47 protein-coding genes and 6 pseudogenes (2 of these 53 running past the window's edge) are annotated in these 57,302 nt (G+C 74.2%); 28 read left to right on the top strand and 25 right to left on the bottom strand.

The annotated features are described in order from the left end of the window. On the top strand, window positions 1–1,844 hold the 3' portion of the coding sequence (locus tag AF335_RS36535; RefSeq protein ID WP_425329105.1) for a hypothetical protein. 73 nt of this gene lie to the left of the window's left edge; 1,844 of the gene's 1,917 nt are visible here — the last part of the coding sequence; its start codon lies beyond the left edge, outside the window; the stop codon is at window positions 1,842–1,844. 158 nt (window positions 1,845–2,002) lie between these two features. After that, entirely contained in the window at window positions 2,003–2,167 is a 165-nt protein-coding gene (locus tag AF335_RS34330) for a hypothetical protein (RefSeq protein WP_170127556.1), read from the top strand. Between the two features lie 342 nt (window positions 2,168–2,509). Here the strand turns inward: AF335_RS34330 and AF335_RS01725 are convergent, their stop codons facing one another. From AF335_RS01725 to AF335_RS01735, 3 genes are all read right to left on the bottom strand, one after another. Continuing rightward, entirely contained in the window at window positions 2,510–3,505 is a 996-nt protein-coding gene (locus AF335_RS01725; protein WP_102916458.1) for a 3-oxoacyl-ACP reductase, read from the bottom strand. A 53-nt stretch (window positions 3,506–3,558) separates the two neighbouring features. Next, window positions 3,559–4,635, bottom strand: a complete 1,077-nt coding sequence (locus AF335_RS01730; RefSeq protein ID WP_102916459.1) for a Zn-dependent alcohol dehydrogenase — start codon at window positions 4,633–4,635, stop codon at window positions 3,559–3,561. An 80-nt stretch (window positions 4,636–4,715) separates the two neighbouring features. Beyond that, on the bottom strand, window positions 4,716–5,579 hold the full coding sequence (locus AF335_RS01735; RefSeq protein ID WP_102916460.1) for a MaoC/PaaZ C-terminal domain-containing protein: 864 nt from the start codon (window positions 5,577–5,579) through the stop codon (window positions 4,716–4,718). A gap of 281 nt (window positions 5,580–5,860) precedes the next feature. Here AF335_RS01735 and AF335_RS01740 point away from each other — a divergent pair, with 281 nt between their 5' ends. From AF335_RS01740 to AF335_RS01765, 6 genes are all read left to right on the top strand, one after another. Next, a complete protein-coding gene (locus tag AF335_RS01740) occupies window positions 5,861–7,012 on the top strand; it encodes a sensor histidine kinase (protein ID WP_102916461.1) in 1,152 nt (383 codons plus the stop codon). Then, the gene (locus tag AF335_RS01745) at window positions 7,009–7,614 is read left to right on the top strand and encodes a response regulator transcription factor (protein ID WP_102916462.1); all 606 of its coding nucleotides are present in this window, start codon (window positions 7,009–7,011) and stop codon (window positions 7,612–7,614) included. Before AF335_RS01740 ends, AF335_RS01745 begins: the two co-directional genes overlap by 4 nt. Before the next feature lie 533 nt (window positions 7,615–8,147). Then, on the top strand, window positions 8,148–8,786 hold the full coding sequence (locus tag AF335_RS01750) for a class I SAM-dependent methyltransferase (RefSeq protein ID WP_102916987.1): 639 nt from the start codon (window positions 8,148–8,150) through the stop codon (window positions 8,784–8,786). Window positions 8,787–8,808: 22 nt separating this feature from the next. After that, a complete protein-coding gene (locus tag AF335_RS01755; protein ID WP_376697844.1) occupies window positions 8,809–9,840 on the top strand; it encodes an N-acetylmuramoyl-L-alanine amidase in 1,032 nt (343 codons plus the stop codon). Window positions 9,841–10,070: 230 nt separating this feature from the next. Beyond that, window positions 10,071–10,937, top strand: a complete 867-nt coding sequence (locus tag AF335_RS01760; protein WP_102916463.1) for a hypothetical protein — start codon at window positions 10,071–10,073, stop codon at window positions 10,935–10,937. Between the two features lie 159 nt (window positions 10,938–11,096). Then, window positions 11,097–12,107 carry an LLM class F420-dependent oxidoreductase gene (locus AF335_RS01765; protein WP_102916464.1) on the top strand — a complete coding sequence of 337 codons (1,011 nt, stop codon included), beginning with the start codon at window positions 11,097–11,099 and terminating at the stop codon, window positions 12,105–12,107. A 47-nt stretch (window positions 12,108–12,154) separates the two neighbouring features. Here AF335_RS01765 and AF335_RS01770 read toward each other — a convergent pair whose 3' ends face one another. The 5 genes from AF335_RS01770 to AF335_RS01790 form a co-directional block, all read right to left on the bottom strand. Continuing rightward, window positions 12,155–13,630 (bottom strand): M1 family metallopeptidase, encoded by a 1,476-nt coding sequence (locus AF335_RS01770; RefSeq protein ID WP_102916465.1) that lies wholly within the window; start codon window positions 13,628–13,630, stop codon window positions 12,155–12,157. A gap of 34 nt (window positions 13,631–13,664) precedes the next feature. Further along, on the bottom strand, window positions 13,665–14,471 hold the full coding sequence (locus AF335_RS01775) for a maleylpyruvate isomerase family mycothiol-dependent enzyme (protein ID WP_102916466.1): 807 nt from the start codon (window positions 14,469–14,471) through the stop codon (window positions 13,665–13,667). A gap of 235 nt (window positions 14,472–14,706) precedes the next feature. Next, on the bottom strand, window positions 14,707–15,795 hold the full coding sequence (locus tag AF335_RS01780; protein WP_102916467.1) for a prenyltransferase/squalene oxidase repeat-containing protein: 1,089 nt from the start codon (window positions 15,793–15,795) through the stop codon (window positions 14,707–14,709). Next, a complete protein-coding gene (locus tag AF335_RS01785) occupies window positions 15,792–16,526 on the bottom strand; it encodes a class I SAM-dependent methyltransferase (RefSeq protein WP_087928324.1) in 735 nt (244 codons plus the stop codon). The genes AF335_RS01780 and AF335_RS01785 overlap by 4 nt, the downstream gene beginning before the upstream one ends. A 98-nt stretch (window positions 16,527–16,624) precedes the next feature. Beyond that, entirely contained in the window at window positions 16,625–17,983 is a 1,359-nt protein-coding gene (locus AF335_RS01790; protein ID WP_102916468.1) for a glycosyltransferase family 4 protein, read from the bottom strand. Between the two features lie 218 nt (window positions 17,984–18,201). Between AF335_RS01790 and AF335_RS01795 the strand changes: the two genes are divergently transcribed. Further along, on the top strand, window positions 18,202–18,861 hold the full coding sequence (locus AF335_RS01795) for a TetR family transcriptional regulator (RefSeq protein ID WP_102916469.1): 660 nt from the start codon (window positions 18,202–18,204) through the stop codon (window positions 18,859–18,861). A gap of 163 nt (window positions 18,862–19,024) precedes the next feature. Continuing rightward, complete coding sequence (locus AF335_RS35320; RefSeq protein ID WP_102916470.1) at window positions 19,025–19,636, top strand: response regulator transcription factor; 612 nt, start codon at window positions 19,025–19,027, stop codon at window positions 19,634–19,636. Window positions 19,637–19,882: 246 nt separating this feature from the next. Here the strand turns inward: AF335_RS35320 and AF335_RS01805 are convergent. The 7 genes and pseudogenes from AF335_RS01805 to AF335_RS01835 all read right to left on the bottom strand — a co-directional run. Beyond that, window positions 19,883–21,658 (bottom strand): annotated as a pseudogene (locus tag AF335_RS01805) (ATP-binding cassette domain-containing protein); the annotation flags it as partial. A gap of 195 nt (window positions 21,659–21,853) precedes the next feature. After that, the gene (locus AF335_RS01810; protein ID WP_102916471.1) at window positions 21,854–23,593 is read right to left on the bottom strand and encodes an ABC transporter ATP-binding protein; all 1,740 of its coding nucleotides are present in this window, start codon (window positions 23,591–23,593) and stop codon (window positions 21,854–21,856) included. A gap of 88 nt (window positions 23,594–23,681) precedes the next feature. Next, the gene (locus tag AF335_RS01815) at window positions 23,682–23,804 is read right to left on the bottom strand and encodes a SapB/AmfS family lanthipeptide (protein ID WP_102916472.1); all 123 of its coding nucleotides are present in this window, start codon (window positions 23,802–23,804) and stop codon (window positions 23,682–23,684) included. Window positions 23,805–23,836: 32 nt separating this feature from the next. Continuing rightward, a complete protein-coding gene (locus tag AF335_RS35325; RefSeq protein ID WP_244926878.1) occupies window positions 23,837–24,538 on the bottom strand; it encodes a lanthionine synthetase C family protein in 702 nt (233 codons plus the stop codon). Then, a complete protein-coding gene (lanKC, locus tag AF335_RS35330) occupies window positions 24,457–26,898 on the bottom strand; it encodes a class III lanthionine synthetase LanKC (RefSeq protein WP_244926879.1) in 2,442 nt (813 codons plus the stop codon). Before lanKC ends, AF335_RS35325 begins: the two co-directional genes overlap by 82 nt. A gap of 416 nt (window positions 26,899–27,314) precedes the next feature. Further along, on the bottom strand, window positions 27,315–27,548 hold the full coding sequence (locus tag AF335_RS01830; protein WP_102916473.1) for a ferredoxin: 234 nt from the start codon (window positions 27,546–27,548) through the stop codon (window positions 27,315–27,317). Further along, window positions 27,545–29,008, bottom strand: a complete 1,464-nt coding sequence (locus AF335_RS01835) for an aldehyde dehydrogenase (protein WP_102916474.1) — start codon at window positions 29,006–29,008, stop codon at window positions 27,545–27,547. Before AF335_RS01835 ends, AF335_RS01830 begins: the two co-directional genes overlap by 4 nt. A gap of 404 nt (window positions 29,009–29,412) precedes the next feature. Here AF335_RS01835 and AF335_RS01840 point away from each other — a divergent pair. The 6 genes and pseudogenes from AF335_RS01840 to AF335_RS01865 form a co-directional block, all read left to right on the top strand. After that, window positions 29,413–30,444, top strand: a pseudogene (locus tag AF335_RS01840) (Strvi_7410 family MBL fold metallo-hydrolase); the annotation flags it as partial. 345 nt (window positions 30,445–30,789) lie between these two features. Continuing rightward, window positions 30,790–32,058 (top strand): SCO2321 family membrane protein, encoded by a 1,269-nt coding sequence (locus tag AF335_RS01845; RefSeq protein ID WP_102916476.1) that lies wholly within the window; start codon window positions 30,790–30,792, stop codon window positions 32,056–32,058. Continuing rightward, window positions 32,055–32,750, top strand: a complete 696-nt coding sequence (locus tag AF335_RS01850) for an SCO2322 family protein (RefSeq protein WP_102916477.1) — start codon at window positions 32,055–32,057, stop codon at window positions 32,748–32,750. The genes AF335_RS01845 and AF335_RS01850 overlap by 4 nt, the downstream gene beginning before the upstream one ends. Continuing rightward, a pseudogene (locus AF335_RS01855) lies at window positions 32,747–33,877 on the top strand (energy-coupling factor transporter transmembrane component T); the annotation flags it as partial. The gene AF335_RS01850 and the pseudogene AF335_RS01855, both read left to right, overlap by 4 nt. 416 nt (window positions 33,878–34,293) lie before the next feature. Further along, window positions 34,294–35,978, top strand: a pseudogene (locus AF335_RS01860) (ABC transporter ATP-binding protein). Next, on the top strand, window positions 35,975–36,979 hold the full coding sequence (locus tag AF335_RS01865) for an ECF transporter S component (RefSeq protein ID WP_228773324.1): 1,005 nt from the start codon (window positions 35,975–35,977) through the stop codon (window positions 36,977–36,979). Before AF335_RS01860 ends, AF335_RS01865 begins: the two are co-directional and overlap by 4 nt. Here AF335_RS01865 and AF335_RS01870 read toward each other — a convergent pair. After that, window positions 36,966–37,445 carry a GNAT family N-acetyltransferase gene (locus AF335_RS01870; protein ID WP_102916990.1) on the bottom strand — a complete coding sequence of 160 codons (480 nt, stop codon included), beginning with the start codon at window positions 37,443–37,445 and terminating at the stop codon, window positions 36,966–36,968. The genes AF335_RS01865 and AF335_RS01870 overlap by 14 nt on opposite strands. A 152-nt stretch (window positions 37,446–37,597) precedes the next feature. Beyond that, complete coding sequence (locus AF335_RS01875; RefSeq protein WP_102916478.1) at window positions 37,598–38,767, bottom strand: steroid 3-ketoacyl-CoA thiolase; 1,170 nt, start codon at window positions 38,765–38,767, stop codon at window positions 37,598–37,600. 291 nt (window positions 38,768–39,058) lie between these two features. On the opposite strand from AF335_RS01875, the gene AF335_RS01880 reads away from it, so the two are divergent. From AF335_RS01880 to AF335_RS35335, 3 genes are all read left to right on the top strand, one after another. Continuing rightward, on the top strand, window positions 39,059–40,291 hold the full coding sequence (locus AF335_RS01880; RefSeq protein ID WP_102916479.1) for a cytochrome P450: 1,233 nt from the start codon (window positions 39,059–39,061) through the stop codon (window positions 40,289–40,291). 151 nt (window positions 40,292–40,442) lie between these two features. Continuing rightward, a complete protein-coding gene (locus AF335_RS01885) occupies window positions 40,443–41,060 on the top strand; it encodes a DUF6230 family protein (protein ID WP_102916480.1) in 618 nt (205 codons plus the stop codon). A 1-nt stretch (window position 41,061) separates the two neighbouring features. Next, window positions 41,062–41,664 carry a DUF6114 domain-containing protein gene (locus AF335_RS35335; RefSeq protein WP_244926881.1) on the top strand — a complete coding sequence of 201 codons (603 nt, stop codon included), beginning with the start codon at window positions 41,062–41,064 and terminating at the stop codon, window positions 41,662–41,664. A 977-nt stretch (window positions 41,665–42,641) separates the two neighbouring features. Here the strand turns inward: AF335_RS35335 and AF335_RS01900 are convergent. Next, window positions 42,642–44,759, bottom strand: a pseudogene (locus AF335_RS01900) (bifunctional glycosyltransferase 87/phosphatase PAP2 family protein); the annotation flags it as partial. 447 nt (window positions 44,760–45,206) lie between these two features. Between AF335_RS01900 and AF335_RS01905 the strand changes: the two are divergent. After that, window positions 45,207–45,764 (top strand): GNAT family N-acetyltransferase, encoded by a 558-nt coding sequence (locus AF335_RS01905; protein ID WP_102916991.1) that lies wholly within the window; start codon window positions 45,207–45,209, stop codon window positions 45,762–45,764. Between the two features lie 14 nt (window positions 45,765–45,778). On the opposite strand, the gene AF335_RS01910 is transcribed toward AF335_RS01905, so the two are convergent. Next, complete coding sequence (locus AF335_RS01910) at window positions 45,779–47,866, bottom strand: MDR family MFS transporter (protein ID WP_102916482.1); 2,088 nt, start codon at window positions 47,864–47,866, stop codon at window positions 45,779–45,781. 528 nt (window positions 47,867–48,394) lie between these two features. Further along, window positions 48,395–48,727, bottom strand: a complete 333-nt coding sequence (locus AF335_RS01915; RefSeq protein WP_102916483.1) for a hypothetical protein — start codon at window positions 48,725–48,727, stop codon at window positions 48,395–48,397. On the opposite strand from AF335_RS01915, the pseudogene AF335_RS01920 reads away from it, so the two are divergent. From AF335_RS01920 to AF335_RS01930, 3 genes and pseudogenes are all read left to right on the top strand, one after another. Further along, a pseudogene (locus AF335_RS01920) lies at window positions 48,727–49,398 on the top strand (peptidoglycan-binding protein); the annotation flags it as partial. The gene AF335_RS01915 and the pseudogene AF335_RS01920 sit on opposite strands and share 1 nt — an antisense overlap. 26 nt (window positions 49,399–49,424) lie before the next feature. Next, window positions 49,425–49,688, top strand: coding sequence for a hypothetical protein (locus AF335_RS01925; protein ID WP_102916485.1), 264 nt, complete (start codon window positions 49,425–49,427; stop codon window positions 49,686–49,688). Further along, window positions 49,685–49,951, top strand: a complete 267-nt coding sequence (locus AF335_RS01930; protein WP_102916486.1) for a hypothetical protein — start codon at window positions 49,685–49,687, stop codon at window positions 49,949–49,951. The genes AF335_RS01925 and AF335_RS01930 overlap by 4 nt, the downstream gene beginning before the upstream one ends. Window positions 49,952–50,014: 63 nt before the next feature. Here AF335_RS01930 and AF335_RS01935 read toward each other — a convergent pair whose 3' ends face one another. Together AF335_RS01935 and AF335_RS01940 are read right to left on the bottom strand one after the other, a co-directional pair. Further along, window positions 50,015–50,491 carry a hypothetical protein gene (locus AF335_RS01935; protein ID WP_102916992.1) on the bottom strand — a complete coding sequence of 159 codons (477 nt, stop codon included), beginning with the start codon at window positions 50,489–50,491 and terminating at the stop codon, window positions 50,015–50,017. Between the two features lie 30 nt (window positions 50,492–50,521). Further along, window positions 50,522–51,772 (bottom strand): helix-turn-helix domain-containing protein, encoded by a 1,251-nt coding sequence (locus AF335_RS01940; protein ID WP_228773325.1) that lies wholly within the window; start codon window positions 51,770–51,772, stop codon window positions 50,522–50,524. A gap of 612 nt (window positions 51,773–52,384) precedes the next feature. Between AF335_RS01940 and AF335_RS34335 the strand changes: the two genes are divergently transcribed. The 5 genes from AF335_RS34335 (at window position 52,385) to AF335_RS01960 (ending at window position 56,012) form a co-directional block, all read left to right on the top strand. Continuing rightward, window positions 52,385–52,558: a hypothetical protein gene (locus AF335_RS34335; protein WP_170127557.1), complete on the top strand. Its 174-nt coding sequence runs from the start codon at window positions 52,385–52,387 to the stop codon at window positions 52,556–52,558. A gap of 214 nt (window positions 52,559–52,772) precedes the next feature. After that, window positions 52,773–53,057 carry a hypothetical protein gene (locus tag AF335_RS01945; RefSeq protein WP_146045401.1) on the top strand — a complete coding sequence of 95 codons (285 nt, stop codon included), beginning with the start codon at window positions 52,773–52,775 and terminating at the stop codon, window positions 53,055–53,057. 6 nt (window positions 53,058–53,063) lie between these two features. Beyond that, window positions 53,064–54,065, top strand: coding sequence for an MvdC/MvdD family ATP grasp protein (locus AF335_RS01950; RefSeq protein ID WP_102916488.1), 1,002 nt, complete (start codon window positions 53,064–53,066; stop codon window positions 54,063–54,065). Further along, on the top strand, window positions 54,062–55,171 hold the full coding sequence (locus AF335_RS01955; protein ID WP_102916489.1) for a methyltransferase domain-containing protein: 1,110 nt from the start codon (window positions 54,062–54,064) through the stop codon (window positions 55,169–55,171). The genes AF335_RS01950 and AF335_RS01955 overlap by 4 nt, the downstream gene beginning before the upstream one ends. Window positions 55,172–55,352: 181 nt before the next feature. Further along, on the top strand, window positions 55,353–56,012 hold the full coding sequence (locus tag AF335_RS01960) for an HAD-IA family hydrolase (RefSeq protein ID WP_102916490.1): 660 nt from the start codon (window positions 55,353–55,355) through the stop codon (window positions 56,010–56,012). Window positions 56,013–56,132: 120 nt separating this feature from the next. Here the strand turns inward: AF335_RS01960 and AF335_RS01965 are convergent, their stop codons facing one another. From AF335_RS01965 to AF335_RS01975, 3 genes are all read right to left on the bottom strand, one after another. Next, the gene (locus tag AF335_RS01965; RefSeq protein ID WP_102916491.1) at window positions 56,133–56,480 is read right to left on the bottom strand and encodes a VOC family protein; all 348 of its coding nucleotides are present in this window, start codon (window positions 56,478–56,480) and stop codon (window positions 56,133–56,135) included. Between the two features lie 296 nt (window positions 56,481–56,776). Continuing rightward, entirely contained in the window at window positions 56,777–56,998 is a 222-nt protein-coding gene (locus AF335_RS01970) for a hypothetical protein (protein WP_102916492.1), read from the bottom strand. 4 nt (window positions 56,999–57,002) lie between these two features. Further along, on the bottom strand, window positions 57,003–57,302 hold the 3' portion of the coding sequence (locus AF335_RS01975) for a carboxymuconolactone decarboxylase family protein (protein WP_102916493.1). It continues 111 nt past the right edge of the window; 300 of the gene's 411 nt are visible here — the last part of the coding sequence; its start codon lies beyond the right edge, outside the window; the stop codon is at window positions 57,003–57,005.

Here is a 57,302-nt window from a genome sequence, read left to right on the forward strand (position 1 = left end):
GGACGGGTGGCTGGTTCCCGGAGCGCTGGACGCTCGACGGCCCCGAGCCCTACGCCGTCCCGCTGCCCGGCGGCCAGCCCGAGGAGCCCGACAGCGAGGTCCTGCCGCTCACCGACGGCCGGGTCCTGATCCGGCGCCGGGTGGCCGAGCGGCACACGCTCGCCCTGCTCTACCCCACCGGCCCCGGCACCGGCGAGCTGCCGCTCGGCTCCGTCGAGTGCCCCCGGCTGTCCCTGCTGCCGCCCGCCCCGGGCGGCGGGTCGGCCTACGGCCTGGTGCACGGCGAGCGGTCCACGGAGCTGTGGCTGCTGTACGGCGGCCGCTTCGGCCCGCAGCGGGTCGCGGACGTGCCGGGGCAGTGCTCGGGCGGCGCCTGGCTGGACCGCACGGGCCGGCTGCTGGCCCTCGACCGCGAGCTGGCGGGCCGGACCAAGACCGTCGTGGCCGACCTGGAGCGCGGCGGCGAGATCAGCCCGCTGCTCCAGATCACGGAGGAGAGCAACGACCGGCTGCTGCTGGCCGACCCCTACAGCGGCCTCCTGCTCGTACGGTCCGACGCCCCCGGCGGCGACCGGCTCGGCTGGGGGGTGCTCGGCTCCACGCGCCCGGTGCGCTTCCCCGAGTGCCTGCACCTGCCCCAGGTCGTCCTGACGCCCTTCGCCGCGCAGCCGGGCCAGGAGCTGGCCCCGGAGGGGTGCGCGGTGGCCTTCCGGATCGAGGGGCCTTCGGGCAGCTGGGTGGGGGTGTGGCGGGCCTCCGCCCGGCAGCTCCAGCAGTTCCCCGGCCCGGCCGGCTGGCTGGTGGGTACGGGCCTGTGGACCCCGGCCGGCGAGCTGCGGCTGCCTTATGTGACGCCCTATGTGCGCTGCGGGCTGGCGCGGCTGCGACTGCCGGTCGCGGGGGCGGAGGACGGGGCCCGCGAGGGCGCGGGGAGCGACGGCGGGTCCCGGCGGACGGCGCGGGCCGGACAGACCGAACAGACCGGACAGGCCACCGGGAGCGGGCAGGCCGGGCGGGACGGTCGGACCGGGCAGGACGGCCGGGGCGGACCGGGCGGCGGGAGCGGGGAAGGCGGCGGGGGGCAGGGCGTCCACCTGGCCGGTGTCCGCGAGGCCGGTGTCCGCGAGGCCGCCGCGCCGGACGCCGGGCCGGGCCGGCGCGCCACCGGCCCCGCGGGCGACCCGGTGCGGAGCGGCCCGCCCCGGGTCCCCGCAGGGGCCGGTGGCGGGCCCGCCGCCCCCACGGCACCCGGAATCCGGCACGGCGGGCACGCCCGCGGCCGGCCCGCCCATGGCCGCGCCGGTGACCTCCACGGGCGCGACGGCCCCCGCGCCCGTCACACCTGTGACGCCCGCGACGCCCGTGCTTCCCCTGGCGACACCGCCCCTGGCGGACCGGCCGGCGGCTCCGTCGGTTCCGACCCCGGCCGCCGCGCCCTCCGGGCCCCTCACCCCCGCCACTCCCCTCGCTCCCCTCTCTTCTGTCACATCCGCGCCGGTCGCACCGTCCGTCGAGTCCTTGGAGCCCCCGGTCACGGCCGGGGTGTGGACGGCGGTGCCGCCCACCGCGTTCCCCGGGGGCCCGGCGCCGATGCCGGGAGCGTGGTCCGTGGCCGCCCGGAGCGCCCAGGGCCCGCCGCGCGAGCCGTTCCTGACGCACGGTCCGGACAGTTCGCAGCCGCACCGCCCCGTCCCACTCCAGCAGGCGCCGCTCCAGCAGGGCCCGCTCGGGCAGGGGCTCCTCCGGCAAGGCCCGCCGGGCCGCCGGACGCACCCGTGACGGGGCGGCGAAGGGGCGGCGACGCGCCGGTGGACCGGGTGGCTAGGCGATCAAGGTCCCGTTAGAATTCGGGCGGGGGTTGCGCAGCTGTACCGCACGGCGCCGGTGGTGGGCCGAACGGTCGTGCGCGAGAAGCGAGTTGACGTCCGTCGACGCCGTGCGCCACTGCCGCGGCCCCCGACGCGCCCAGCACGCAAGCCCATCCGACGGAGTGACTTACCCCATGCCCGACGCCCGAACCGACACGACCGAGGCGCGCCCCTTCGAGGCGTCCGCCCAGGCCGCAGCCGCCGGCTCCGGCAGGCACCGCGGTCCGGCTTCCCCGGACGACGACAGCGCCGCCGCGAACGCCCACGGCAAGCACCGCCGCACGGCGGACGGCCGCTGAGCCGAGCCACGACGGCACGCGACCTGGCCCCCCGGTACTGCCGGGGGGCCAGGTGCGTTCCGGCCCACACGCTCCAGGCCCGTACCCACTCGGGCTCACCCGGACCCACGCTTCCGCCGGGCCCGTACCCCGCCCAGGTCCACCTGAGCCCGCGCTTCCGCCGGGCTCGACCCCACTCAGGTCCGCCCGAGCCCGCGCTTCCGCCGGGCCCGGACCCACTCAGGTCCGCCCGAGCCCCCTCCTCCCCAGGCCCGGACCCCGCCCGGCCCGCCCGAGCCCCCGCCCCCACCAGCCCCGTACCCCCTCTGCGGGCCCGCGCCCGGCCCCCGTTCAGCCGGGCCCCTACCCCGCCTCGGGCCCGCCCGAGCCCCGCTTCAGCCCCAGTACCTCCACCGCCGCGAAGCCCTCCCCCGGCGGCCGTTCCGCGTAGTACGGGGTCAGCAGCCCGTCCAGCTCGGCCACGCTGAAGACGTCCCCGGCCGTGTCGAACCTCGCGGCGACCCTGGGGCGCTCCACGACGGCGACCATGCCGCCGTGCACGACGAACACCTGCCCGCTCACCCCTGCGGCGGCCGGTGAGGCCAGATAGCCGACCAGCGGCGAGACATGAGCCGGAGCGAGTACGTCCGTACCGGCGGCGCCGTCCCCCGGCCCGCCGCCCTCGCCGATGTCCGCGAAGACGTCCTCGGTCATCCGCGTCCTGGCGCGGGGGCAGATCGCGTTGGCCGTCACCCCGTACTTGCGCAGGGCCGCGGCCGTCGAGGTGGTGAGGCCGACGATGCCGCCCTTGGCGGCGGCGTAGTTGGGCTGACCGGCCGAACCGGCGAGGAACGCCTCGGAGGAGGTGTTGACGACCCGTCCGTACACCGGCCGGCCGGTGGCCTTCGCGCGCTCCCGCCAGTGCGCGGCGGCGAAACGCAGCATGGCGAAGTGGCCCTTGAGGTGCACGCGGACGACCGAGTCCCACTCGTCCTCGGTCATGGAGAAGACCATGCGGTCGCGCAGGATGCCCGCGTTGTTGACGAGGATGTCGAGCCCGCCCCCGGCCTCGGCCCCGAGTCCGGCCGCGAGGCGTACGAGCTCACGGGCTCCGTCGAAGTCGGCGACGTCCCCGGCGTGCGCCGTGGCCAGGCCGCCGGCCGCGCGGATCTCCGCGACGACCTCCTCGGCGGGCCCGGCGGACGCCTCCCCGGAGCCGTCGCGGCCCGGTTTCCCGTGGTCGTTGACGACCACATGGGCGCCGAGCGCGGCCAGTTGCAGGGCCTCCGCCCGGCCCAGGCCCCGGCCGGCGCCGGTGACGATCGCGGTCCGGCCGACGAGCGGCCGCTCCGTCGTCATTCCCGGTCCCCTCCTCCCTCTCCCCTATCTCTTCCTGCTCTTTCCTGGTCCGCTCAGATCTCCACGCAGGTGCGCAGCGCTTCTCCCGAGCGCATCTGGTCGACGGCGTCGTTGACCCCGGCGAGCGGCACTCTGTGGGTGATGAGGCCCGCGAGGTCGACACGGCCCGCCCGCCAGAGGGTGATGGCCCGCGCGTACGCGCGCAGGACGTCGCCGCCGCCGAAGAGCGAGGGCAGGATCCGCTTCTCGTCGAGGAACAGCTCGAACATGCTGATCTTGAGGAAGTCGTCCGCCGCGCCCGCCCCGACGACGCAGAGGGTGCCGCCGCGCCGGGTCGCCTCGTAGGCGGTACGGGCGGTGGCGGAGGTGCCGACGACCTCGAAGACGTAGTCGAAGCCCTCGCCCCCGGTGATCCGGGAGCGGGCGTCGCCGAGGCCCTCGGGCGGTACGGCCTCCGTGGCGCCGAACCGCAGCGCGGCCTCGCGCCGTGCGGGGGTCGGGTCGACGGCGACGATCCGCGCCGCGCCCGAGACCCGGGCGCCCTGGACGACGCTGATGCCGACGCCGCCGCAGCCGATGACCGCGACCGAGGAGCCGGCCGCCACGCGCGCGGTGTCGAGTGCCGCGCCCAGGCCGGTGGTGACGCCGCAGCCGATCAGGGCGGCGATGTCGTAGGGCACGTCGTCGGGGATGGGCACGGCGCAGGCGGCGTGCACGACGAGTTCCTCGGCGAAGGTGCCGGTGCCGGCGAACCCGAAGAGGTCGGCGCCGGCCCGCCGGAAGGACGGGGTCCCGGCGTGTCCGAACCCGGACGGGCACAGATGGGTCTGGCCGCGCCGGCAGGCGGGGCAGTCGCCGCAGGCGGGCAGCCAGCAGAGGAGGACCCGGTCGCCGGGGGACAGCCCGGTGACGCCGTCGCCGACCTCGACGACCTCGCCGGCCCCCTCGTGGCCGGGGACGAGGGGCGCGGGCTGCGGCAGCACCCCGGACATCGCGGAGAGGTCGGAGTGGCAGAGCCCGGCGGCCCTCATGCGCAGCCGGACCTTGCCGGGTCCGAAGCCCACGGCCTCGACGTCGTCGTGGATCTCCAGCTTGTCCTGGCCTGTCTCGTGCAGTACGGCTGCGCGCATGGTGCGACTCCCTTCGCGTACGGACGGTCCGTTCAGGGTGCGGCGGGTACGGCGGGCACGGCCCGGGTGCTGCCGGGGGCTCAGGTGTGGGTGACGACCGTGTCGGCGAGTACGGGGGCGTCGTCGCGCTCCACGGCGGTGACGGTCACCTGGACGCGGCCGGGCGCGGGGGTGTCGCGCCACATCCGCACGCGCAGGGTCTCGCCGGGGAAGGCGACACCGGCGAAGCGTGTGGTGTACGCGCGGACGCGGGCGACGTCACCGCCGAGCGCGGTGTCCACGACGGCCTTGAGGGTGATGCCGTACGAGCAGAGGCCGTGCAGGATCGGCCGGTCGAAGCCGGCCCGCTTGGCGAACTCGGGGTCGGCGTGCAGGGGGTTCCAGTCGCCCGACAGTCGGTAGAGGAGGGCCTGGTCCTCGCGGATCGGGCGGTCCACGGTCCAGGTGGGTGCGGCCTCGGGGGCGTCGAGGCGGGTGGCGGAGCCGCGTTCGCCGCCGAAGCCGCCCTCGCCCCGGACGAAGATCTCGCTCTGGCTCGTCCACAGCGGCCCCTCCGCGTCCTCGACGTCGGAGCGGTGGACGATGACGGCCGCCTTCCCCTTGTCGTGGACGGCGGCGACACGGGAGGTCTGGGTGGCGGTGCCGCGCGCCGGGAGCGGCCGGTGGAGCTCGACGGTCTGCCCGCCGTGCAGGACGGCGGCGAGGTCGACGTCGATTCCCGGGGTGGCGAGGCCGCCGGACACGGCGCGGCCGCCGCCCGCGACGGTCGCGAAGGAGGGCAGCACGTGCAGCCGGGTCTCCAGGGTGTAGCGGAGCTCGTCGGGCCCGGTCGCCGGGGTGCCCGCGCCGATGCCCAGGTGGTAGAGGATGACGTCCTTGTGATCCCAGGTCAGTTCGCTGCGGCGGGGCTCGGCGGCGACCGCCTGCGCTGCGTCGATGGGCATCGGGCACGGCTCCTTCACGCGTGGTGGGGATCCCGGCCGGGGTGTCCGCACCGTCGGCCGTACCGGGGTCGCTGCCGGCCCGGCCCGTACGCGCTGTCCCTAGAACGCGTTCTAGCCGATCCGGTGGCACCCATGTATAGCCGATCGTCCCAAGGGTGGGAAGGCCACCGGCGCCGCCCCGCCGGGTGTTCCGGCCCCGGCCGCGGGCGGGACAAATGTCATGGCAGGCCGCTCACACTTGGCACTGCCGCGGCTCGCGAGGCGTACATAGGCTCGTCACCATGAACGACGGAACGATCGAGGCCGCCCGGCACAAGCCACCGGGCAAGCCGGCCTTCCTGCCCTGGCTCTTCATGCTCACCGGGGACGTGCAGAGCCTCTTCCGGGGCGAGCTGCCGCACCCCTGGCTGGGCGGCGCGGGTGTGGTCGCCTTCGTCGTCCTCTACGTCCTCACGGTCTTCGGCGGCCTCGACGACAAGCGCCGCCGGGAGCCCGTCGTCCTGGGCCGCCTCTGCGCGCTGGCCGTGGTGACCTACGCCCTGTCCATCGGCTACGGCGGCAACTGGCTGCTCTGCTTCCCGCTGTTGTCGCTGGCGGCGGGCATAGTACTGCGCGGCCGGGGCCGGATCCTGGGCGCCGTGGTGATCGCGCTCTCCGGCTCCGCGGGGGTCATCGCGGGGTTCCGCGGCGGCGCGGAGGACTCCCTGATCGTCGGTTACGGCACGGTGCTCTCCGGACTGGTCACGGCCGCGGTCCTGACGCTCTTCGAGACCGTCGCCCAGCTCCGCGAGACCCGCGAGGAGCTGGCGCGCGGCGCGGTCGAGCGGGAGCGGCTGCGCTTCTCCCGCGATCTGCACGACCTGCTGGGCCACACCATGTCCGTGATCGTGGTCAAGGCCGAGGCCGTGCGCCGGCTCGCCCCGCGCGACCTGGAGGCGGCGCTCGGCCAGGCCGCCGACATCGAGGCCGTCGGCCGCCAGGCGCTCGTCGAGATCCGCGAGGCCGTCACCGGCTATCGCGAGGGCAGCCTCACCACCGAGCTCGACCGGGCCCGCTCCCTCCTGGAGGCGTCCGGCATCGACGTGGACGTCCGGCAGTCGGGGCCGCCGCTGCCGCCGCAGACCGCGGCACTGCTGGGCTGGGTCGTCCGCGAAGGCGTCACCAACGTCGTGCGGCACAGCGGCGCGAGCCGTTGTGTGGTGGAGGTGCGCGGCGAGACCGACCAGATACGTCTGGAGATCACCGACGACGGGCGCGGCGTAGGCTCGGAACCGGCGGCCACGGGGGTGGGCGGCTCGGGTCTCAAGGGGCTGGCCGAGCGGCTGGCCGCCGCCGGCGGGGCGCTCACCAGCGGCCCCGACGGGCGCCGGGGCTTCCGCCTCGTGGCCGAACTGCCCGTCGACGCGGAGTCCGAGGAGGACCACGGCAAATGATCAGACTGCTCCTCGCCGAGGACCAGGGCATGATGCGGGGCGCGCTCGCGCTGCTGCTCGGGCTGGAGGAGGACTTCGAGGTCGTCGCCCAGGTCGGCGACGGCGAGGAGATCCTCCCCAAGGCCCTGGAGACGGAGCCCGATGTCGCGCTCCTCGACATCGAACTCCCGGGCCGCAGCGGCCTGGACGCGGCGGCGGACCTCCGCGTCCGGCTGCCCGGCTGCCGGGTGCTGATACTCACCACGTTCGGCCGCCCCGGGTATCTGCGGCGCGCGATGGAGGCGGGCGCCTCCGGGTTCCTGGTCAAGGACGGCCCGGTGGAGGACCTCGCGGCGGCGATCCGGCGGGTGCTCGCGGGCGAGCGCGTCATCGACCCGGCCCTGGCCGCGGCCGCCCTGAGCGCGGGCCCGAACCCACTGACGCAGCGTGAGCGCGACGTCCTGGCGGCGGCGGTGGACGGGGCGACGGTGGCGGACATCGCGGCACGGGTGCACCTGTCCCCGGCGACGGTCCGGAACTACCTGTCGGCGGCGATCGGGAAGACGCAGACGCGGAACAGGATGGAGGCGGTACGGGCGGCGCGGCAGAACGGGTGGTTGTAGTTGCAGGGGGGGACAAGTGGGGTGCGGGTGCGGGCCGGTGGGCGGCGGCACGGGACCGGGCGAGCGCCCGTCGGGTCCGCCCTTCCGCCCGGCAGGTCCGCCCTTCCACCCGGCGGGGTGACGCCCGCCCCGCCCGGGCGGGCCGCCGGCGCCGACGCCGGTGCCCGCCGGGGAGCGGGCACGGGGTCCGGGGCCAGGGCCGGGCCGGGGCCGGGGCCAGGAGCCAAGGACCAGGGTCCGGGCCAGGGGCCGGGGCCAGGGCCAGGGGCCAGGGGCCAGGGCCGGGGCCAGGAGCCGGGGCCAGGAGCCGGGGGCCGGGGCCAGGAGCCGGGGGCCGGGGGCCAAGGACCAGGGGCCAAGGACCAGGGGCCAAGGACCAGGGGCCAAGGGCCGGGGCCAGGAGCCAAGAGCCAAGGGCCGGGGGCCGAGGGCCGGGGCCAGGGCCAGGGTCCGGGGTCAGGGTCCGGGGCCAAGGCCCCGAAGGCGGCCGCGTAACCTGCATCCACCACGCGCGCACCTTCAGGAGGACCCCCATGGCCCCCAAGCCCGAGACACTCGCCGCATTCGAGGCGGCGAAGGGCTTCATGCCGCTCGACGAGGGGCTCGCCCTCCACGCCGCCGCCCGCGAGGCCGCGGCCCTGCGCATGCCGCTGCTCGAAGTCGGCACGTACTGCGGCCGGTCGACGATCCTGCTCGCCGACGCCGCGCGGGAGGCCGGGGTCACGGCCGTCACCGTCGACCACCACCGCGGCAGCGAGGAGCAGCAGCCCGGCTGGGAGTACCACGACGCCTCCGTCGTCGACCCCGTCGTGGGGCGCATGGACACGCTGCCCACGTTCCGGCGGACGCTCCACCAGGCCGGTCTGGAGGAGCATGTGCTCGCGCTCGTCGGCCGGTCGCCGCAGGCCGCCGCGGTGTGGGGCACGCCGCTCGGGCTGGTGTTCATCGACGGCGGCCACACCGACGAGCACGCGACGGCCGACTACGAGGGCTGGGTCCCGCACCTCGCGGAGGGCGGACTGCTCGTCATCCACGACGTGTTCGCCGATCCGGCCGACGGCGGACAGGCCCCGTACCGCGTGTACCGCAGGGCGCTCGGGTCCGGTGCCTTCACCGAGGTCTCGGTGACCCGTTCCCTGCACGTTCTCCGCCGGACCGGTCTCGGAATCTGACGGGCGGCGTTAGCATCGCCGGGTGTCCAAAGGCAGCTTTCCCCGTGCGCCCCGCCGTGCCGGCCTGTCCGGCCGGGCCGGCGGCCCCACCCCTCTGATAGTCGCGCTGGTGGCCCTGGTGGCCGCCGGTCTCGTGGGCTGGCTGCTGTGGGACGCGAGCGGGGGCGCGGCCGACGGGGCCGGGCACCCGGTGGCCGCGACCTCCGCCGCCGCCAAGGCCGCCTCCCCCTCGGGCCCCTCCGCTCCCTCGGCCGCGGCCTCCCGGCCCGCCTCGGGGCGGCCGAGCCCCGCACGGTCCGGGGACGGCGGCACCGCATCGCCCGGCCCGTCGGCCGGTGCGGGTGCCGGGGTCACGGACGACGAGGCGCCGCGCGCCGACGGCCCGCTCAAGGGCAAGGTGGTCCTCGTCGACCCCGGCCACAACATCCGCAACAGCGAGCACACCGCGGAGATCGACCGTTCCGTGGACATCGGCACAGGCCGCAAGGAGTGCGACACCACCGGCACGTCCACGGACGCCGGTTACGCCGAGGCGGCGTTCAGCCTCGACGTCGCCCACCGGCTGCGGACGATCCTGCGGAACCAGGGCGCGAAGGTGGTGTTCACCCACGACGGCGAGCGCCCGTACGGCCCGTGCGTCACCGAGCGCGCCGCCATCGGCAACAAGGCCCACGCCGACGCGGCCGTCTCCATCCACGCCGACGGCTCGGCCGTCGGCAACCGCGGCTTCCATGTGATCCTGCCCGCCCTGGTGAAGGGCGGCGCGGCGGACACCGCGCCCATCGTCGGACCCTCGAAGGAACTGGGCGCGCGGATCGCGGGGAACTTCGTCCGGGTCACCGGGAGCGCGCCGTCCAACTACATCGGCGGCGGCACGGGGCTCGACACCCGCGGCGATCTCGGGGGGCTCAATCTCTCGACGGTCCCGAAGGTGTTCATCGAGTGCGGCAACATGCGCGACCCGCAGGACGCGGGTCTGCTCACCGACCCCGCATGGCGCGAGAAGGCGGCGCAGGGGATCGCGGACGGCATCACGGACTTCCTGCGCGGGTAGGCGGCGGGGGGACAGGCTTCCCGAGCGGGCAGCTGACGCGTGGGTAACAAAGGGACGTACCAGCAGGCCACAGCCGTGTCACGACGGTGATACGAAGGAGACGCCCCGACCCCCCAGGCGATAGGTTCACCCGTACGATGGGGGTACCCCCGCCCTTGCCCCCGCGCCCTCGCACGTCCCGACACCGGCGACAGCGACGGTAAATGATCAACACTGACAAAGGACTTCAGTTGAACATCCGCTCCCTCACTCGAGGCGACGGCGTGGTGATCGGAGCAGCGGTGTTGCTGTTCATCGCCTCGTTCCTCAGCTTCTACTCGTACGACTGCGGGAAGTCGACGATCGGCTGTCCGGCGGAGCCGAACGGCTGGAAGTCCGGGCTCTTCCCCGTGCTGCCGTCCATCTTCCTCGCCGGCATCATCGCCGCCGTCCTGATCGTCGCCGCCCGGTTCCAGCCGGAGGGCCGCAAGGTCCTCGGCCTCGGTCTCGACCAGTGGGGCACCGCGCTCACCGTCTTCGCCGCGTGGTCCTCGGTGTGGACGATCCTCGGCGGCGGCGAGAGCATCTCCCCCGGCGTCGGCCAGATCCTCGGCCTGATCGCCAACCTCGCCCTGGCCGCCGTGGCGCTGCTCACGCCGCGCACCCCGGCGCTGAAGGCCCCGCTGATGGGTGTCCCGGGCCCGCAGGCCCCGTCCCCGTACGGCGCCGGCCCGAACCCGGGCTACGGCTACCCCGGTGGCGCCCAGCAGCCCGGCGCCCCGGGCCCGTACGGCGCGCAGCAGCCGTACGGCGCCCAGCCGGGCCAGCCGCAGGGTCCGCAGGACCCGAGCATGGGCGGTGCCGCCGGTGCGGCCGCCGCCCCGCAGACGGGCGCGGCGCAGCCCGCGGCCCCGGCCGCCGACTTCGCCCCGTTCTGGTTCGCGGTGCCGGTGGCCCGCCCGCTGTACGGGGAGGACGGCTCGCCGACGCCGGTCGCCGAGCTCGCGCCCGGCACCTGGTACCTCGCCGTGGACCAGCGCGGTGCCGCGCTGGTCGCGCAGACCCAGGACGGCCGTCGCGGCGTGCTCCAGGACACCACGGGGATCCAGCGCGGCTGATCCCGAGCGCTTTCCCCCGAACGGCCCGCCGGGTTCTCCCGGCGGGCCGTTCGGCTGTCCGGCCGCGGTCCCGCCGGGGCCGTCTTGCCGGGGGCGGCCCGGGGCCGTACAGTCCAGCCGAACTGACGATCCATCAGATTCCGTCGGATGGAGGCGCGGATGCGGCTCGGCCTGGCGCTCGGCTACTGGGGCCGCGGCCCCGACCCCGGCCGGCTCTCCCTCGTCCTGGAGGCCGAACGGCTGGGCTACGACTCGGTGTGGACCGCGGAGGCATGGGGCTCGGACGCCTTCACGACCCTCACCTGGATCGCCGCGCACACCCGGCGCCTGCGCCTGGGCACCGCCGTGGCCCAGATGGCCGCCCGCACCCCGACGGCGACGGCGATGCACGCGCTGACCCTCGACCACCTCTCCGGTGGGCGGCTGCTGCTCGGCCTGGGGCTGTCGGGGCCCCAGGTGGTGGAGGGCTGGTACGGGCGGCCGTTCCCGGAAAGTCCCCTGACGGCGACGCGCGAATACGTCGACGTGGTCCGCCAGGTGCTGCGCCGTACGGCACCGGTGGCCCTCGACGGCCGCTACCACCCGCTCCCCTACCGCGGCCCGGACGCCACCGGCCTCGGCAGACCGCTGAGGTCCATCGTCCATCCGCTGCGCCCCGGCCTCCCGGTGCTGCTGGGCGCCGAGGGGCCGAGGAACATCGCCCAGACCGTGCGGATCGCCGACGGCTGGCTGCCGCTGTACTGGTCGCCGCTCCGTACCGGGCTGTACGCCGAGGCCCTCGCGGAGGCGCCCGAGGGCTTCATGGTCGCACCGCTGGCCCAGGCCCGGCTCTGCTCCGACGTCGCCGAGGGGCTGCGACCGGTGAAGGCGATGCTCGGCTTCTACATCGGCGGCATGGGGCACGCCCGCCGGAACTTCCACGCCGAGCTGATGGCGCGGATGGGCTTCGCGGACGCGGCGCGGCGGGTGCGGGAGCTCTTCCTGGCCGGGCGGCGGGAGGAGGCCGTGACCGCCGTGCCGGACGACTTCGCCGACGAGATCTCGCTCGTCGGCCCCCGGGAGCGGATCGCGGACCGGCTGGCGCTGTGGCGGGCGGGGCCGGTCACCGACCTGCTGGTGACGGCCCCGGACACGGCCACGCTGAGGGTCCTGGCGGAGCTCAACGCGTGAGCAGGGCGGGCCCGGGGCTCAGCGCGTGAGCAGGCCGGGCCCGATGCTCAGCGCGCGGCGGGTTTGCCCTTGCCTCGCAGCCACACGTCGAAGAGCCCGTCGAGGTCCTTGCCCGTCTTCCGCGCCCAGAACCGGGTGAACTCGGCGGTGTCGGCGTTGCCGTGCCGGTACTCGGCGGCCCACGCCCGTACGGTCGCGAAGAACTTCTCGTCGCCGACGGCCTGCCGCAGCTTGTGCAGGACCATGGCACCCCGGCCGTAGACCGGCGGGTCGGAGACGGTCTCCGGCGCCGGGTCGGCGGGCGGGTAGGCCCAGATGCCCTTGCTCTGCGCGTCCTTGCCGTCGTAGTAGTCGTCGAAGATCCGCTGGGCGGTCCGGCCGCCCCGCTTCTCCTCCCACAGCCACTCCGCGTACTGGGCGAAGCCCTCGTTCAGCCACATGTCGCGCCAGGTGCGGGGGGTGACGGAATCGCCGAACCACTGGTGGGCGAGCTCGTGCACCACGATCAGGTCGTCGGGGTCCGAGTCGAAGTAGGGCTTGGTCTGGGTCTCCAGGGCGTATCCCAGCCTGGGGTTGTGGTCGACGACCGCGCCGGCCGAGGAGAAGGGGTACGGGCCGAACAGCCCGGTCGCCCAGGCGAGGACCTCCGGCACCAGCTTCTTCAGGTGGGGCGCCGCGGCGGCCTCCTTGGGGTGCGTGGCGAGGTAGACGGGCAGGTCGCCGGCGCGGGTGGTGGTGACCTTGAACGGGGAGACGGCCACGCTCGCCAGATAGCTCGCCATCGGCTCGGCGGTGTGCCAGGAGAAGGACTTCCGGCCGCTCTTGGTCCGCTCCTCGCGCGTGAGCTCGCCGTTGGCCACGGCGGTGTATCCGGCGGGCACGGTCACCTGGATGTCGTAGGCGGCCTTGTCGGAGGGGTGGTGGTTGCCGGGGAACCAGGCCATCGAGCCCGTGGGCTGGCCGAGGCCGACCGCGCCGTCGTCGGTCTCCACCCAGCCTTCCGAGGTCACGGCCTCGCCGGCGTCCTTGTCGCCGTCCGTGATCTCCTGCGGTGTCCCCCCGTACGTGACGACCGTCTCGAATGTGTGCCCCTTGCCGATCTTCCGGTCGGGCGTCACCGTCAGCTCGGTGCCCTCCCGGTCCGTCCCGGCCGGACGGCCGTCGACCCGGACGGCGCGGACGTCCAGCCCCTTCAGATCGAGGTTGAAGGCGCCGAGGTCCTGGGTGGCCCGTGCCGTGATCACCGCCGTGCCGTCCAGGTGGTTGCCGTCCGGCTCGTAGTCCAGGGTCAGACCGTAGTGCCGGACGTCGTAACCGCCATTGCCCAGCCGGGGGAAGAGCGGGTCCCCGACGCCGGCCGCGCCCGCGCTCGCGCGCGCCGTGCCGCCACCGCCGACGGTGCAGGAGGCGACGAGCAGCAGCGCCGCGGCCGCCGGCAGGGCGCGGGCGGCCGTCCGGCGCGGCCCCCTCCGGCGGACCTCGGGGGCGTGCCGGGCGGACGGTCGTCGGAGGGCGTCGGTCATGGCCCCGATGCTCTCACCCCGCCGGGGGACGGGGTCAGAAGCTGGCCCGTTCCAGCCAGAACTCGAGCAGCGCGCGCTCGCCCAGGACCTCGACCCGGCCGCTGTCCGGCGACTGCCGCCGGTAGAAGACGGCGAGCAGGTCGGTGAGCGGGCCGCGCACGACGACGGCCGCCTTCTCATGGGCGCGGCGCCACTCGATCCGCTCGCCGCCGCAGTCGACGAACCACTCCGCCTCCAGCTCGGGCGCGGTGTCCGTGGCGTGCAGATGCAGGGTACGGCCGGGGCCGAGCAGCTCCTTGTACGCCGGCTTGAACTCCATCGCCATGGGCGAGCTGATGATCTGGAGCCATTCGTCGAGGCAGTCGGCGGCGATCTCCGGGGCCACGGCGAACGCGACGCCCGTGGTGGCCTCGGCGTCGGCCCGGTGGATCACCGTCTCGTGGGTCATCCTGCGGGCCCAGAAGTCGGCGGTCTGCCGCGGCCCGAAGGTCCACACCGCGGAGTCGGGGCCGCTCTCGCGCAGGGTCCGCGCCAGGGTCTCGGCACCCTCTTCCAGCCAGTCGCCGAACGCGGCCGCGCCGGCGTCGAGGGCCGGCTGGCCGGGGCCGGGGGCCGGGGCCGCGCCGACGTCGTCGGGCACCCGGAACCCGGTGAACCGTGTGCGCACGAGGTGCTCGGCACGGCGGTGGGCCTGGCCGACGTGCAGGAGGAGATGGGCCAGGGTCCACTCGGGGCAGGTGGGGACGGTGGCGGTGAGGTCCGCGCCGCGGATCGCTTCGCGGAGGAGGGTGGTCTGGGTGACGACCTCGGAACAGTAACGGTCGTAGCTGAGGCTGGTCATGACGACACCTTAGGTGGGGGCACTGACAGAGGATCTGTCCCCGGCCCCGCCCCTTCCCACTCCCGGGGCTCCACCCCGGACCCCGGTTCTCAAGTGCCGGACGGGCTGAGTCGTCGCCCGGCACCGGGCAGGAAAGCCTCCCCTGGCGCAGCGGAAAGCCGACCCCCGGGCAGGGGCGAATCCAGCCCGTCCGGCGATTGAGGACACCGCGCGGTAGCGCGGCCAGGCTCCGGGCCTAGCAGCAATCCGGTTCGAGCCCCCGAGGGAGGCGCTCCCCGCCGAAGACCGCCGTCGTCGCCTCGTCGCCGCCCAGCGCCGCCGCCGCCAGCAGCAGCGACCCCGCCGTCCACGTCGTGAGTTCCTCGGGCCAGACGGCCTTGTCGTCGAAGACGTAGCCGGTCCAGTACATGCCGTTGTCGGCGCGCAGGTGCTGGATCGACTGGAGGATCTCCACGGCGCGGTCGGACTCGCCCATCACCCACAGCGCGAGGGCGAGTTCGCAGCTCTCGCCGCCGGTCACCCAGGGGTTGGGCAGGACGCAGCGGACGCCGAGGCCGGGGACGACGAAGCGGTCCCAGCCCTCCTCTATGCGCTCCTTGGCCTCGGGGCCGGTGAGCGCGCCGCCGAGGACCGGGTAGTACCAGTCCATGGAGTAGCGGCTCTTGTCGAGGAACCGCTCGGGGTGGCGGCGGATCGCGTGCGCGAGGAGGCCGGTCGCCAGCTCCCAGCCGGGCTGGGGCTCCTCGCGGTGCTCGGCGATGGCGAGGGCGCAGCGCAGCGCCTGGTGGATGGAGGAGGAGCCGGTGAGCAGGGCGTCGGTGACGTCCGCGCCGCCGTCCTCCTCGGCCTCCCGCTTCCAGCCGATCTGGCCGCCCGGCTGCTGGAGCTGGAGGACGAATTCGACCGCGGCGAAGACGGTCGGCCACATGCGGTCGAGGAAGGCGTCGTCGCCGGTGGCGAGGTAGTGGTGCCAGACGCCGACGGCGACGTAGGCGACGAAGTTGGTCTCCCGGCTGCGGTCGGTGGGGGCGTCGGCGTCGCCGTCGGCGTAGGCGGCGTACCAGGAGCCGTCGGGGTTCTGGTGGTCGGCGAGCCAGCGGTAGGCGGCCTCGGCGCGGGTGTGCTCGCCGGCGGCGTCCAGGGCCATGGCGGCCTCGACGTGGTCCCAGGGGTCGAGGTGGTGGCCCCGGAACCAGGGTATGGCGCCGTCCTCGCGCTGCACGGCGGCGAGGGCGGCGACCGTCCGGACGGCCTGCCGCGCGGTCAGCACGCCGGGCAGGACGAGGCGTTCGGTGCGGCCGGGGCCGCGGCTGAAGGTGGTCACTTGGCGACCGCCCCGTCCTGGTGCGGCTTGGTCGCGTAGGCGACGAAGCTCTTGCCGATGACGGGGTTGAGGAGCTGCTCGGCGACCCGGGTGGCCTTGGGCTTCTTCATGATGTCCCAGACCAGCAGCTTGTGGTAGGCGCGGACGGGCAGCGCCTTGTCGTTGTCGACGCCGAAGGCGCACTTGAGCCACCAGTACGGGCTGTGCAGGCCGTGCGCGTGATGGGTGCCGTAGGGCGCGAGGCCCGCCTCCCGCATCCGGTCGAGGAGTTCGTCGCCCCGGTAGATGCGGATGTGGCCGCCCTCGACCTCGTGGTACGCGTCGGAGAGCGCCCAGCAGATCTTCTCCGGGCCGTAGCGCGGGACGGTGACGGCGATGCGGCCGCCGGGCTTGAGGACCCGGACCATCTCGGCGAGGACGCCCTTGTCGTCGGGGATGTGCTCCATGACCTCGGAGATGATGACGACGTCGAAGGTGTCGTCGGGGAAGGGCAGCGCGAGGGCGTCGCCCTCCATGGCCGTGGCGGTGGCGCCGGCCGGGGCCTCACCGGCCTCCTTCATCGCGGCGAACCACTTGGCGACCTCGCGTATCTCCTCGCCGTTGCGATCGAGGGCCACGACCTGCGCGCCGCGCCGGTAGCACTCGAAGGCGTGCCGGCCCGCGCCGCAGCCCAGGTCGAGCACACGGTCGCCGGCGGCGAGCGGGAAGCGGGTGAAATCGACGGTCAGCACGGAGGTCTGCTTTCGTCCGGCGGGGCAGGTCAGGTCGGGCAAGGGGGCGATCGGGGCAGGGCCGGCGAGGGCCGGGCCCGGTGGGGCCTGCGGGCGGGCTACCGGATGCCCGCCCGGCGGCGGGCCGCGCCGGCGGCGCCGTACCGGGCGACGGCCTCACGGTAGTGGTCGGCCGTGCCGATCGCGGCCTGCCGCCAGGTGAAGCGGGCGAGGACCCGCGCGCGTCCCGCCGTGCCGAGCCGGTGGCGCAGGTCGGCGTCGCCGAGCAGCCGGGTGAGCCCCGCGGCGAGGGCTCCCGCGTCGCCGGGCGGTACGGCCAGGCAGGTCTCGCCGTCGGGGCCCGCGACCTCGGGGATGGCACCGCCCGTGGTGGCGACCAGCGGGGTGCCGGTGGCCATGGCCTCGGCGGCGGGCAGGGAGAAGCCCTCGTAGAGGGAGGGGACGCAGGCGACCTGTGCCGAGCGCACGAGGTCGACGAGTTCGGCGTCACTGACGCCCTTGACGAACCGGATGGCGTCGCCGAGGCCGTGCCGGGCGATGGCCGTGGCGACCGGGCCGTTCTCGGCGCGCTTGCCGACGACGACGAGGTGGGCCCCGGGGTTCGTGGCGCGCACGGTGGCGAGCGCCTCGACGAGGTGGACCAGACCCTTGAGGGGGACGTCGGCGCTGGAGGTGGTGACGATGCGGCCGGGCACCTCCGCGACGGACGGGTCCGGGGAGAAGAGGTCGGTGTCGGCGCCGATGGGGACGACGTGGATCCGCTCGGCGGGCACCCCGAGGTCGTCGACGATCTCGTCGCGGGAGGAGCCGGAGACGGTCAGGACGGACGGCAGCCGGCGGGCGACGCGCTTCTGCATCCGGACGAATCCGTACCAGCGGTGCACGGAGGCGCGGCGCTTCCAGTCGGCGGCGGCGTCGAGGTCGAGCTGCCGGTCGACGGTGATGGGGTGGTGGATGGTGGTGACGAGCGGGGCGCCCAGGGCGAGGGGGCCGCCGAGGAGGCCGTAGCCGAGGGTCTGGTTGTCGTGGACGACGTCGAACCGGCCCCGGCGGGCGGCGAGATGACGGCGGGCGCGCAGGCTGAAGGTGAGCGGCTCGGGGAAGCCGCCGGTGGCCATGGTGGCGACCTCCAGCGCGTCGACCCAGTCGCGGTACTCGGCCGGTTTGGGCATCCGGAAGGGGTCCGGCTGCCGGTAGAGGTCGAGGCTGGGGAGCTCGGTGAGGGTGACGCCCTCGTCGAGCACGGGGTACGGCTGGGCGCCGATGACCTCGACGCTGTGGCCGAGCCGGGCGAGTTCGCGGGAGAGGTGGCGTACGTAGACGCCCTGGCCGCCGCAGAACGGGTTGCCCTTGTAGCTGAGCAGCGCGATGCGCAGCGGGCGTTCCGAGCGGGAGGTGTCCCCGCCGGGGAGACCGCCCTCTCGCGCGAGTGCTGCCTCTGTGGCCTCAGCGGTCACTCCCGGCCTCCTTCTCGCTGCTGTCCCGCCGGAGCGTAACCGGTCGCGCTAATCTAGAACAAGTTTCAGACTGGGTTGTCCAGAAGCTTGAATCTACCGGCCGGACGGACAGTCGACAGGACCGGATCGGGTGATTCGCGCCACGGCTCACCCCCTGCCATGCTGTGCCGTCCGGGCTGCACAGATACCGCTGGATGGACCGCCACGGGATGGGACATATGACTACGGAATCCAAGGCGGCGACCGCATCGGCCGCGCCCGCCGTCGGCGCCTCCCCCCTCCCCCTGACCGAGCGTCAGGAAGCCCGCCGGCGGCGCATCCTGGACGCCACGGCGCGGCTGGCCGTCCGGGGCGGTTTCGACGCGGTGCAGATGCGGGAGGTCGCCGAGTCGTCGAGCGTGGCGCTCGGCACGCTCTACCGCTACTTCCCGTCCAAGATCCATCTGCTGGTCGCCACCATGCAGGACCAGCTCCAGCAGCTGCACGGGACCCTGCGCAAGCGCCCGCCGACGGAGGAGGAGCCGGCCGCGCGCGTGGCCCAGACGCTGATGCGGGCCTTCCGGGCGATGCAGCGCGAACCGCACCTGGCCGACGCGATGGTGCGGGCCCTGACCTTCGCCGACCGCTCGGTGAGCGCCGAGGTCGACACCGTCTCACGGCTCACCACGGCCATCATCCTGGACGCCATGGGACCGGCCGGGCCGCCCACGCCCGCACAGCTCTCGGCCGTCCGCGTCATCGAGCACACCTGGCACTCGGCGCTGATCACCTGGCTCTCGGGGCGGGCCTCCATCGCCCAAGTGAAGATCGACATCGAGACGGTATGCCGGCTGATCGACCTCACATCACCTTCCACCGACACATGCCAAGGGGTTTAGGACGGCGCGTTCGAGTGAACTTGGGGCGCGCGTGGCTCGTTTCGTGCGCCCTTGCGCCCCCCACAGGTGAGGTATTCCGCGCCCGCGACAGAGGTACACGCCGTATGAATTGTCGACGTGCCCGGCGTAGCGCTCGCCGCCGGGGGGACGGGGAGGCAGGGTCGTGATCCGGGTTCTACTGGTACAGGACACCTATCTGCTGCGCGCGGCGCTGGCGGCATTCCTCGGCAGAGAGCCCGACCTGGAGGTGCTCTCGTCCTCCTGGGAGCACGCGACGGCCACGTCATGGGCACGCTGGCCCGACGTCTGCGTGGTGGACATGGACAGCCCCGACGCCGCGGGGCCGCAAGGGCTGCGGGAGCTGTCCACCCGATGTTGCTCGGGGGACGGCACCTCGGTCCTGCTGGCCCTGGCGACGGCGGAGCGACCGGGGCCACTGCGCCGGGCGTACGAGGAGGGGGCCTTGGGGTACTTGAGCAAAAACGCTTCTCCCGACCAGCTGGTCGAGGGGATAAGGCGGGTGGCGAAGGGCGAACGCTACATCGACGAGTCGCTCGGCTACGGCTTCCTGGAGGCCGCCGAGATCCCGCTGACGAGACGTGAGCTGAGCGTGCTCTCACTCGCCGCGGAGGGCTCCTCCATCGGGGAGATCGCCCTGAGTCTGCACCTTTCCAACGGGACCGTACGCAACTATCTGGCGTCGATCACCCGGAAGACCGGGGCCCGCAACCGCGTCGACGCGATCCGGATCTCGCGGGGAGCGGGGTGGGTGTGAGGGGGCGCGCGCCGGGAGGCGCGGGTCCGGGGCCCCGGTGAGGTCACGGTAGAGCGGGGACTCCGCGAGCAGTTCGCGGTGGTCCCCGCAGCGGGTGCGCGGACCGTCCATCACCAGGACGCGGTCCGCGCGGCGGGCCGAGGCGGCGCGGTGCGCGATGACGATCAGGGTGGTGCCGGGCCGCCGTGCGAAGGCCCGCTCGGCGCGGGCCTCGGCGGCGGGGTCGAGATGGCACGTCGCCTCGTCCAGCAGGGCGACGGGGGCGGCCGAGAGATAAGCGCGGGCCAGGGCGACCTGCTGCCGCTCCCCCGCGGACAGCTCCCCGGGGGCGAGGGCCGCCCCGAAGCCGCCGAGCCGGGCGACGAGCTCGGACATGCCGAGGGCCTCGGCGGCCCCGGCCAGCTCCCGCTCGGTGACCGGATCCGCGCGGAGATAGCGCAGGTTGTCGCCGAGCGTGCCGGAGAAGACGTACGCCTCCTGGGGGATGAGCACCCGCCCGGCCGGGTCGCCCGGCGGCCGCCCACCGATCCGGACCTCGCCGCTCCGGGGCGTCAGCAGCCCCGCCACCAGCCCGGCCAGCGTCGACTTGCCGATCCCGCTGGGGCCGACGACGGCGAGGTGGGAACCGGCGGGCACGACCAGGTCCAGGGCGTCGACGACGGGGTCGGCGCCCTCGCCGTACGCGAAGGTGACGCCGCGCAGTTCGACGGCGGGGCCCTCGGCCGGAGCCCGGACCGTACGGCACTCTTCGACGGCCTCCGCGGCTTCCGCGCCCCCGTCGCGACGGCCGGGCCGCTCGCCACGCTCGACGTCGGCTCCCCCAAGCCCCGGGCCGACCTGCCGCACACCCTGCCGGAGACGGACGCCCCCCGCGCGGTCCGCACCGCCGTCCCGGGCGTCGCGCGCCTCCGCGGCTTCCACGCCCCCGCCGCGACGGCCGGGCCGCTCGCCGCGCTCGACGTCGGCCACCCCGAGCCCCGGGCCGGCCTGCCGCACACCCTGCCGGAGACGGACGCCCCACGCGCGGTCCGCACCGCCGTCCCGGGCACCCGCCTTCGGGGCGGACGGCCGCCCGGCGGTGAGGCGGCGCAGCACCACGGCGAGCCGGGCGCCGCTCGCGCCGAGGCCGTGCAGCAGGCTCTGGAGGGCGGGCAGCAGGGACTGGGTGAGGTAGGCGAGGGCGCCGACGAGGGCGCCGGGGGTGACGGAGCGGTCGAGCAGCCAGGGCGTCGCGGCCAGCAGGAGGACGACGGGCAGCTGTCCCGCGACGGCCAGGGCCACGACGCGCAGGACGGCCCAGCGGGCGAGGGCGGCGGAGGCGCGGCGCTCGGCGTCGACGAGGGCTCCCGTCTCGGCCCGGACCCGGCGTTCGGCACCGCCGGCCGTGATGTCGCGCAGCCCGGCGGCGGCCTCGCCGAGCGCGCGGGCGAGGGCCTCGTCGGCGGCGAGGAAGGTCTCCTGGCGGCGGGCGAGGGGCCGCAGGGTGGCCAGGAACAGACCGAGGCCGAGCGCGAGCGGCGGCAGCACGACGGCCAGGAGGGCGGGGGCCAGCAGGAACAGGCCCGTCAGGGCGCCGGCCGCCGTGAAGACGAAGGACCGCGAGACCATCACGAGCCCGGCGGAGGCGTCCCGGGCGATCTCCACCTGGTGGGTCAGCCGGGAGACGGCGGCGCGGTCGGCGTCCCGCAGGGCGGCGGGGACGACGCGCCGCACGAGCCCGTCGCGCAGCGGCTCCACGAGCCCGGCGACGCCGCCGTACGTGCGCCCGGTCCCGTACGCCCCGGCGACCACGGCGACGGCGGCCACCCCGAGCCACCCGGTGCCGACCCCGGCCCGCCCGGCGAGGAACCCGGAGTCCAGCGCCTTGGCCAGTGCGTACCCGAAGCCGAAGGTGTGCGCGGCCTCGACCGCGGACCACACTGCGAGCCACCCGACGACGCCCCGCCGGCGACGCAGGAACCGCAGCCCTTCGCGCGCGACGCCGCCGTCGCCACGGCCTCCGCCACGACGGCGCTCACGCATGGGGACCTCCTGGGGGTGTGGGCCGGGACGGCCGTGGGGTGGTCGCGGCGGCCGGTCCGTGGGTGGACGGCCGGTGAGGCCCTCCGGCCGGGCCCGCGCCGGGTCGCCGGGGTGGGCCGCCGGGCGGCGGGCGCCGGGCGGGCCGGAGTGCCGGCCGCCGTCGGGGCAGGGTGCCCCGGGGACTCCCGGCGGGCGTCACGGGGCACCGAAGAGCGCCCGGTACTCCGGGTCGCGCCATAGGTCCTCGTGGGTGCCGGTCGCGTGGAGGCGGCCGTCGGCGAGCCAGGCGACGCGGTCGGCCCGGGCGGCCGTGGAGGCGCGGTGGGCGACGACGACGCGGGTACGGGTGGTGGTGCCGTGGAGGGCGCGGGTGACCTCGTGTTCGGTGAGGGTGTCCAGGCTGGACGTCGCGTCGTCCAGGATCAGGACGCGGCCCGCGTGGGCGAAGGCGCGGGCCAGGCCCAGGCGTTGGGACTCGCCGCCGGACAGCGGGGCGTCCTCGCAGGGGGTGGCGTAGCCCAGCGGCAGGCGGCGCACGAAGCCGTCCGCGCACGCCGCGCGGGCCGCGTCCGTCACGGCGTCGGGGCCGGGGTCGAAGGCGCCGAAGGCGATCGTTCCGCCGATCGTGCCGCCCAGCGGGGCGGGCCGGGCGAAGGCGTAGCCGACCGCGCGCCGCAGGGTGTCGTGGCCGAGCTCGCGCAGGGGGACGCCGTCGAGCGCCACCACCCCGGCGGCCGGGTCGGCGAGCCGCCCGGCGAGTGCCGCGAGCACCGATTTGCCGCTGCCGGAGCGGCCGACGACGGCCAGGGACGTACCGCCCGGCACCACGAGGTCCACGTCGCGCAGCACGGTCCGGCCGCCGCGCTCCGCGCGCACGCCGCGCAGTTCCAGGGTGCCCGGGCCGGCCGGCAGCCGGCAGTAGCCGTGCGCCGTGGCGGGCTCGGCCAGGACCTCGGCGACGCGCCCGGCGGCCGTGCGGGCACGGACGAGGGCGCCCACGTGCCCGACGAGCACGCCGACGCCGGTGGCGAGCACGGCGTAGCGCGAGGCGGCGAGCAGGTCGCCGACGCTGAGCGCGCCCTGGGTGAGCCGCAGCCCGGCGACGGCCAGCACGGTGATCTGGAGCAGCGGTACGACCGTGACGGCCTGCGCGGCCGCCCGGCCCTGCACCCGCCACATGCGGTGTCCCTGGCGGGACAGTTCGGGCAGCGGGGCGAGCACGCGGGCGGTCTCCCGCTCCGCCGAACCGGCGGCGGCGATGGTCCGGGCCCCGTCGACCGCCTCGACGAGGCGGCCCGCGATCTCCCCCTGGAGCCGCTGGTACTCCGTCGCGCAGTCGCCGGACACCCGGGCGAAGGCCCGCAGCAGCAGGGCCAGCAGGGGCGCGCCGACGAGGAAGCCCCCGGCGAGCCAGGGGTCGATCAGGCCGAGCGCGACGACGCCGCCGACCGGGCCGGCGACGGCGGCGACGGAACCGGCGAGCGTGCCGGGGGCGGTGCCGACGTCGGCGGCGTTGCCGACGAGCCGGGTGACGAGGTCGCCGGGGGCGAAGCGGGCGGTGGCGCGCGGCCCGGCGGCGAGGACGTGGCCCAGCAGGCGGTGGCGCAGCCAGGCCGTGGTGCGGGCGGCGGTGGTGCCGGAGAGCACCTCGTCGAGGGCGTCGAGGGCGGCGGGCACGCAGACGAGGCCCGTGCACAGCAGGACCCAGCGGGTCGCCTCGGCGCCGCGCCGGGCGAGGAGGAGGTCCAGGGTGTGGCCGAGGACGGCGGGCAGCAGCAGGGTGGCGCCGGTGGCGGCGACGGCGAGCAGGGCCAGGGCCGCGGTGCGGGCGGCGCTGTGCCGGGTCGCGCCGAGCAGGATCCGGTCGCCGGGGCTCCGGCGGCCGGGGGTCTTGCCGGCGGCCGTCCCGGTGGGGGCGGTTCGGGTCTGTGCCATGGGTCGTCGCAGCCCTCGCTGTCGGTGGGACCGGACGGGCTCCCCGCGAGGGGTGCCCGTCCGGTCCCTGGTGACTACCGGCGCCGGGTCAGAGGCAGAGCGCCACGCTGGCCGTGCTCCAGCAGAGGAGGAGGCTCACGTTGCTGCCACCGCCGCCGTGACCGCCGCCGTACTCCTCGGTGTCCATGTTCTGCAGGTCGAGAAGAGCCATGATCTTTCCTTTCGTGGGGACGGATGGTGGTGCTACGGCTCCATGCGGAGCCGGTCCTTGGGCGCCCCGAGGGGCGGGAGGAACGGGAGCCGGGGCGTCCGGCCGACGGGGGCGCCGAGTGCGGCGCCGAGGGCCAGCAGGACTCCCGCCGTTCCGGTGGCGAGGTCCATGGACAGCCGCATCATCTGGCTGCCGGGGAAGGCCAGTTCGCCTTCGTGGTCCATCGCGTACCAGGCGAGTCCGCGGATCTGGCCGGCCAGGTGCTCCGCGGTGGCGTCCGGCGCGGTCGTGCGGCTGAGGTGCAGGACCATGCCGGCGCGGCCCTGGAGGAGGCCGGGCTGGACGTAGAACCGCGACCGGGCGGCGCCGAGGATGCCCGTGCGGGCCTCGGTGAGCGCCGGGTCCACGGCCGTCCCGCACCGGGCGGCGTGGTCGAGGAGGTCGTCGAGGACCATGCCGACGCCGACACTGCCGTCGCCGAGATAGGGCATGGTGCGCCAGCCCTCGTCGACCTCCAGGGAGCCGCTCGGGGTGGTGACGCAGCGGGCGAGGTCGGCGCGCACCGCCTTCTCCGCGAGGGCGAGCAGGGCGGGGGCCCCGGTGGCCTCGTGGAGCCGGAGGAAGAGCAGGGCGGGACCGCTCGCGCCGTGCATCAGACCGGCCCGGCGGCGCGCGGCGGCGGGCGCCGCGAGATCGGCGGCCAGCCGGTCGGCGAGCAGCTGCGCGGCTTCCACGGCCTGGTCGTGCAGCTGCCGTTCGCCGGTGGTCCCGGCGAGGTGCAGCAGCGCCAGCCCGACTCCGGCCAGGCCGCCGTGGAGGTCGGAGGTGAGCCGCTGCCACTTCTCGGCGAGGACGGTCGCGGCGAGGTCGAGGGCGCGCTGGGGGTGGCCGAGGCGGTCGAGGACGCAGGCGACCCCGGCGACGCCGTCGTAGAGCCCGAGCGGGGTGCCGGGCGGCAGCGGGTCGGTGTGGTCGAGGAGCCAGCGCTCGCCCCGCTCGTAGCGGTCCGCGCCGGTCTCGGCGAGGGCGTGCAGCACTCCGGCGGCGCCGTGCGCGAGGCCGAGTCCGCCGCCGTCGCCGAACTGCGCGATGTCGCCGGGGAAGAGCCTGTCGTCGCGGTCGGGGGTGGCGGAGGCGAGGATCGCCCGCACCATCGAGTCCCGGCTGCGCGGCCAGTCGCCGGGCACGGGACGCGCTCCCGCGCGGGGGCGACGGGCGGCCGGCGCCGACGGGCCCCGGCCCGCGCCGGGCACGGCGGCCGGGCCGCCGGCGGCGACGGGGCCCACTCCCCGGCGGCACCACGCCCCGCGCCGGAAAGCGCTCCCTTGCCCGCCCCCCGCCCGGCGGCCGCGCCCACGTCACCGACAGGGCCGCTTCCGGAACGCCCGGCAGCGCCACGGGCCGTACCCTCACCCGCCGCACCGCCCGCGCCGGAGACCGCTCCCTCCACCCCCCGCCCAGCGGCCGCGCCACCAGCAGGACCGCCCCCGGAACGCCCGGCAGCACCACGAGCCGCACCCTCACCCGCCACACCACCCGCATCGGAGACCGCTCCTCCCGTCCCCCGCCCGGCGGCCGTGGCCGCGTCGTCGTGGGCACCCCGGCCGGCCGGGCCCGGCACACTGCCCGGCGCGCCCTCGCGGACGATCTCCGCCACCGCCTCCGCCAGGAACTCCTCCGGGACCTCCGGGAATTCCTCGGCGATGACCTCGGCCAGGTGGGCCGCCTTGCCCCGGTCGATGGCGAGGAGCATGGTCACCGGCAGGAACAGCGCCAGCCGGAGGCAGGCCAGGGCGTAGCGGTCGACCTCGGTGCCGGTGCGGTCCGGCGGGGCGACGAAGCCGGGGTGGGCGACAATCTGGCGGCCGTGTTCGGCGGCTGGGGCGGCGGCCTCGAAGTCGATGAGGGTCACCGAACCCTCGTCGGGGGCGACCATGATGTTGAACATGTGCAGGTCGTTGAAGACCACTCCCCTGGAGTGCACCAGGGCCACGGCCTCCTCGACCGCCCGGTGGACGCGCAGCGCCCAGGCGGTGTAGTCGGCCACGGCGGTGGGGGCGGGGGTGGCGGCGATCAGCGGGTGGCGCTCGGAGAAGTAGGAGTTGAGGAGGCGTCCCTCGACGAAGTCCATGACGAGGAAGCTGTGCTCGCCGAGGGTGAACCAGTCACGGACCTCGGGTGCGACGCCGAGCCCCGAGAGCTTCTCCAGGGCGGCCCGCTCGCGCTCCAGCCGGGCGACGGCGTCCGCCCCGTCGGCGGCGAGCCCGGCGTGCGGGCGGGCCTCCTTGAGGACGACCTTCCGGCCGTCGCGGGTGTCGGTGCCCGCGTAGACCCCGCCGCCGTTGGAGAAGTGCAGGGCCTTCTCGATGCGATAGGGCAGGTCTCCGACGGTGGTGGCGTTGCGGGCGGCGAGGTGGGGTGCCAGGAAGTCCGGCAGCGTCACCCAGTCCGGGACGTGGAAGGCGGGGTCCCGGCGGTCGGGCACCAGCCGCCCCTCGGCGTCCTCGATCGCGGGGACGAGGGTGCCGCGCGCGTCGACGCAGAACCGGCGGGCGAAGGCGCCGTAGCGGACGTAGAGCGGGCCGTCGTGCCAGCGGAGGTCGGTGAGGACGTACGGGCCGGGCAGGCCGCCGACGGCCTCGTGCAGCTCGGTCAGCGTGGTGCGGAGCTGCTCCTCGTCCTTCGGGTAGACCGTGACGAACTTCCCGCTGTGGTCGCGCCCGGCGTATTTGCTGTTGCGCAGGTGCAACAGGTGCGGGGCGGGCACGAACTTGAAGGGGATGCCCTTCGGGACGCAGTGGTCCCAGACGGCGGCGGCGGTCTTCTCCGCGCTCGCGGCCGTCGCGGACACATGGATCTTCCAGCCCTGGGGCGGCTGCCCGGAGCGCGGGGCACCGTCCTCGTCCACGGGCGTGAGGTGGAGCCAGTCGCCGGTGCGGGAGGTGTGCCAGCCGGCGGGCACCGGGCGGCGGGCCGTCTCGAAGAGTCCCCCACCGGCCGCCTCCGGTGCGCCGCCGGCCGGGACGGACAAACGGTCAGGGGTCTCGTAGAAACGCCTGTCCGCCAGGCAGTAGACCTCGTACCGCTTGTCCATCGGTTCCCCCCTCGGCCCTCGGCTGCGATGCGTCGAGATTTCCACGCCGTTGAGAAGCGAACCAGTCACACATGTCATGAACAGACAGTGCGGAACGCATGAGTAACCGGGCGGGGAAGGCTCCGCCACAGGTCACCGGGTGGTCACCCGCTGACGGACGGCTGAGCCGGTCTCGCACGGGTTGTCGCCGCGCGGGGCGTTGTCCCCTACCCGCCCCTTCCCGCAACCGGGGGCTGACGCCCCCGGGCCCCCTTTTCCGCGCTCCGCGCGGTGTCCTCAAACGCCGGACGGGCTGAAATCAGCCCGTCCGGGGGCACCTCCTGGGGGCACCCCCAGCGGTAGCTGGGGGAGCTTGAGGACATTCGGGAAGGGGCGGGACGGGGAGGAGCCCGCCACAGGCGCACCCGCACCCGCTCTCAGTCCCCCGGCGGGAACACCGCCTCCCCCGTGTCCGCGAGCACGATCGCGATCGCCTCGACCGGGCACATCTCCGCGGCCTCACGCACTCGTTCGGACGCCTCCCTGGCGCCCGGCACCGCATGCGACCTGCGCGCCGGATCGAGCCGGAACGCCTCCGGGGCGAGGCCCGCGCACAGCCCCGAGCCGACGCACACGCGCCGGTCCACCGTGACGCGCCAGCGCTCGGTCACCGCCCCTCCCCGTGCCCGGCCGGCAGGTGGATCATCTTGTGCTCCTGGTACTCGGCGAAGCCCTCGGGGCCGAACTCCCGCCCCAGGCCGGAGTTCTTGTAACCGCCGAAAGGACCGAGCATGTCGAGGCTGAAGGTGTTCACGGAGTACGTGCCGGTGCGCACCCGGCGCGCGACGTCCAGGCCGTGCTCGACGTCGCCGGTCCAGACGCTGCCGGAGAGCCCGTAGTCGGAGTCGTCGGCTATCCGGACGGCCTCCTCCTCGGTGTCGTAGGGCAGCAGGCAGATGACCGGCCCGAAGATCTCCTCACGGGCGATCCGCATGGAGTTGTCGACGTCGCCGAAGAGCGTCGGCTCGACGTACCAGCCGGTGTCGAGCCCGGCCGGGCGGCCGCCGCCCGCGAGCAGCCTGGCGCCCTCGCGCCGCCCGAGCGCGATGTAGTCCAGCGAGCGCCGCCGCTGCCGCTCCGCGACCAGCGGGCCGACCTGGGTGGCGGGGTCGAGGGGGTCGCCGACGACGAGGGCACCGGCCGCGGCCGCGAACCGCTCGGCGAGCTCGTCGTAGTGGACGCGCGGGGCGAGGATCCGGGTCTGCGCGACGCACGCCTGGCCGTTGTTCATCCAGGCGCTCGGCACGATGCCGGCGACGGCCGCCGTAAGGTCGGCGTCGGGCAGGATCACGGCCGCGGACTTGCCGCCCAGCTCCAGGGTGACCCGGGTGAGGTGGCGGGAGGCGACCTCCATGACGCGCTTGCCGGCCGCGACCGAGCCGGTGAAGGAGACCTTGTCGACGCCGGGGTGCCCCACCAGGTACTCACCCGTCTCCGGACCGGCGGGCAGGATCGACAGCACGCCCTCCGGCAGCCCGGCCGCGGTGACGATCTCGGCGAGCAGGTACGCGTCCAGCGGCGTCTCCGGCGACGGCTTGAGGATCACCGAGCAGCCCGTCAGCAGGGCGGGCGCCAGCTTGGCCGCGGCGACGAACTGCGGCACGTTCCAGGGCACGACCGCCGCGACCACCCCGACCGGCTCGCGCCGCACCACCAGCGGCCCGAGGACGCCGCCGCGCCGCTCCTCGTAAGGGATGTCGCGCGCGACGCCGATGGCGGAGTCCCACACCATCATCGCGCCGAGGGCCTGGGCCAGGACGCTCCAGGAGTAGGGCGAGCCGTTCTCGGCGGAGATGGTCCGGGCGAGCTCCTCGTGGCGGGCGGCGATCCCGTCCTTGATCCGGGTGACGACCTCGATCCGCTCGGCGAGCGGGCGGCCGGCCCAGACGCCGGAGTCGAAGGACTCCCGGGCGGCGGCCACGGCCCGGTCGACGTCCTCGAAACCGGCGTGCGGTACGCATCCGATGACGCGCTCGGTGTGCGGCGAGACGACGTCGATGGTGTCCCGGCCGGCCGGGTCGGCCATGATGCCGCCGATGAACAGCTGCCCGTACTCGATGAGTTCGCCCATTGCCCGGTGCCTCCCACGGGCGGGCGGTGCGCCCGCCCCGTAGATCCGGCGCGGGTCCGGCGCCGGCCTGACGCCGATCTGACGCAGCATCAGAACTGATAGCAGTTCTCGTTATAGTGGGCAATGCCGCCGCGCGGCGGTGACGGGGAGGGCCCATGGCGCACGTGCCGCACACGCCCGGGACGCCGCACACGCCCGGGACGCCGGAGGCGCCGGGAACACCGGACGTGCCGGGAACACCGGATACGCCGGGGATACCGGACGAGCCCGGCACACCCGAGCCGCCCCGCACTCCCGACCCACTCGGCACACCCGAGCCGCCCCGCGCGCCCGACCCACCCAGCACACCCACCCCACCCCGCACCCCCGACCCATCCAGCCCCCCACCCCGCCCCACCCCCCACGTCACCGACCACGGCGGCGGCGTCTGGTCCGTGCCCGTGCCGATCCCCGGCAATCCCCTCGGCCACACCCTCGTCCATCTCCTGGACACCGGCCGCGGCCCGGTCCTCGTCGACACCGGCTGGGACGACCCCGCCTCCTGGGACGTCCTCCGCGCCGGGCTGGCCGCCTGCGGCACGTCCGTGGAGGCGCTGCACGGCGTCCTCGTCACCCACCACCACCCCGACCACCACGGCCTGTCCGGCCGGGTCCGCGAGGTCTCCGGCGCCTGGATCGCCATGCACCCCGCCGACACGCAGCTGGTCCGCCATCTGCGCGGGACCCCGCCCGGCCGCTGGATCGACCTGCTCGCCGAGAAGCTCGCGGCGGCCGGCGCGCCCGCCGGGCACCTGGCGCGGCTGGAGGCGGCGCGGGGCCGCGCCCGGGAGCTGCCCGGGGCGCGGGCGGCGCTGCCGGACCGGGAGCTCGTCCACGGCGAGCTGCTCGACCTGCCGGGCCGCCGGCTGCGCGCCGTCTGGACGCCGGGTCACACGCCCGGCCACGTCTGTCTGCACCTGGAGGAGACCCACCCGCGCGGCGGCACCGGCCGGCTCTTCTCCGGCGACCACCTGCTGCCGGGGATCACCCCGCACGTGGGCCTCTACGAGGTGTACGAGCCCGGCCGCGCCCCCGGCGCGCGCCCCGCCGACCCGCTCGGCGACTACCTCTCCTCCCTCGCCCGCGTCGCCGCCCTGCGCCCCGCCGAGGCGCTCCCCGCCCATCAGCACGCCTTCACCGACGTCCCCGGCCGGGTACGGGAGCTGCTCGCCCACCACCGCGCCCGGCTGGCCGCCCTCCGCGCGCTGCTGGTCACGCCCCGGACGCTGTGGCGGCTCACCGAGTCCATGGAGTGGAACCGGCCCTGGGAGCTGATCCCGTACGGCTCGCGGAACATCGCCGTCGCCGAGGCCGAGGCGCATCTGCGCCACCTCGTCGCGCGCGGGCTGGCCGAGGCCGTGCCGGGCACCCACCCGGTCGCTTACGTGGCGGTATGAGCACCTCGTAAAGGGGCGGCTAAAGTGTCCGTGACAACTTCATCCCGCCTCGGAACGGGGAAAGACCGGTGCGAATCCGGCGCTGACCCGCAACCGTGACCACGGCCCGCCCCCGCGGCCGGCCGTGCGAGCCGGACCACCCGGTCCCTGGCGGCAAGGCTTCCGGAGCCGGTCGCGCCGCCCGTCGGCGCCGCCCGGCCCACCGGCACCGTCGAGGTATGCGGAGCCGAGCCCGGTGCCACCGCGCGGAGTTCGCGGCGGAGCTGCCGTGCGAGGCTGTGCGCCCCTTCCCTCGCGTTCCCCCGCAGGCCGACCACCGCAACACCCACCGAGAGGCACCGACCCATGGCCCCCTCCTTCGCCGTCCCCGCGCGCCGTGGCGCCGCGGCCCTGGCCGCCGCCGTCGTGCTGAGCGCGGCCATGGCGCCCGCCGCCTTCGCCGACGCCTCCCCGTCGCCGGCGGGCGGGCTGTACGGCACGACCGACCCGAAGTTCGACGGTGTCTTCCGGCAGTCCCTGGCCTTCGTGGCGCAGGGCGCGGCGGGGGTCCGGCCGGCGAAGTCCGCGGTCGACTGGCTGGCCGGTCAGCAGTGCGCGGACGGTGGCTTCGCCGCCTACCGCGCCGACGTCTCGAAGGCGTGCGACCCGCAGAAGGACGAGTTCACCGACGCGACGGCCGCCGCCGTGCAGGGTCTGGTGGCCGCCGGCGGGCAGGGCGACGCGGTGAAGAAGGGCCTCGACCGGCTCAAGGCCCATCAGAACGCCGACGGCGGCTGGGGCTACCAGGCGGGCAGCCCCACGGACGCCAACTCCACGTCCATCGCGATCGGCGCGTTCGCCGCCGCCGGGCAGGACCCGGCGAAGGACGCCGTCAAGGACGGCAAGAACCCGGTCGACGCCCTGCGCGCCTTCCAGCTCGGCTGCGACGCCAAGGAGGGGGAGCGCGGCGCCTTCTCGTACCTGAAGGACAAGGACGGGCTGCGCGCCGACAACCTCGCCAGCGCGGCCGCCGGGCTCGCCACCCGTGGCAAGGGCTTCCTGGTCGGCCCGGTGAAGAGGGACGCCGACGAGCCGGTGAAGCCGCTGTCCTGCGAGGACGGGGACGGCGCCCCGAAGGACGCCGCCGCGGCGGCGGAGGCCGTGGACGGCTATCTGGCCGCGGTGCTCGACAAGAACGGCGGCTACCTCCTGCCGTCCATGCCCGGCGCCCCGGCCAAGCCCGACCAGGGCAGCACCGCCGACGCCGTCCTCGCGCTGGCCGCGGGCGGCCACCGTACGGCCGCCGAGAAGCCGCTGAAGTGGCTCGCGTCCAAGGAGAGCGGCACGGCCGCCTGGGCCGACAAGAACCCGGGCAAGCTCGCCAAGCTGGTGCTCGCCGCCCATGCGGCCGGCGCCGACCCGCGCGCCTTCGGCGGCGCCGACCTGGTCGCGCAGCTGACCGCGACCGGCCCGAAGCCGGAGGCCGCGGACACCGCCGCGGACGAGAAGAAGGACGAGAAGAAGAAGGACGACGACAAGGGCTTCGGCACCTGGTGGGTCGTCGGCGTCTTCTTCGTCGCCAGCGTCGGCGCGGGCTTCCTGATCAGCGGTCGCAAGAAGAAGCAGCAGCTGTGACGCGGGCACGCGGCGCGCGCGCCCTGGGCGCGCTGCTCCTCGCCGGGCTGCTCGCGGCGCTCGGCGCCGCGCCCGCGCAGGCGGCGGGGTACCGGTACTGGTCGTTCTGGGAGAGCTCCGGCGACGGCTGGGCGTACGCCACGCAGGGCCCGTCCACGGCGCGGCCCGGCGACGGCTCCGTCATCGGCTTCCGGTTCGCCGTCAGCACGGACTCCAAGGACGCCGCGAAGCCGCGCGCCGCGGCCGACTTCGGCGCCGTGTGCGACGGCACGCCGGAGGAGGACGGCCGCAAGCGGGTCGCGGTCGTCGTCGACTTCGGCACGCCCGCCGACGCGCCCGGCGGCGAGACGCCGCCCGGGCAGCGGACGGCGTGCGCGCGGGTGACCGAGGACGCGAGCGCCGGCGAGGCCCTCGCGGCCGTCGCGAAGCCGCTGCGCTACGACTCGTCGGCGCTGCTGTGCGGCATCGCGGGCTACCCGGGTTCGGGCTGCGGCGAGCAGGTCGGCGCGCAGGAGCCGAGGAAGGAGAAGGGGAGCTCCACGCCCTCCTCCCCCAAGGACCCGGGCAACACCGCGGCGCCCGGGGGCGCGGACGACGACGGCGGTCCCTCGGCCGGTCTGATCGGTGGCGTCGCCGCCGTGGTCGTGCTCGGTGCCGCCGCCGTGTGGCAGGCGCGCCGCCGCCGCGGATGAGCGAACGTACGGCGCCGGGGCGGGACGGCGGGCGCGGTGGCCGCACGGCCGCCGCCCCGCTCACCGGCCGCGCGGGCGCGCTGCACGCCGGGGCGTGGTGGGTCTGGGCCCTGGGCCTCGCGACCGCCGCGTCCCGCACCACGAACCCGCTGCTGCTCGGCCTGCTGATCGGCGTCGCCGGGTACGTGGTGGCGGCGCGGCGCACGGACGCGCCGTGGGCCCGCTCGTACGGCGCGTTCCTCAAGATCGGTCTGTTCGTCATCGGGATCCGGCTGGTCTTCGCCGTGGCGCTCGGCTCGCCGATCCCGGGCACGCACACCCTCGTCACCCTGCCGGAGGTCCCGCTCCCCGACTGGGCGAAGGGGGTGCGGATCGGCGGCCGGGTGACCGCCGAGGGACTGATGTTCGCGTTCTACGACGGGCTGAAGCTGGCCACGCTGCTGATCTGCGTCGGCGCGGCGAACGCGCTCGCGAACCCGGCACGGCTGCTGAAGTCCCTGCCGGGCGCGCTGTACGAGGCGGGGGTGGCGATCGTCGTCGCGATGACGTTCGCGCCGAACCTGGTGGCGGACGTGCAGCGGCTGCGCGCCGCGCGCAGGCTGCGCGGCCGCCCGGACCACGGCCTCAAGGCCCTGCTCCAGGTGGGGCTGCCGGTGCTGGAGGGCGCTCTGGAGCGTTCCGTGGCGCTGGCGGCGGCGATGGACGCCCGGGGGTACGGCCGTACGGCGCGGGTCCCGCGCGCGGTGCGGCATACGACGAACGTCCTCACCCTGGGCGGGCTGCTCGGCGTCTGCGCCGGGACCTACGGCTCGCTGGCCGACGAGGGAGCGGGCTACGGCCTGCCCCTGCTCCTCGCGGGCCTCGCGGCCGCCCTGGCCGGCCTGTGGCTGGGCGGCCGCCGCTCGGTCCGCTCCCGCTACCGCCCGGACCGCTGGGGCGCCCGTGCCTGGCTGGTGTCGGGATCCGGCGCGGCGGTGGCGGCCCTGATGATCTGGGCGAACGCCTACGCCCCCGCCGCCCTGCACCCCCCGGCGGTCCCGCTGACCGCCCCGGAACTGCCGCTGTGGCCGGCGGTGTCGATCCTCCTGGGCCTGCTCCCGGCACTGGCGGCCCCGGCACCGGCCCGGGCCGCCGACCGGCCGGCGGCCGGGACGGACGTCCTGTCCCGCCCGGCGGCGGGTGACGGCGCGCCCGCGTCCCGGCCCCGGCCGGGACGCCCCGCGGCGGGGGCGGCCGGAGCGGACACCGGCACGGCGCGCCGGCTCCGCCTCGCCGACGGGCCGACCGCCCCTGGGGAGGGGCACGGTTCCCCGGCCGGGGCCCGGCCCGCCGAAGCCGGCGCCCCCGTCCACCCCCGCCCGAGGGCCGGAGGCCGGGCCGGAGAACACCGTCCGTCCGCCCGGACGGAGCCCGACGCATTCGACCCGCCCGACGCCCCCGTCCACCCCTCCCCCGCACGTCCCGCGCATCCCCCTGGTGACGGCACCGCCGCCGACCCCACCACTCCCCCGGGCCCCGCGCCCGGTCGCAAGGAGGCCCCTCAGTGATCCGGTTCGAGCAGGTGTCCGTCTCGTACGACGGGGCGGGCGCGCCCGCGTTGCGCGGGGTGGACCTCACCGTGCCCGAGGGGGAGCTGTGTCTGCTCGTCGGCCCGTCCGGGGCCGGCAAGTCGACCCTGCTGGGCACGGTCAGCGGCCTCGTACCGCACTTCACCGGCGGCACCCTGCACGGCCGGGTCACCGTCGCGGGCCGCGACACCCGCACCCACCGGCCGCGCGAGCTGGCCGACGTCGTGGGGACCGTGGGGCAGGACCCGCTGGCCCACTTCGTCACCGACACCGTCGAGGACGAGCTCGCCTACGGCATGGAGTCCCTCGGCCTCGCGCCCGGCGTGATGCGCCGCCGCGTCGAGGAGACCCTCGACCTGCTGGGCCTCGCCGCCCTGCGCGACCGTCCCATCGCCACCCTGTCGGGCGGGCAGCAGCAGCGCGTGGCCATCGGTTCCGTGCTGACCACCCACCCCCGGGTGCTGGTCCTGGACGAGCCGACGTCCGCCCTCGACCCGGGCGCCGCCGAGGAGGTCCTGGCCGTGCTCCAGCGGCTGGTGCACGACCTGGGCACGACGGTGCTGATGGCCGAGCACCGGCTGGAGCGGGTCGTGCAGTACGCGGACCAGGTCCTCCTGCTGCCCGCGCCCGGCGCGGCACCGGTCCTCGGCGACCCCGCCGCGCTCATGGCCGTGTCACCCGTCCAGCCGCCCGTCGTGGCGCTCGGGCGACTCGCCGGCTGGTCGCCGCCGCCCCTGTCCGTACGGGACGCCCGCCGCAGGGCCGCCCCGCTGCGGGAGCGGCTGGCACAGCTGGCGCCACCGGCCGGGCCGGATCCCGCCGGCGCGCCCGCCCCGGCCGGACGCCCGCCGCCCCGCGCCGCGCCCGCTTCCCGCGCCGTTCCCCGCGCCCCTCCCCCGGTGGCCCCGCCGAGGTGACGGGCCTCGCCGTCCGGCACGGCCGGGTGGTCGCGCTGCGGGACGTCGGGCTGTCGGTACGGGCGGGCGAGACCGTCGCGCTCATGGGCCGCAACGGCGCCGGGAAGTCCACGCTGCTGCGCACCCTGGTCGGCATGCACAAGCCCGCCGCCGGGACCGTGCGCGTGGGCGGGGCCGTCCCCCTGGACACGCCGCCCGCGGAACTGCTGCGCCACGTCGGCCTCGTGCCGCAGGAGCCGCGCGACCTGCTGTGCGCCGACACGGTCGCGGCGGAGTGCGCGGCGGCCGACGGCGACGCGGCCGCCGTCCCGGGCACGTGCCGGGGCCTGGTCTCGGAGCTGCTGCCGGACGTGGCCGACGCGACCCACCCGCGCGACCTGTCCGAGGGCCAGCGGCTCGCGCTCGCCCTCGCGATCGTGCTGACGGCCCGTCCGCCGCTGATCCTGCTGGACGAGCCGACCCGGGGCCTCGACTACGCGGCCAAGGCCCGCCTGGTGGAGATCCTGCGCGGCCTGGCCGCCGACGGCCACGCGATCGTGCTGGCCACGCACGACGTGGAGCTGGCGGCGGAACTGGCGCACCGGGTCGTGGTCGTCGCCGACGGCGAGATCGTCGCGGACGGCCCGACGGCGGAGGTCGTGGTGGCGTCCCCGGCGTTCGCGCCGCAGGTGGCGAAGGTCCTGGCGCCCTTGCCGTGGCTCACGGTCCCTCAGGTGCGGCGGTCGCTGGAGGCGGGGGCATGACGGAGAGCCGTGACGCCCGGGAGGCGTCGGAGGAAGGGCCGCGGGACGAGGCGGGGGCGCACGGGCGCGACGGCGGAGCCGCCTCCTCGCCCGGCGGCCTGCCCGCCGCCCACCCGACGGCGCCGCAGGAAGGCGACACCGGTCCGGCACCCGGCGGCTCGTACGCCCGCCGGACCGTACGCCCTCCCGTCACCGACCGCCAGGTACGGGCCGTCCGGCTCGGCCCGAGGTCCGTGGCCGCGCTGGTGCTGGTCTCCGCCATCGGCGTCGCCGCCTTCGGCTGGCCGCTGCTCGCCGGTTCCGCCTCCGGGCTCGCCCACTCCAAGGACGCGCCGTGGCTGTTCGCGGCGCTGCTGCCGATGCTGCTCGCGGTCGTGGTGGCGACGATCTCCGACGCCGGGCTCGACGCCAAGGCCATCGCCATGCTCGGCGTGCTCGCGGCGGCAGGCGCGGCGCTGCGGCCGCTGGGCGCGGGCACGGCCGGCATCGAGCCGATGTTCTTCCTGATGGTGCTGTCCGGCCGGGTCCTGGGCCCCGGCTTCGGCTTCGTCCTGGGCGCCGTCTCGATGTTCGCGTCCGCGCTGCTGACCGGCGGGGTCGGGCCCTGGATGCCGTTCCAGATGCTGGCCATGGGCTGGGTGGCGATGGGCGCCGGCCTGCTGCCGGGGCCGGACCGGCTGCGCGGCGCCCGCGAGACGGCGCTGCTCGCCGTCTACGGGGCGGTGGCGTCGCTGCTCTACGGCACCGTCATGAACCTCCAGGGCTGGCCCTACATCGGCGCCCTGGCCACCGGGGTCTCGTTCGTCCCCGGCGACCCGCTCCCGGAGAACCTCGCCCGCTTCGTGGCGTACTGCCTCGCCACTTCCCTGGGCTGGGACCTGCCCCGCGCCGCGGTCACCGTCGTCGCCACCCTCACGCTGGGCCCGGCCGTGCTCAAGGCGCTGCGCCGGGCGACGCGGCGGGCGGCGTTCGACGCGCCGGTGGCGTTCAGGGACGGGTGAGCACGGCCCCGGTCCCCTCGTGGTCGCCGAGGTCGAAGACCAGCCTCGGGCGCTCCCAGGTGATCTCGGGCGGGATCGTGGGCGCCCAGCCGACGCGGACGCCGCCGACGCTGCGGTAGAAGCCCTCGGACGGCGGGTGGGACGTCACCGTGACCCGGGTCAGCCCGGCGGCGCGGGCCCGCTCCTTCATGTGCGCGGCGAGCCGGCGGCCGACGCCGAGCCCCTGGGCCGCGTCGGCGACGAACATCAGGTCCAGTTCGGCCGCGCCGAGCAGCAGCGCGTAGAAGCCGAGCGGCCGGTCGTCCGCGTCCGGGGCGAGGAAGACCTCGTGCTCGGCGACGTACCCGGGCGTGACCACGTAGTCCGCCACCATCGGCGCGTACGGGCCCGCGTACGCGCCGGAGCCCCGCACCAGCTCCGTGAGCCGCGCCGCGTCCGCCGCCGTCGCGCGTCTGATGTTCCCCACCACTCCCCCGTCCTGTGAGAGATCCCGTTAAGAGATCCCGTCATGCAAGAGATCTACCTCTGAGGGGAGTATTACCCGTTCCGGTGTGACGGAGCACAGGGCCTCCGTCACACCCGGACGCTCCCGGTGGCCGCCGAGCGGGCCCCGGCGCCCTACAGCCGCTGGAGGATCGTGCCCGTGGCCAGCCCCCCGCCCGCGCACATCGTGATCAGCGCGAATTCCTTGTCCGCCCGCTCCAGTTCGTACAGCGCCGTCGTGATCAGCCGGGCCCCCGTCGCACCGACCGGGTGGCCCAGGGCTATCGCGCCGCCGTTGACGTTGACCTTCTCCAGGTCCTGCTCGAAGACCCGGGCCCAGGACAGCACGACCGAGGCGAACGCCTCGTTGATCTCCACGACGTCGATGTCCTTCAGCGACATCCCCGCCCGGCCGAGCACCGCCCGGGTGGCGTCGATGGGTCCGTCGAGGTGGAAGTGCGGGTCGGCGCCGACCAGCGCCTGGGCGACGATCCGGGCCCGGGGGCGCAGCTTGAGCGCGCGGGCCATCCGTTTGGAGGCCCACATCACGGCGCACGCGCCGTCCGAGATCTGCGAGGAGTTGCCCGCGGTGTGGACGGCGGTCGGCATCACGGGTTTGAGCCCGGCGAGGGCCTCCCGGTCGGTGTCCCGCAGCCCCTGGTCGCGGTCGACCAGCCGCCACATCCCCTGCCCGGCCTGCTGTTCCTCCTCGGTGGTGGGCACCTGGACGGCGAAGGTCTCCCGCTTGAAGCGCTCCTCGGCCCAGGCCCGGGCGGCCAGCCGCTGGGAGCGCAGGCCGAGCCCGTCGACGTCCTCGCGGGTCAGGCCGCGCCTGCGGGCGATGCGCTCGGCCGCCTCGAACTGGTTGGGGAGGTCGACGTTCCACTCGTCCGGGAAGGGGCGGCCCGGCCCGTTTCTGGAGCCGCTGCCCAGCGGGACGCGGGACATCGCCTCGACGCCGCAGCCGATGCCGATGTCGATGACGCCGCTCGCGACCATGTTGGCCACCAGGTGGTTGGCCTGCTGCGAGGAGCCGCACTGGCAGTCCACGGTGGTGGCGGCGGTCTCGTAGGGCAGGCCCATCGCGAGCCAGGCCGTGCGCGCGGGGTTCATCGACTGCTCACCGGCGTGGGTGACGGTGCCGCCGACGATCTGCTCGACGCAGTCGGGCTGGATGCCGGTACGGGCGAGGATCTCGCGGTAGGTCTCGCCGAGCAGATAGGCGGGGTGGAGGTTGGCGAGCACTCCTCCGCGCTTGCCGATCGGGGTGCGTACGGCTTCGACGATGACGGGTTCGGCGGCCATGTGGGTCCTCTCGTGGCATCCGCGGGGCGTCCCGGCGCCCCCGGCGCTGTGTCAACTCCCGATCCCCCGTCGAACTAGTACGCGTTCTAGTCCCGTCCGCAGTCTTATGACTGCTACCCCCGGTACGCAAGGGTCGCGCACCCGCCGCGTCCGCAACAGATGGCGTCACCACCCTTGCCGCCTCCGGGCCGCGTCACTACCTTCGGGACATTTCTGATGACCCGTCAGTCAATAGGCGCACCCCTCACCCGCCGGGCGGCCGCCGGCCGCCCCCACCCCGGGAGCCCCCCGATGACCTGCCCCGCGCTGCCCGAAGGCTTCGACCTCACCGACCCCGACGTCTACCGGGACCGGGTGCCCCTCCCCGAGTTCGCCGTGCTGCGGCGCACGGCCCCCGTGTGGTGGAATGCCCAGCCGCACGGCGCCGCGGGCTTCGACGACGACGGCTACTGGGCCGTCACCCGGCACGCGGACGTCAAGGAGGTGTCCACCCGGCCGGAGGTCTTCTCCGCCTTCCGCAACACCTCGATCATCCGCTTCAACCCCGCCATCGCCCGCGAACAGATCGACGCCCAGCGCCTGATCATGCTCAACATGGACCCGCCCGAGCACACCCGCGTCCGCCGGATCGTCCAGCGCGGCTTCACCCCGCGCGCGATACGGGCCCTGGAGACGGCCCTGCGCCGCCGCGCGGAGGCGATAGTGACCCGGGCCCGGGGGCGCGGCAGCGGCGACTTCGTCACCGACATCGCCTGCGAACTGCCCCTGCAGGCCATCGCCGAGCTCATCGGCGTCCCCCAGGAGGACCGGGCCCGGATCTTCGACTGGTCCAACAAGATGGTCGCGTACGACGACCCCGAGCTCGCCGTCACCCAGGAGGTCGGCCAGGCCGCCGCCATGGAGCTCATCTCCTACGCGATGGGGCTGGCGGCCGCGCGCAAGGAGTGTCCGGCCCGGGACATCGTCAGCCGGCTCGTGGCCGCCGAGGACGAGGGCAATCTCGCCTCGGACGAGTTCGGGTTCTTCGTCCTCCTGCTGGCCGTCGCGGGCAATGAGACCACCCGCAACGCCATCAGCCACGGCATGCACGCCTTCCTCACCCACCCCGAGCAGTGGGAGCTCTACAAGCGCGAGCGCCCGGCCACCACCGCCGAGGAGATCGTCCGCTGGGCGACCCCGGTCGTCTCCTTCCAGCGGACGGCGACCCGCGACACCGAGCTCGGCGACGCCCGGATCACCGAGGGCCAGCGCGTGGGCGTCTTCTACGCCTCCGCCAACCACGACCCGGAGGTCTTCGAGCACCCGGACGCCTTCGACATCACCCGGGACCCCAACCCCCACCTGGGCTTCGGCGGGGGCGGACCGCACTTCTGCCTCGGCCGGTCGCTCGCCGCCCTGGAGATCGACCTCATCTTCCACGCGATCGCCGACACCCTTCCGGACATCCGGCTGGCGGGAGAACCAAGGCGGTTGAGGTCGGCGTGGCTGAACGGGATCAAAGAGCTACGAGTGAGCTATGTGTAACCCGGTCTTGCTGATGCTTCGTCAATTTCCTTGAAACACAAGGGAATCGGGGCACCCCCGCACCTTGTCGGGCGCCGAGAAACGGACTTACTCTCGGGTAACGCCTCCCTGGGCCCGAGGCCCTCCGACGCTCTCCGAGGGGACATCAGCGATGCAGGACGCTCAAGGCAGACCGGTGACCGGGCGCGTGCGGTGGCGGAAGTTCGCCGTGCTCGCGGTGCCCGGCTTCGCGGCCACCGCCGCCCTGGCCGTGGCGCTGGCGCAAGGGGCGCTGGCCGCCTCCTTCGCCGTCTCCGGACAGCAGTTCAAGATCTCGGCCGACAGCCTGGACGGCAAGGGCTTCGCCCAGTACGGCGGGGTCGACGTCAACGCCCACGACGAACTGATACCCGTCGCCGTGACCAGCATCAAACAGGCCGAGCTCAAGAAGCTCTGCCAGTCCGTGGTGATGCGACTCCCCATCCTGGGCGCGGTGTCCCTGAACCTCCACGCGGGCGGCAGCAAGCCGGTGCAGGCCACCGACCTCTTCCTGGACGCCACCCAGATGTCGGGCGACGCCGAGTTCACCAACATCGAGATCGGCCGCGACGCCTCCACCCTCGACAAGGGGCCGGAGGGGGCGCAGGGCATGACGGACGTCTTCGCCCAGCAGGCCGACAGGATCCAGATGACCAACGTCCACCAGACCGCGTGGGCGACCAACGCGGGCAGCTTCCGGCTGAACGGCCTGGACCTGAAGGTCCTCAAGGGCGAGCGGGAGTGCTTCTGACGTGGCGGCCGGCATCGACACCGGCCGCGCACGGCGTCACCCCTGGCCGGCGTGGCGCCGCTGGCGCAAGGGGCGCCCCTTCTGGGGCGGCCTGGCCTGCGTCCTCGCCGGTGCGGAGATCTGCGCCATCCCGCTGGCCCCGCTGAAGATCATGATCCATCAGGGGATCGCGGGCATCCCGTCGATCCTCATGGGGCTGATCATGATCATCATGGGGCTGACCGCGTGGTTCACCCCGCACTACCGCGCCCTGGCCGGGATCCTCACGGTGCTGATCGCGGCGGCGGCGCTGGTCATGTCCAACCTGGGCGGGTTCCTGATCGGCACCCTGCTCGGCATCGTCGGCGGCGGCATGATCTTCGCCTGGCAGCCGCTTCCGGCACCGGCACCGCCGACAGCGGCCGAGCGGGAGCCCGTACCGCCGCCGGCGGACGAGCCGCCCGCGGAGCACCTCCACGAGCCACCGCACGAGCGGACGTCCGGGGCGGCCCGGCCCACGGACGGGAAGACCTGGCCGCCGCCCCCGCGCGTACCGCCGTCGCCGTACCCGTCACCCGAGGGCGGGATCCTGCCCCCTCCCCGGGAGCCGTGGGAATCCGCGTGAGCCGTACGGGCGGGCCGGGCGAGGCCGCGCGCCTCGCGGGAGGGCCGTACGGGCCCGTCTGACCGCCGTACGCACTCGTGAGCCGCACGAGGCGTACGAGCCGCGAGCGCACGCGGCGAGAGCCGTGACACCCCGCACGAGAACCACACGTGGCGACCACACGGACAACCACACGAACGACCCCAGGAAGACCCACCGGAAGAACCGTTCCGGCACCCCTGCCCGAATCCCCGAATCCCCGAATCCCCATCGAGGAGTCCCCCATGACCTCTCCCAGAACGCACACCGGCACCCGCGCCCTGTTCGCCACCGGCGCCGGGCTGGCCCTCACCGCCGCGCTCACGCTGACCGGCGGCGGCACGGCGGGCGCCGAAGCGCGCGCGGCCGGGCCCACGACCGTCACCCCGGCGGGCCACTACTTCAAGGCCAAGCTCACCGGCAAGGCCACCTTCAAGGCCGGGCCGGTCACCGTGACGTGTACGGTCTCCGGCTCCGACCCCTCGGCCGACGGCGGGGCGAACAACCTGGTCCCCGGGGCGCCCGGCAACCACAACGACGCCGGACCGGTCAGCAGCGCCATCACCCCGCCGACCTACTCCTCCTGCACCTCCAGCCAGGCGGGGGTGAAGGCCGCCATCACCACCTCCGGTTCCTGGAGCGTGGCCCTCCAGTACGGCGCGCCGACCACCGCGACCCTCGGCATGCCGGTCGGCGGCTTCGTCGTGCAGACCAGCGGCCTGGCCAGTTGCACGGTGACGGCGGCGCCCGCGACGGCGGCCGACATCGTCGGCACGTTCACCAACGGCGCCCCCTCGACGCTCACCATCACCAACGCCATGGTGCCGATCAAGGTCGTCGGGGGCTTCGGCTGCCCGACGACCGCGACGAGCTCGGTGTTCAACGCCACCTACGAGGTCACGGACGCCACGGACCCGTCCTCGGCGATCACGGTGACCGGCTGACCGGCTGACGGCGCGGCCGCCGCGCCCGGCCCGGCCCCGAGCGGCCGGAGCGGGCGCGCGGCCGCGCCGGCCCGGCGCGGGCTCAGCCCTTGGCGGCCCGCGCAGGGCGCGCGCCGACGGCTCCGGCTCGGCGTCGTCGGCCGCGCTCCTGGCCCCGGGCACCCGGCCGACGGCCGGCCGCCCCGGCCCGCGCAGGGCGTACTGGACGGCGAAGCCGGACAGCACGACGAGGGCACCGCCCGCCGCGTCCAGCACATAGTGGTTGGCGGTGCCGACGATCACAGAGAAGGTGAGCAGCGGGTAGAGCATGCCCAGCCACTTCATCCACACCTTGGGCGCGACGGCGGCGATCACGAGGCCGCACCACAGCGACCAGCCGATGTGCAGCGAGGGCATCGCCGCGTACTGGTTGGACAGCTCGGTCAGCGCCCCGAAGTCGGGGTGGTCCAGGTCCTGCGGGCCGTTGGCCGTGTCGACGTAGCCGAGGCCCGGCATCAGCCTCGGCGGTGCCAGCGGATAGGCCCAGAAGCCGGCGAGCGCCATCAGCGTCGCCAGCGACAGGGCCGTGCGGGCCCAGCGGTAGGTGCCCGGCCGGCGGACGTAGAGCCAGCCCAGCAGGAGCACCGGCACCAGGAAGTGGAAGGTGCCGTAGTAGTAGTTCATGGCGCCGGTGAGCCGGCCGGAGCCCGCCACGAAGTGATTGAAGGCGTGTTCGACGTCGAGGTGCAGGAACCGTTCGGCGCCGAGGATCTGCCGGCCGTGGGACTCCGCGACGGAGCGCTCGTCGGGGGCGCTCGCGCGGATGAAGGAGTAGACCCAGTAGCCGATCCGTATCAGCATCAGCTCCAGCAGGACGCTGGGGCGGCTGAGCGGGCGCTTCCAGAAGCGGCAGAGGGGGATCCAGGAGAGGCGGCCGGGCCGCGGCTCGGCCACCGGGGCCGGTGGCGGGCGGTCCCACAGCGCCGACGCGCGCGGGTGGAAGGGCACCGCGCAGGCCGCGACGAGGGCGGCGAGCAGCGGGGCGTTGTCGCCGACGGGCCGCAGGACGGGGTTGTCCGGCATCAGGACGGTGCTGGTCAGCGTCATCACGAGGACGACGAGGAGCGGCCACACCAGCCGGTCGGCGCGCCGCCTGCCGGCCCGGCCGACGACCGCGAGCAGGATCCACAGCTGCTGGTGCGGCCAGGCCGTCGGGGAGACGGCGACCGCGACGCAGCCGGTGAGGGCCGTCGCGAGCAGCACCTGGCCGTCCCGGGCGTAGCGCGCGGCCCGGCGCAGGCCGAGGACGGCGACGGCGGCGGCGAGGAGGCCGTAGAGGGCGAGTTCGGCGGGCCCGCGCAGGCCGGCGCGGAGGAGCAGGCCGTGCAGGGACTGGTTGGCGAGCCCGTCGGCCGCGGAGCCGAGGCCGGCGCCGGCGACGTGGTGGATCCAGTAGGTCCAGGAGTCGTCCGGCATGGCCGCCCAGGCCAGGGCGGACAGACCGGCGAAGGTCAGACCGGCGGCGGCCGCGGCGCGGCGGCGGCCGGTGAGCCAGAGGGGCACCGCGAAGAGCAGCACGGCGGGCTGGAGGGCGGCCGCGAGGCCGGTGAGGGCGCCGCCGAGGCGGCCGTCGCCGCGGGTGAGGCGCGGCAGGCAGCAGCCGAGGAGCACGAGCAGCACCGGGAGGATGCTGGTCTGGCCGAGCGTGAAGGCGCTCCGCACGGGCAGCGAGACCACGGCCAGGATGATCGCGACCGGGGCGGCGAGCAGCCGGGCGCGGCGGGAGACCTCGCCGGGCAGCGAGCGGGCGGCGACGAGCGCGACGGCGACGACGAGCAGCAGGGTGCCGAGGGTCCAGACGACACCGAGGCCCTGCTCGGCGGCCCGGGTCAGCGGTTTGAGGACGAGCCCCGCGAAGGGGGTGCCGGTGAACTCGTCCGTGTCGTACAGCGAACCGCCGACGTCCAGGACGCCCTTGTCGCCGATCCAGCGGGCGAGGTCGGTGAGGCGGCGTTCGGGGGGCAGCCGCAGCACGGCGGCGGTCTGACGCACGGCCAGCAGTCCGGCGACCAGCCACAGGGCGCCCAGCGCCAGACCGGTCCGCGAGCCCGCCCTCGGCAGACCCCCCGGCCCGCTCCTCCGTGCGTTCGCCACGCCCCGCAGCTCCTCCACTCGCCCGGCTCGGTCACCCTCGCAGGGCCGTTTGAGACGTACTGAGTCCGGTGGAACAGACGCAGATCACCTCTGGGTCATCTGACAACTTCCCATACGGAACCGGACGATGCCGATGAGGCGGTGGCGGCGGGTGCGGGCCGTCTACCAGGCGGTCACCTGAAGGATGTAGACCCTCTCGTGACGCGGAACCACCTGGTGGACAAGCGTTCCACCGGCCACCATGCCGTTGCCGCCTTGCGGAGAGGCGCCTTCGTAGGCCGCTACGCCGAGGTGGGGCGCCTCGGCGGCGCGTACCGGCCGGGCCGGGGGCGCCCGCTTGCCGGTGTCCCGTGGCCGGACACGCGCCCGGGCGATCCGGTCCGCGCGGCCCCCGCACTCCCCGGAATTCGGTCGTCCAGGCGGGCCCCGCGTGCGACGATGCGCGCCATGAACGACGCTCACGCCGCCGCCGGGGGCCCCGTGCCCCGGTCGTCCTGGACCGTCGCGCCGCAGCCGGTCGGCTCCCCCGAGTCCGCCGCGATGCTGCGCGAGTACCTCGTCGACGTCGCCGACCGCTGGTACGTCATCCACCACGGCCGGACCTCCACGACCGAGGAGATCGACGAGCACCTCGCGGAGGACCCCAACGACAGCCTCGCCCCGCCGGACGGGGTGCTGCTCGTCGCGCGCCACGGCGGCGAGCGGGCGGGCTGCGTGGGCCTGCGGCGGCTGGACGCGCGGACGGCGGAGCTGAAGCGGATGTACGTACGGCCCGCCAAGCGCGGGCTCGGCGGCGCGCCCGTGCTGCTCGCCGCCGCCGAGGACGTGGCGCGCGGCTGGGGCGTGGCGCGGATCCTGCTGGACACCCGGAAGGACCTGGTGGAGGCGGTCGCGCTGTACAGCCGGCACGGGTTCGCGCACGTGCCGCGCTACAACACCGCCGAGGAGGCCCCGTACTCCGAGGTGTGGATGGCCAAGGAGCTCGGCGGCGGCCAGGCGCGGTAGCCGGCCCCGGCCCGCTATCCGCCGTCGCGCGGGCGCCGCGCGTCGTGGTCGCGGTGCACGACCCCGCCGTTGTGCGGCTGCTCCCGGACCGAGCCGCACAGCTCGTGGTTGAGCTCGCGGACGAGCGCGTCCAGGTCGGTGGGCCGGTCCGCCGACCACCAGTCGCCCAGCAGCTCCGCGAGCGAGTCCGCGCGGGCCTCGTAGAGCAGGCCCGCCTCCCGCCGCCCCTCGTCGGTGAGGACCAGCGGCAGCCCTTCGCGTACGGCCAGCCCGCGCGTCTCCAGCTGCCGCGTCGCCTCGGAGATCACCCGGAGCGGGATGTCGGCGCGCTCGGCCAGCAGCGCGGGCTCCGCGGACCCGTAGCGGTTCATGCGCAGCAGCATCCAGCTCGCGGCGGGGTGCAGGTCGAGCCCGGCGCGGGCGGTGATGTCCTCGTAGACCCGGCGGCGGCCCTCGCGGCTGCCGAGCAGCGACAGGGCGCGGGCGCACTCCTCCCGCGAGGAGCGTTCGACGGGGTTGCTGGCCAGGACCTCGCTGGTGTCGGGGGCGGTGACGCTGGCCCGCAGCGGGTCCTCGCGCAGCAGCCAGGCGAGCGCGAAGGCGACGAGCACGGCCGGCACCGCGTAGAGGAAGACGTCGGTGATCGACTGGGAGTAGGCGGCCAGCACCCCGGCCCGTTCGCCCGGCGGCAGCAGGGTGATCGCCCGGGGGTCGGCCTTGAGCTTCGCCGCGTCGACGCCGGCCGGGAGCGTGGCGCCGGCGAGGGCGTCGTTGATGCGCGGCCCGAGCTTGTTGGTGAAGATCGTGCCGAAGATGGAGACGCCGAAGGACGCCCCGATGGACCGGAAGAACGTGGCCCCGGAGGTGGCGACGCCCAGGTCCTCGTAGCCGACGGCGTTCTGCACGACGAGCACGAGCACCTGCATGACCAGGCCGAGCCCGAGGCCGAAGACGAAGAAGTACGCGCTCATCTCGCCGGTGGAGCTGGCCGGGTCGAGCTGGTGCAGCAGGAGCAGCCCGATCGCGGTCAGCGCGGTGCCCGCGATCGGGAAGACCTTGTAGCGGCCCGTGCGGCTGACGATCTGGCCGGAGCCGGTCGAGGCGATCAGCAGGCCCGCGACCATCGGCAGCATGTGCACGCCCGACATCGTCGGCGAGACGCCGTGGACGACCTGGAGGAAGGTCGGCAGGTACGTCATGGACCCGAACATCGCGAAGCCGATGACGAAGCCGATCACCGAGCAGAGCGTGAACGTGTGGATCCGGAAGAGCTTGAGCGGCAGGACGGGCTCCGCGGCCCGCCGCTCCACGAGCACGAACGGCACCAGCAGCACGACGCCCAGCACCCCGAGGCCGATGATCTGCCAGGACGACCAGGCGTAGCTGACGCCGCCGAGGGAGGTCATCAGCACCAGGCAGGTGGCGACGGCGGCGATGAGGAAGGTGCCGAGGTAGTCGATGCGGTGCGGCGTGCGGTGGGCGGGGATGTGCAGGACGGCGGCGATGACGAGGAGCGCGACGATGCCGATGGGCAGGTTGATGTAGAAGACCCAGCGCCAGCTGAGGTGGTCCACGAAGAGCCCGCCGAGGAGCGGGCCGAGCACGCTCGTACCGCCGAAGACCGCGCCGAAGAGCCCCTGGTAGCGGCCCCGGTCGCGGGGCGGCACGATGTCGCCGACGATCGCCATCGACAGCACCATGAGCCCGCCGCCGCCCAGGCCCTGCAGGGCGCGGAAGGCGATGAGCTCGCCCATCCCCTGGGCGATGCCGCACAGCGCCGAGCCGATCAGGAAGATCACGATGGCGGCCTGGAAGAGCTTCTTGCGGCCGTACTGGTCGCCGAGCTTGCCCCAGAGCGGGGTCGCGGCGGTGGAGGCGAGCATGTAGGCGGTGACCACCCAGGAGAGGTGGTCGAGCCCGCCGAGGTCACTGACGATGGTCGGCAGCGCCGTGGAGACGATCGTCTGGTCCAGAGCGGCCAGCAGCATGCCCAGCAGGAGCGCGCCGATCGCGACGAGCACGGTGCGCCGGGGCTGTCCCTCGCCGGGCACGGCCGGGGGGTCCGCGGCGGCCGTGGCGGGGCCCGGGGTGTCGTCCGCCATGGGCTGGCTCCTGGGGGTGCGACGGGACTGCGGGGGCGGGCTCTCTGGTCCTGGACGGGGTCCCGGGCGGTTCCCGGGCGGGGGCGGGGTTCCTGGTGGCCCCGGGGCGGGGTTCCTGCGGTGGACGGGGGCGCGTACGGGGCGGTACGGGGCGGGCCGTGGGCGTACGCGCGCTCATACGCCCGCACGCGCCGCGACCCGGCCGCCGTTCGGCCGCCCGGCGTCCCGCTGCCCTCCATCGTGATCCGGATCCGCGCGGACGGCCCGCCGGGATAGGCCATTGGCAGCGCACCCCGGCCGCCCCGACCCGGCAGCAGCCCCGTCGCGGGCCGGTCCGCACCCCCGCCGACCTGGGCCTGTTGGCGATCGGGAGGACTTTTTGTATCTTTGAGAAACAAAGTGGCCTCGTCCGTATTCCCTGACCGGCGGGCGAGGCCGCTTGCCTTCTCCCGCGCCCTGGAGTCCGCCGATGCCGGCCAACGCCCCCGCCACCACGACCACGCTGACCGCCCGTGCCCTCCTTCTCGACTACTCCTGAGAAACACGGTCAAGCTCGTCGGCCCAAGGGTCCGGCTCCCAGACCGGATGCAGCTCAAGACGCGATGCGGCCCTGACCTTGCCCTCTCGCTGGACGCGGTACACCGCAACCCTGCGGAGTAGCTGACGCAAGATCCCGTTACGCTCGCCCGCCGTCAGCGTCTCCCACTCGTCGAGGAGCCCGACGATCAGAGGTTGGTAGTCGGTGACGTCTGGGGTGGCCTCGACGGCTGCCACCTTGGCGAGCAGCGCTTCAGCGGTATCGCTCTGCTGCTTGATGCGGTCCCTGGCGGCCTCGTAGGCACCCTCCGGATAGTCGTCCACTTCCCGGCCCGCTGTGCCACGGCGTGATCACGAAGAACGGCGACGTCTACCTGATCTCGGCCGGCCGCGCCAACCACGCCGGGAGCGGCGACAGCTCCGTGCTCGCCGCCGTCATCAACGAGCGATCGACCCCGGACCCGGACGACACCGACACCGACGGCAACGCCCACTTCTACGGGTTCGAGTGCGTGAACGTCGGCGACGGGTCGGACCCGTGGCCCGAGGCACAGCTCGACGCGATCGAGCGCGCGTCCGCCGCGATCTGCCGCGCCTACGGCTGGTCAGCCGCGTCCGTGATCGGTCACAAGGAGTGGACCGATCAGAAGATCGACCCGCGCGGTTTCTCCATGAACACGATGCGCGAGCGGATCGACCGCCGCCTCGGCCACGCACCCGGCAAGCCCGCGCCGGCCCCCGAGCCCGAGTTCGAGCCGTTCCCCGGCCAAGGCTTCTTCAAGTCGCACCCCGACTCGCCGATCGTGACCGCGATGGGCCGCCGCCTCGTCGACGAGGGGTGCAGCGCGTACGCCGCGGGCCCCGGCCCGCAGTGGACCGTCGCCGACCTCCGCTCGTACGCCCGGTGGCAGCGCAAGCAAGGGTTCTCCGGCAGCGACGCCGACGGCTGGCCCGGCCGCGTCACCTGGGATGCGCTCCGCGTCCCCAAGGTCTGACCACGCCTCCGACAGAAAGAGCCCCCATGGCTGACGCGTCCCGCCGGACCGTGCGCACCATCGTGCAGACGGCCGTCGCCCTCGCTGTCCTGCTCCCCGCGATCATCGATGCCTCGGGCATCCCCTCCACCCTGCCGTGGGTCGCTGCCGCGCTCGCCGTCGCCGGCGGCCTCTCCCGCGTCATGGCCCTGCCCGGCGTCCAGGCCCTCATGCCCCGATGGCTACGCACCGGCCCCGATCGCGACGACGAGCTGCGCCGCCTCGACCGCACTGGGGGTGGTGGCCTGTGACCGACCCGGCCCCGCACGATCCCGCGGCGGTCGCCCTCGAACTGGAGAAGCTCCGCGGGGCCGTCGAGGTCGGGTTCGCCCGGGTCGACGGGTCCCTCGCGCTGCTCGTCCAGCGCAGCGACCAGACCGACGCCCATCTCGCCGACCACGAGGCCCGCCTCGACGACCTCGAACGCGCCCGGTGGCCCCTGCCCGCCCTCGCCACCGTGACCGCCGTCGCCGGCCTGCTGCTGTCCCTGTGGCAGGCCACAACCACCCACTGATGTACTGCGCGCCCGTCCGGCCATGCGCCGGACAGGCGCGCATTTGGCGTTCTGTCAATTCCGTCAGTCCCTGGTCGCCCCTTCCGGCCAGAGCACGCGTACGGGCACTCCTATGCGCTGGGCGTAGGCGACTACGTCCGCGGTGCCGCCGTAACCTCGGGCCGGTTGGCCGTCCCATACTGCGAGCACTTCATCGACAAGTCCGACCAGTAGTTCGCTCCCTGCCATGTGCGCCTGTGAGGTGGGCTCATCGAGGCCAGTGTGATGGACGTCCGAGGCACGGTCGAGGATCTCGTCATAGGTCACGTGGTGCCAGCCAGGCAGGCTGTTCCGGTACTCCGCCGCGGGAATGACAACCTCGACTCGCCCCCCGCGATCAAGCACCGACCGAGCAAACCAGGCGTCTGGGCCATCCGCAATGCAGCTGACACCGACGAGTTCATCTGGCGGGTACGCCTTGACCGCCTCAGCAAGTTCCTGTCGCACACGCTGTTCAACCTCGTCAGGCAGTCCGCGATGGCCAGTGATACCGATCCTCATCTGTCCCCTCTCGATCACAGGTAGGCGTCATTAAGTCGCCCGTCGAAGTCGCGGACAAGCGCCGGCGGCGATGCGGACGAGTAGCCCCGGCGGAAGTTCCGGGCCCGCTCGGCCACCCGTCCGGAGCGTAGTCGCAGACCGGTGTCGAGCGCCTGAGTTGCGAGACCAAAAGCGACGTCTAGATAACCCGCGGCCAGGTGCCCCGTAGCGACATCCAGCGTAAGGAGTGCTCGCTGCTTCTCGTGGCTGGACGAAAGAGCAGCCGTTGCGTCGGCGATGGAGGAATGAACCCACCGGGGCCGCGCTAACCGGGCGCCACAGGTGACCCGGGCAGCTGCGATCTTGCGCTCGTCGAAGGTAAAGGACCCATGGCCATGGTGGCGCCGCGTCCGCCGCCATTCGGGCCGCTTCAGCAGCACTTGCCGTGAGGGCTCGATCGGCTGCGCGGTCGTCGCCAGCCGTAGCATGCGCAACCGCTTCGAGCGATGAGAGCCACGCCGCCGCAATCGGTGGTCGTTCCGAGCCGAGTTGCCGCCTCGCCGAGCGAATCAAGGCTAGCCCCTGTGCACAGTTGCCGTACTCGACCTCAAACTGCGCCAAGCTCCCCTGTTGGTACGCGATCAACAGTGGGTCTGCGGCCCGGCGCGCTGCCTTGATCGCCGCGCCGTACCAGGTACGCGCGGACCCTTGGTCGGCCATATCCCAACTCAACCAGCCAACAAGACTGGCGACTTCGCTTCCAACAGCCGCCAAGCGCGTACGGGTCGACTGATCGTTCGTCTGCGAGGCTACGGTCTGAACGAGCCGCATGTGCCCCTGGACGGTGTCGGACAGTTGCCGCGCCGGCGCCGTGGCGTCCATCCTCCGATAGGCGGTTGTTGCGACACGGAGCACCGCCGCTTGACCCCCCTCCCACTCTGCCCGCGGGGGCGTCGCTGTGTTCAGGACAGGGGTAGCTGCAACCGCAGCTACCCCGGCCAGTAATTTGCGCCGTTCCACTTCATCGTTTCCATCTCTGAGCTTGCCCGGTGCTGCGTCACTGTCGGCAAGGCCGACCAGCCGGAGCGGGATGCCGAGGTGGTGAGCAGCCCGAGCGAGGGCGGTCATGTTGTACTCGCCTGCGCCTCGCTTCTCCAAGCGGGAGACCGCGGACTGAGACAAGCCACAGGCGCCGCCGAGTTGGCCCTGAGTCAGCCGCGCAGACTCACGTACCAAACGAATGACCCGCCCGTAGTCGCCTTGTGATGACGCGGTCCGTACGGCGCTGTCGGACCAATTCATTGGTGCCTGTCCCTCTCACGGTAGGTAGGGGAGAACGGATATGCGAGCTCGCGTACCCGCCTGCTGCATACCCGTATGCAGGGTGCGCATGAACGCTGGCGTACCCACGTGCAACAGCGGTTCGCTCGTCTCACGCAATAACGGGACCGAGGAGCAACCGACATGGGAAGACCTCAAGGAACCGGTGCCCCAGTCAGAGCGCCGAGCGCTACCCGGGCGCTTTTGTCACGACTGATTGCGGCCGACGGTACGGGCGGGACCATCATGCTGCGGGGTGATTTGGGGGAGTCGGCGGATGGCCCGGACCTGTCCACGGGTTCCATGGCCTACCCGGCTTGCCGATGCGAGGTTCACCGTGCGGGCAAGGGACAGCCGGATTCGGCCGTGCGCCTCGGCGCCAAGGGGGCTCCGTGACCACTGAAGCGGAAGTGATCTCGTTGCCCCACTCGTCCGGCCCCGGCGGAGTCGTCGTCGGCAAGACCGTGGACGAGTGCAGCACCTGCTCGCGCCTGAACGACGACCGACACCGGGCGTGGACGCCCCCAACGGTGAACTGGCCTCTTGAGGAGCGGACCCGTCGAGAGTTGCACGCACATTGGGAGGAGGCGCACCGTGCCTAGACCCCGTGTCCCGAAGGTCAAGGCAGCCGTCACCGCCGGCTGTGAGGTCTGTGCGAAGATCCGGGCCAACCTGACCGCCGCTGCGAGCCGGGGCGACATCGACAGCGTGGGCACGCTTGACGTGATCTTGGGCCGTCACGAGAGACAGGCCCATGCCCAGGACTGAAGACCACCCTGCCGATCACGATCCGCCCGCACGCCCGCCCCTCCCTCAGGACTCCTACCCTTCCGCCGGACGTACCTCCCCACACCCCTTCCCGGCGGAGGGGTAGGCACGAACGCCCGTCCGGTCGATCCTGGGGAGTTTCGGCGGACGGGTGCACCACCGCACGGCGGTGCAGGGAAGGACCCCGCACCGGAAACCAGATCAAGGAGAACTTGTGTCTGTACTCACTGACCGACTCCCGACTCGGAACCGCGTGATCAACTCCGACCCGGCCGGCCCGCTCGCGACCCGGCCGTTCGGCCTCGACGCACTGGCCAACGTGGCACCCGTGGGCATCCCGTCGCAGACCTTCACCGTCGACCCCGCCTCGCAACTCTCCGTCATCGACGGCGAGGTATGCATCAACACCCCGGCGCACATGAACAACACCATCTGCAACACGGAGTCCGACGGACAGGACGCCATCGGCGGCGTGGACGAGGACCAGAACGACGACTGACGCCCGATGACCACACCATCCGGTGAGAGCACGCGCGGCCAGGCGCCGCGCGTGCTCGTCGTCACCTTCGCCCTGGACCCGACCGCCGACTACGTACTGCGCGAGCTGAACGCCCGCCGCATACCCTTCTGGCGCACCGACCTAGCCGACTTCCCCACCCGCTCTACGCTGTCCGCCGAGGTCGGTGCCGACGGCCGATGGAGGGGCGCCATGCGCGACGCCACGCGAGGGGTGGACCTCTCAGAAGTCCGCGCCGTCTGGTGGCGCAAGCCCACCCCGTTTGCCTTCCCCGAGACCATGAGCGGACCCGAGCAGGTGTTCGCCACCTCGCAGGCCAAACGCGCCGTCTCCGGCGTGCTCGGTTCCCTCCCCGGAGTCCTGTGGGTCAACCGCCCCGAGCGCAACGCGGACTGCACCAAGCCCAGGCAACTCGCCGCCGCAGCCGAGGCCGGCCTGCGCGTACCCGAGACCCTGATCACGAACAACCCCGCCGATATCCCGTCCTTCGCCCAGCGATGCGGCGGCCACATCATCACGAAGGTTCTCGGCGGCATCGTCCACACGGAGAACAACACCCGAGGGCAGCTCTACACCCACCGTGTCCCACCCGAGCAGTGGAACGACTCCCGCATCGCGCTTACCGCCCACCTGTTCCAGCGCGAGATCACCGACAAGGCGTACGAGGTCCGGGTCACCGTCGTCAACGGCCAGACCTTCCCCGTCGCCATCCACGCCCCGGCCGGCCCCGCCAGCCTCGACTGGCGCCGCGACTCCCACAGCCTCCGCTACAGCACCGCCCTTCTGCCCCCGGAGGTCCAACGGGGAATCGAGGCCATGATGTGGCGCCTCGACCTCGTCTTCGCCGCCCTCGACTTCATCGTCGACAGCAACGGCACGCACTACCTCGTCGACGTCAACCCCGGCGGCCAATGGGCGTGGATCGACCACACCCGCGACGCCATCACGCACGCCCTCGCCAACCTTCTGGAGAAAGGCAGCACGACGTGAGCACCGAGACCGATCGCGACCAGGAAGCAGCGCAGCTACGCGCCAAGCTCGCGCAGACCCTCGTCGACGCCGGCGACCTGACCGACCCCGCATGGCGGGACGCATTCGAGAAGATCCCCCGCGACAAGTGCGTGCCCTACTTCTACGACCACACCGGCCGCAAGATCACCGGCGACGACCCTGAGACCCGCGAGCAGTGGCTCACCACCGTTCATGAGAACCGGCCTCTCGTCACGCACCGCACCGACGGCGCCGCCACGTCGAGCAGCTCACAGCCCTCGATCATGGCAACCATGCTCGAAGCGTTGCAGGTCAAGGACGGAATGCGAGTCCTCGAACTGGGCGCCGGCACCGGCTACAACGCCGCCCTGCTCGCGCACCGGCTCGGCGACGACAACGTCGTGACCATCGATGTCTCGCCCGACATCACCGGCCCCGCCCGTGAGCGCCTCGCCGCAACAGGGCATCACCCGCTCGTCGTCACCGGAGACGGAAGCTTCGGATGGCCGGACAAGGCCCCGTACGACCGCATCATGGCCACCTGCCAGCTCAGGACCATCCCTCCCGCGCTCGTGCGGCAACTCGCTGAGGGCGGGTTCATCCTCGCCCCGCTCGGCAACGCCCTCGCCCGCATCCACCGCACCGGTGAGCGCACAGCCGAAGGCGCCTTCCTCCCCGGCGGCGCGTTCTTCATGCCGCTGCGGCGCGGTCTCGGCGACGGACAGCCGGCCCGTCGGCCCGCCCTGCCCGACGCCGTCGGCCGGCCTACCCGCCTGCCTGCCGCTGCCATCGCGAACAACGACTTCCGCTTTCTCCTGAGCATCGCTGTCCCGGACCTCACATGGCAGTACGACCTCGCCGACGACAGGAAGCCCACGGGGGCACGAGTCTGGACGCCTGACGGTTCCATCGCCAGCCTCACGGCCGACGGCACCGTGACTGAGGCTGGCCCCCGCTACCTCTGGGCCGCCCTTGAAAAGGAGTACGAAACATTCCTCACCACAGGCGAGCCCGGCCCTGATCGCTACGGCGTCACGATCAACGAGGACACACAGCGCATCTGGCTCGACACCGCCGACGGGCGGGGGTGGAGCCTCACCCCCTGAATCAGCCGAATCACCAACGGCCCCGGACCGCTCAGCGCGGGCCGGGGCCGCCGCCTACCTGCGACGTTTGGCTGACACAGCCCTGCTTTGTATCGTAGGGAAACAAAGTGGCGCCGTCCGCCCTCCCTGACCAGCGGGCGGGGCCGCTTGTCCCTCCCGCCGCCCAAGCTCAGGAGTACGTATGCGCAGCTCAGAGACTGTTGGTGTTTTTAAGGCTGTGCTCCTGGACATGGACGGCACGATCGTCAACTCCGACGCCGTCGTGGAGCGCTGCTGGCGCGACTGGGCGGCGGAGCAGGGCCTGGACGGCGACGCCGTCATGAAGGTCGTCCACGGCCGCCAGGGCTACGCGACCATGGCCGTCCTCCTCCCGGACCGCCCGATGGAGCAGAACCACGCCGACAACGCCCGGATGCTGGCCGCCGAGACGGCCGATGTCGCCGGCGTCGTCCCGGTGGCCGGCGCCCCGGCCTTCATGGCGTCCCTGGCGGACCTCCCGCACGCCCTGGTCACCTCGGCCGACCGCGCCCTCTCCGAGGCCCGGATGACCGCGGCGGGCCTCCCGATGCCGGAGGTCCGCGTCACGGCGGAGTCCGTGGGCGCCAGCAAGCCCGACCCGGAGGGCTTCCTCAAGGGCGCCGCGGCACTCGGCTTCGCCCCGGCGGACTGCGTCGTCTTCGAGGACTCGGAGGCGGGGATCGCGGCCGGCAAGGCGGCGGGCATGCGCGTGGTGGGCGTGGGCCCGCGCGCGGCGGCCCACGCGCCGGACGTGGCGGTGGCGGACCTGACGGAGGTACGCGTGGAGGCGGACGGCGAGGGCATCGTCCTGCGCGTCGGCTGAGGCACGGCTTCTTCGGGCGCACCGGCCGAGCTCACGGTCCGCTACGAAGCGACCGTCCTGGTCACGGCCCTCAACGAGTGGCTGTGACCAGCGCTTTCACCAGAGGTACGGGAGAGGCCGTCAGCGGTGGCCCAGCACGTTGACCACCCGTCCACTGGGGTCGCGGACGAAGAACCGCCGCACGCCCCACTCCTCGTCCTGCAAGGGGTGAATGATCTCCGCACCGCTCTCCCGCATGACCGCGTAAGCCGCATCCACATCGTCCACCTCGACACTCATGTCGGGGGTGACGGGCGCGGTCTTGTCGCCGGCCATGATGCTGATCTGCGCCGCCGGGCTGGACGGGGAGGCGAGCGTCATGATCCAGCCGTGGTTCATGACCTCCTCGAAGCCCAGCAGGCCGTAGAACTCCCGGCTCTCCTGGGCAGCCTCCGACTGGATATTGGGCACGACACGGCGAACGGCCATCGGTGACTCCAAGTGAGAACAAACCTGTCTCTGTGTCTCCCCAGGGGTACTACGGCGCACCCGTAGCCGCACACGCTTTCGGTACGCGCTCCGGGTATGGGGCTTCCCGGCGCACCGGCTGACGTACGGCCTCTTCCGGCGCACCGGCCGAAGCCGTACGCGGCCGGTGCGGTCGGGGCGGCCGGTGCTTGTCGCCCCGGGGTTCAGCCCGCCTGCGCCTTGAGGTGAGCGATCACCTCGTCGAGCTCCTTGGTGGGCGAGAAGTTCAGGAACTCACTGTCCTCGGGTGGTGGCCGTCATGGCTCCTCCTCGTCCCGCCCGGCCGCCCCGCCGGCACGCAGGCGGGAGATCTGCGCGTCGTAGTCGTCCAGGACCCGCCGCAACCGCTCCAGCGCCTCGGCGGGAACCTCCACGGGCGCGGCCCCGGCCACGTACCGGCCCGCGGCGACCAGCGCCGCGAACTCGTAGGCGTGCGAGGTGACGCGCAGCACGCCGGGGCGGGCCCACTCGATGCGCATGGCTTCACGCCTTGGCGCTCAGATAGCCCTTGATCTGTTCGAGCTCCTGGGCGAACGCGTCGTAGTCCTCCCGCATACCGTTGAGGTACGCGCTCCAGCCGAGGCTGTTCTTGGCGTAGTGGACGGCCTCCTGGATCTCCTCGTCCGTGGCCCCGAAGAGCCGGGCGGCCTCGGTGTGGAAGAGCGTGCAGTAACGGCATTTGGTTTCGGAGTGCAGGGCGATCCCCATGAGTTCCTTGTACTTGTTGGGAATCAGGGTCTCGCCGAGCTCGATCCTCTTGAATATCTCCCACTCGTGTTCGAG

Source organism: Streptomyces eurocidicus (genome assembly GCF_002891295.1).
Taxonomy (GTDB): Bacteria; Actinomycetota; Actinomycetes; order Streptomycetales; family Streptomycetaceae; genus Streptomyces; species Streptomyces eurocidicus.

Excerpts from the sequence above, each read along its gene's own strand:
- AF335_RS01875 (WP_102916478.1), bottom strand. The coding sequence starts at position 38,767 with ATGGCCGCCGAACCCGTCATCGTCGAAGCCGTACGCACCCCGATCGGC.
- AF335_RS01970 (WP_102916492.1), bottom strand. The coding sequence starts at position 56,998 with ATGCGCATCGAGTGGGCCCGCCCCGGCGTGCTGCGCGTCACCTCGCAC.
- AF335_RS01740 (WP_102916461.1), top strand. The coding sequence starts at position 5,861 with ATGAACGACGGAACGATCGAGGCCGCCCGGCACAAGCCACCGGGCAAG.
- AF335_RS01725 (WP_102916458.1), bottom strand. The coding sequence starts at position 3,505 with ATGACGACGGAGCGGCCGCTCGTCGGCCGGACCGCGATCGTCACCGGC.
- AF335_RS01735 (WP_102916460.1), bottom strand. The coding sequence starts at position 5,579 with ATGCCCATCGACGCAGCGCAGGCGGTCGCCGCCGAGCCCCGCCGCAGC.
- AF335_RS01925 (WP_102916485.1), top strand. The coding sequence starts at position 49,425 with ATGGCTGACGCGTCCCGCCGGACCGTGCGCACCATCGTGCAGACGGCC.
- AF335_RS01845 (WP_102916476.1), top strand. The coding sequence starts at position 30,790 with ATGGCCCCCTCCTTCGCCGTCCCCGCGCGCCGTGGCGCCGCGGCCCTG.
- AF335_RS01775 (WP_102916466.1), bottom strand. The coding sequence starts at position 14,471 with ATGACCAGCCTCAGCTACGACCGTTACTGTTCCGAGGTCGTCACCCAG.
- AF335_RS01835 (WP_102916474.1), bottom strand. The coding sequence starts at position 29,008 with ATGGGCGAACTCATCGAGTACGGGCAGCTGTTCATCGGCGGCATCATG.
- AF335_RS01770 (WP_102916465.1), bottom strand. The coding sequence starts at position 13,630 with ATGACCGACGCCCTCCGACGACCGTCCGCCCGGCACGCCCCCGAGGTC.
- AF335_RS01965 (WP_102916491.1), bottom strand. The coding sequence starts at position 56,480 with ATGGCCGTTCGCCGTGTCGTGCCCAATATCCAGTCGGAGGCTGCCCAG.
- AF335_RS01815 (WP_102916472.1), bottom strand. The coding sequence starts at position 23,804 with ATGGCTCTTCTCGACCTGCAGAACATGGACACCGAGGAGTACGGCGGC.
- AF335_RS01910 (WP_102916482.1), bottom strand. The coding sequence starts at position 47,866 with ATGGCGGACGACACCCCGGGCCCCGCCACGGCCGCCGCGGACCCCCCG.
- AF335_RS01940 (WP_228773325.1), bottom strand. The coding sequence starts at position 51,772 with ATGAATTGGTCCGACAGCGCCGTACGGACCGCGTCATCACAAGGCGAC.
- AF335_RS01810 (WP_102916471.1), bottom strand. The coding sequence starts at position 23,593 with ATGGCACAGACCCGAACCGCCCCCACCGGGACGGCCGCCGGCAAGACC.
- AF335_RS01865 (WP_228773324.1), top strand. The coding sequence starts at position 35,975 with ATGACGGAGAGCCGTGACGCCCGGGAGGCGTCGGAGGAAGGGCCGCGG.
- AF335_RS01960 (WP_102916490.1), top strand. The coding sequence starts at position 55,353 with ATGCGCAGCTCAGAGACTGTTGGTGTTTTTAAGGCTGTGCTCCTGGAC.
- AF335_RS01730 (WP_102916459.1), bottom strand. The coding sequence starts at position 4,635 with ATGCGCGCAGCCGTACTGCACGAGACAGGCCAGGACAAGCTGGAGATC.
- AF335_RS01745 (WP_102916462.1), top strand. The coding sequence starts at position 7,009 with ATGATCAGACTGCTCCTCGCCGAGGACCAGGGCATGATGCGGGGCGCG.
- AF335_RS34330 (WP_170127556.1), top strand. The coding sequence starts at position 2,003 with ATGCCCGACGCCCGAACCGACACGACCGAGGCGCGCCCCTTCGAGGCG.
- AF335_RS01880 (WP_102916479.1), top strand. The coding sequence starts at position 39,059 with ATGACCTGCCCCGCGCTGCCCGAAGGCTTCGACCTCACCGACCCCGAC.
- lanKC (WP_244926879.1), bottom strand. The coding sequence starts at position 26,898 with ATGGACAAGCGGTACGAGGTCTACTGCCTGGCGGACAGGCGTTTCTAC.
- AF335_RS01765 (WP_102916464.1), top strand. The coding sequence starts at position 11,097 with ATGCGGCTCGGCCTGGCGCTCGGCTACTGGGGCCGCGGCCCCGACCCC.
- AF335_RS01795 (WP_102916469.1), top strand. The coding sequence starts at position 18,202 with ATGACTACGGAATCCAAGGCGGCGACCGCATCGGCCGCGCCCGCCGTC.
- AF335_RS01950 (WP_102916488.1), top strand. The coding sequence starts at position 53,064 with ATGACCACACCATCCGGTGAGAGCACGCGCGGCCAGGCGCCGCGCGTG.
- AF335_RS01885 (WP_102916480.1), top strand. The coding sequence starts at position 40,443 with ATGCAGGACGCTCAAGGCAGACCGGTGACCGGGCGCGTGCGGTGGCGG.
- AF335_RS01935 (WP_102916992.1), bottom strand. The coding sequence starts at position 50,491 with ATGAGGATCGGTATCACTGGCCATCGCGGACTGCCTGACGAGGTTGAA.
- AF335_RS01905 (WP_102916991.1), top strand. The coding sequence starts at position 45,207 with ATGAACGACGCTCACGCCGCCGCCGGGGGCCCCGTGCCCCGGTCGTCC.
- AF335_RS01750 (WP_102916987.1), top strand. The coding sequence starts at position 8,148 with ATGGCCCCCAAGCCCGAGACACTCGCCGCATTCGAGGCGGCGAAGGGC.